A 55338-nucleotide genomic window follows, 5' to 3' on the forward strand; every position below is an offset into this window, starting at 1 on the left:
TGCACCGCGATGTCCCAGATCGGCAGGGACGTCAGGCGCTGGAACGCGTCCGGCTCGAGCGTCGGCCAGACCATGACCGCCGGCTTATAGGGATTATGCGTCTCGAGCAGCATGCGGCAGAACAAGCGGAGGTGCTCGGCCGAGCCGATGCGGACCGGCCCCGCTTCGGGCGCTGCCCAATGGCGCATCACATGGTCGGCGGTAGCAATGGCGGCGGCGTCGGTCATCCAGGTTCCCTGCGGCAATCCAAATCCCGCAGAGCTATGGGCGCTAAGTGCTTGAGGAAAAGCCGTTGCGACCCCGTGCCACAGCAGCGCCGGATGGGTACTGAGGGAGTGCGGGGCATTCGCCGAGGGCCTCATCGGCGCCGCGCTCGACGCAATACCTTCGGAATCCCGTAAGTAATCGGGAACCGCTTAATCGCTGGCCGATGCAGTTTTCCGGCGGGACAATCGCCCGTTGGCCCGTGGCGGTAATCGGGCCTGACATTCCCGTCGCAGCGAGAGCGCATTGGGGGGAAACTCATGGCACGAGATCAATCCCTTTCCCGCCGCTTCGTCCTTCTGTCCGGCGGCGCAGCGCTCGCCGGGGCCGCACTTCCGACCGGCGCCGCCGCGGCCCTGGGGCCTGAGATAAACAAGCTGCCGGCACCGAACTATGCCGTCCACGACTATCCTGGGAACCCCTACCTGCGGCCGCAGGGCGGGCCGCTCGCGAGCCCATGGCCGGCGCCCAGGACCGTGAAGAGCGGCCCCGCGCTCGCCACGCGCCGCATGCGGAGGACGGCGTCGACCCCGCGGCCCCTCGCGGTCCCGCTGGCCCCGACGACGGCAGACTGGATGCCCTCGACGCTCGTGCTCTACGACACGACGGGCCAATCGGGCTGGCTCGGCGAGCTCTACGCCATCATGGCCGTCAACCTGGCGAGCCATTTCGGTAACTGGACCGCCATGCCGGTCGTCCAGTACGAATCTGGCGAGCTCAGCCAGTATTCCTGCGTGATCTATATCGGCTCGACCTATGGCGAACCGATCCCGACCGCGTTCCTCGACGACGTGCTGGCGGGGACCCAATCGGTCATCTGGGTCTATGACAACATCTGGCAATTGACCGCGCGCGCCGCGAACTTTACCGCGCTCTATGGCTGGAACTGGTCGCAGCTCGATTTCTCGACGGTCGCAGAGGTCGACTACAAGGGTCAGAAGCTGAAGCGCTATTCCGCGAACGGCGCCGGCATCATGAACTACGCCGTGGTCGGCTCGAACGTGAGCGTGCTCGCGACCTGCGTCCGCTCCGACGGCACGACGTTCCCCTGGGCCTTGCGCTCGGGCAACCTCACATATACCGGCGACAACCCGCTCGTCTATATCTCGGAGGGTGACCGCTACCTGGCGTTCTGCGACCTGCTGTTCGACGCGCTCGCCCCCACCACGCCGACCCAGCATCGGGCCCTCGTCCGGCTCGAGGACATCGACCCGACCTATGACCCCACGCAATTACGCGCAGTCGCGGATTATCTCGCGAGCCAAGGCGTGCCGTTCGGCTTCCAGATCATCCCGCGCTACCTGGATCCGAATGGCGTCTACAGCAACGGTGTGCCGCAGAACATCCCGCTCAGCAGCAAGCCGGCGATGGTCAGGGCGATCCGGTACATGCAGGACGCCGGCGGGGTCATGATCAATCATGGCTGGACCCACCAATATTCCAATGTCCCGAACCCCATCAACGCCGTGACGGGTCGAGATTGCGAATTCTTCCGCGTGACGCTGAATGCCGATTCCACGCCCAACTACCAGGGGCCGTTGCCGCCGGATTCGGACACCTGGGCGGCCGGCCGCTTCCTCTCAGCTCAAGCGGATCTCCAGGACGCGGGGCTCGACCTGCCGCCGCTCGTGACATTCCCCGACTATGCCGCCTCGGCGACCGATTACGCAGTGGCGGCGGAGATCTTCAACGCGCGTGCCGAACGGTCGCTCTATTTCAGCGGGCTGCTGACGGACGGCGGGCCGATCGACTATACAAGGTTCGTCGGCCAGTATTTCCCCTATGTCGTCTACGATGTCTACGGCGGCACGACCCTGCCCGACAATCTGGGCGGCATCGCGCCCCAGGGGTTCGACGTCTCGCCGGCGCGCCTGCCGGCGGACATCCTGGCGGATGCGCAGCGTAATCTGGTCGTGCGCGACGGGTTCGCGAGCTTCTTCATTCACACCGACAACCTCAGCTACCTCCAGGCCGTCGTCACCGGGGTGCAGGGCCTGGGGTACACCTTTGTCGCGCCCGACAGCCTGTAAAGGGTCGCAAGCCCTGTTGCCAGCTCGGGCTTCGGCTTAGTTCAGCCGCCCGAACCGGTCCGTCCGGCAGGCCGAGAGATCGATGTCGACCGGGCGCTCCAGTGCGAGATCGCGCGCGATCCGGCCGGTGATCGCGGCGAGCGTCAGGCCGATGTGCTGGTGGCCGAAGGCGAAGATCGCGTTGCGGGCGCGCGGGCTGGCCCCCAGCATCGGCAGATAGTCGGGCAGGGTCGGCCGGTCGCCGGTCCAGCGGCTCACCTCAGTGAGGTCCTGCCGGCCGAAGAGTGTGCGCATGTGACGCAGCAGCGCCTCGGCGCGGCGCCAGTCCGGCGCCTCGCCGGCACCGAGCTCGACCGTGCCGGCGAGGCGCAGGCCCATGGCCATGGGCACCGCGATGAAGCCGCGTTCGGCGAAGGTCGTCGGCAGCTCGAGCGGCGGGCCGTTCTCGAGCATGACGTGATAGCCGCGCTCGCCGCTGATCGGCGTGCGTGCGCCCAGCTGTTCGGCAAGGGTGCGCGACGCGATGCCGGTCGCGAGCACGACCGCGTCGACCGGCGTGTTGCGCTGGTCGGTGTGGATGCCGATGACGCGGCCGTCGCTGAGGTTGAAACCCGTCACCCGCTCGCGCCGGATCGTGCCGCCCTCGGCGATGAAGCGCTCGGCCAGGCGGTTCACGACGCCGTACGGATCGACCGTGTGGGCGGCATCGGGATAGAACCGGCCGCCCGCTGCCGGCCGGGTGAGGCCCGGGACCAGTGCGTTGATCCGCTCGGCCGACAGCAGCTCGACCCTGACGCCGTTGTCGCGCAGGATCCGGGCATCGTCGGCGCTGGCGGTGAACGCCTCGGGTTGTTCGTAGGCGACGAGCGCGCCGGCGGTATGAAACAGATCGCCCAGCCCGGAAAGCCGGATCTCCTCGTCCCAGGCGGTGCGGGCGCGGCCGAGGAGGGCGGCCAGCGCCTGCGTGCCGAGCCGCTCCTGGCCCGGCAGCGAGGCCCTGGCCGCGCGCCAGAGCCAGGGCCAGACGCGCGGCACGCCCGCGAACTTGAGACAGAGTGGCGCCAGCGGATCCGCCAGCATGCGCGGCACGCTCGCCAGGATATCGAGCCGGGTCAGCGGCCGGACATGATCGATCGCGATGTTGCCGGCATTGCCGAACGAGCAGACGGAGCCCGGCTCCGCCGGGTCATAGACGGTGACGGCGGCGCCCGCGCGCTGGAGCGCACGGGCGGTGCTCATGCCGATAATGCCGGCGCCGGCGATCGCGATCTGTGGGGGCATGGCGCGCAACTCAGGCGAGCTGGAAGCCGCCGGCAAGCGGATCGCGGCTGTCGACGAAGATCGTATTGAGCCCGTGCTGCCGCGCCCAGCCGGCGATGCTGGGCACGATCGCATCCGTCGTGCCGATCCGGTCGGCGGCCTCGACCCGGCCTTCGAACAGCGTGCCGATGATGCTCTCGTGGATGAAGTCCTGGCCGACCGCGAGACGGCCGCGTGCCACCAACTGCGCCATGCGGGCTGAAGTGCCGGTGCCGCACGGCGAGCGGTCGATCGCCTTGTCGCCATAGAACACCGCATTGCGGGCATGGGCGCGGGCGTTCTGCGGCTTGTCGGTCCATTGTACGTGGCCGACGCCGCGGATCGTCGGGTCGAGTGGATGGACCGCGTCGAACGCCCGGTTGACCGCGGCGCGCACGCGCGGGCTCAGGCTCACGATCTTGCCTGCGCCGAGCGCATCGATGCCGGCGTAATTCTTCTGCGGCTCGACGATCGCATAGAAATTGCCGCCATAGGCGATGTCGACCACGAGCTCGCCCAGCCCCTCGACCTCGATCTTGAGGTCGGCGGCGGCGAGGAACGACGGCACGTTGCGGATGCGCACGCTGTCGATATGGGCGCCGTCGCGCACATAGGTCGCGGTCACGGGACCGGCGGGCGCGTCGAGCCGGAGCGTGCCTTCGACGGCCGGCGTCACGAGGCCGTTCTCGAGCGCCATGGTGACCGTGCCGATCGTGCCGTGGCCGCACATGGGCAGGCAGCCCGAGACCTCGATGAACAGGATCGCGATGTCGCAATCCGCCCGCGTCGGCGGATAGAGGATCGAGCCGGACATGACGTCATGGCCGCGCGGCTCGAACATCAGCGCGCGCCGGACCCAGTCGAAGCGGGCCAGGAAATCCTGGCGCCGCTCGCTCATGGTCGCCCCCTTGAGCAGGGGGCCGCCGCCCGTGACCAGGCGGACCGGGTTGCCGCAGGTGTGGCCGTCGATGCACGAGAATGTGTGCCGGCCTTCCGGCACGCCGCCGAAGGTCGGCATCAGGCGATCTCCGCGATCCGGGCCCTCGTTTCGAGCGCCGTCTTCATCAGGCCCTCGACCAAGGCGCGCTCGGCACCTTCCAGCATCAGGCGCGGCGGGCGGGTCCGCTCGGAGCCGCGGCCCATGATCTGCTCGCACAGCTTGATGCATTGCACGAGGTCGGCGCGGGCATCCAGGTGCAGGAGCGGCATCAGCCAGCGATAGAGCGGCATCGCCTGCTGGGCACGGCCCTCGCGCACCATGGTGAAGAGCCGGTGGCACTCGACCGGGAAGACGTTGGACAGACCCGAGATCCAGCCGACGGCGCCCAAGGTGCCGGTCTCGAGGATCACGTCGTCCAAGCCGCAGAACAGCTGGAACCGGTCGCCGATCAGGTTCTGCAGATCGACGAAGCGGCGCGTGTCGCCCGAGGATTCCTTGATCGCGACGATCGTGTCGACGTCGGTCAGCTGCTGGACCATTGCCGGCGTCACGTCGTTCCGATAGGCCGGCGGGTTGTTGTAGATCATGATCGGCAGGTCGGAGACGGCGGCGACGCTCTTGAAGAAGGCGACGATCTCGCGCGGGCTCGCCGAATAGACCATCGGCGGCATCAGCATGAGCCCATCCGCGCCGAGCTTCTCGACGTCGCGGGCATAGGTCTCGGCTGCCTTCGTCGAATTCTCCGCGACGCCGGTGATGACCGGCACCTTGCCGGCCGCCGCCTCCTTGATGGCCGCCACGACCTCGCGCTTCTCGCCGGCGGTCAGTGCCGAGTTCTCGCCGACCGAGCCGCAGGCGATGAGCCCGTCGATGCCGTCCGCGACAAGAGCGCGCACGACCTTCTGGGTCGCCGCGAAATCGATGCTGTCATCGGCATGGAACTGGGTCGTGACCGCCGGGAAAACGCCCGTCCAAGTGACCTGCTTCGCCATGATCTCTGGTCCTGGTGTTGGATTGGATAAAGGCGTATCGCATATTTTATCCAATCTTACAATCCGTCGATCGACCTGTTATGGTGCCATCGTCGATCGGCGGAACGGCCGGCATAACGAACGTGGGCGCAACGAACGAGGGGAGCGGTGTGGCTGTAACGGCGACGGTTTCACGGGCGCAGGTGTCCCGGGCGCGCGGCGGGACGCTGAAGCGGCAGACGGTGACGGAGGCCGCGGCCGAGGCGATCCGCGAGCGCATCCTCGCCGGCGACTATGCCGAGGGCGAGAGCCTGCGCCAGGACGCGCTCGCGGCCGAACTGGGCGTCAGCCGCATCCCGATCCGCGAGGCGTTCCGGCAGCTCGAGGCCGAGGGGCTGGTGACGCTGCACGCTCATCGCGGCGCCGTGGTCTCGGCCCTGTCCTTGGACGAGATCGCCGAGCTGTTCGACCTTCGGGCGCTTCTGGAGCCCGACCTCTTGGCGCGCGCGATCCCGAACATGACGGAGGGCGACCTCGCCGCGGCGGAACGGATCCTGCAGAGCTACGAGAATGCGCTCAACGACGCCGACGTCCATGCCTGGGGCGAGATGAATTCCGAATTCCATCTGACGCTCTATCGGCCGGCCGGCCGCAGCCGCTCGCTGGGCATGGTCCAGAGTTTGCTTGGCAATACCGATCGCTACACGCGGCTGCAGCTGGTGCTGACCAGCGGCGTCGAGCGCGCCCGGGCCGAACATGCCCAATTGTTGAAACTCTGCCGGCAGCGCAATGCTCAGGAAGCGGGCGATCTAGTGCGCCGGCATGTGCACAGCGCCGGCGAGGATCTGCTGGCGTTCCTGCGGCAGCATCGTCCTGGCTAGCGAGGACATACGGCCGAATTCACGAAGACGAACTCACGAAGACAGGCGAGGGAGCTCGGGAAGTATGAGTGGCATTCTGTTCACCGGCGGCCGGTTTCTCGATGTGCGCGCAGGCGTGGTGAAGGACGGCATCGACCTGCTGGTCGAGGGCGACCGGATCAAGGAAGTGAGCGACACGCCGATCAAGGCCGCGACGGCCCGGCGGGTCGATCTCGGCGGCAAGGTGCTGATGCCGGGCCTGATCGACGCCCATATCCATATCTTCCTGTCGGAAGTGAACATCCAGCACCTGGCGGGCGTGCCGCTGACGCTGCTTGCCGCCAAGGCGGGCGTGATGATGCGCAACATGCTGATGCGCGGCTTCACGACCGTGCGCGACACCGGCGGCGGCGACTGGGGCATGCAGGTTGCCTCCGAGACCGGCCTGGTCGAAGGGCCGCGTCTCTTCATCTCGGGCCAGGCGATCAGCCAGACCGGTGGTCACGGCGATTTCCGGAACCGGACCCAGACCGAGATCGAATGCGGCTGCTGCTCGGGCCTGACATACACGACGCGCATCGTGGACGGCGTGCCGGAGATGATCCGTGCCGTGCGCGACGAGCTGAGAAAAGGTGCTAACCAGATCAAGATCATGGTCTCGGGCGGCGTCGCCTCGCAGTCCGATCCGCTCGACAGCCTGCAGTTCCGCCTGGACGAGATCGCGGCCGCGACCGAAGAGGCGCGGAATTGGGGCTCCTATGTCTGCGCCCATGCCTATTCGGCCGAGGCGGTGAAGCGCGCCGTCGGCCAGGGCGTGCGCTCGATCGAGCACGGCAACCTGATCGACCAGGAAGCCGTCGACCTGATGAAGGAAAAAGGCGCCTTCCTGGTGCCGACGCTCGTCGCCTATGACGCGATGCGCCGGCGCGGCCGGGACTTCGGCTTGACCGAATACAGCCTCGCCAAGAACGAGGTCGTGCTCGAGGCCGGCTTGCGCTCGCTCGACATGTGCCGCAAGACCGGTGTGCCGATCTGCTACGGCAGCGACCTCCTGGGTCAGCTGCAGGACGACCAGTCGCGCGAGTTCCTGATCCGCAGCGAGGTCATGCCGGCCACCGAGGTCATCCAGTCGGCGACGGTCGTCAATGCCCGCCTGCTGCAGCGCGAGGGGCAGCTGGGCGAGCTCGTGCCCGGCGCCTATGCCGACCTGCTCGTGGTCGATGGCGACCCGACCCGGGACCTCAGCCTGTTCCAGGACCAGGGTGCCCATATCCCGGCCATCATGAAGGCCGGCCGTTTCTACAAGAACGCGCTCGGCGCCTGAGGATCGCCGGATGGTCCCGGGCAAGCGCTTGGGCGAACGGCTCGGACGGCTGGCCTATGGTGCCGCCGTCTGGGGCGGGTTCGGCTTCCTCATCGTGCCGATCCTGCTTGTGCTGTGGCTCAGCTTCTTCTCGAACGAGATCCTGACGCTGCCGCCGGATGGCTATTCGCTGCGCTGGTACACAGGCCTGCTGGGCAAGCAGGATTTCGTCGACGGCTTCCTCCTCAGCCTGGAGGTGGCGCTGCTCGCGACCGCGGCCGGGCTCGCCGTCAGCCTGCCGGCGAGCCTCGTACTCGTGCGGGCGCGTTTCGCCGGACGCGAGGTGCTGCTCAACTTCCTGATGGCGCCGCTCATCGTGCCGGCGATCGTCATCGGTGCGGCGCTCTACATCTTCTTCATTCAGATCGAGATCGTGACGGACATCCCGCTCGCGGGCTCGCTGCCGGGCCTGGTCGGCGCGCATGTCCTCCTGACCATCCCCTGGTGCATCCGGCTCCTGACCGCGAACCTGGTCGGCCTCGATCCGGCGATCGAGGAGGCTGCCGCGAGCCTGGGCGCGCACGGCTGGACCGTCATCCGGAAGGTGACCCTGCCGCTCGTCTGGCCGGGTCTTGTCGCAGCGGCGCTCTTCGCGTTCGTCGTCAGCTTCGGCAACCTCGAAATCTCGCTGTTCCTGGTGGCGCCCGGCGAGACGACCCTGCCGATCGCGATCCTGCAGTATCTTGAATGGAAGCTCGACCCGACGATCGCCGCCGTCTCCACCCTGCAGGTCCTGCTGATCGGGGCGGGGCTGGTGGCGACCGATCGGATGGTCGGCCTGGCAAGGGTGGTCTAGAGAAATGCCCGCACTGATTCTCGATCGTCTGACCAAGCTCTACGGCACCCACGCCGCGGTGGAATCGCTCTCGCTCACGGTCGATGACGGCGAGTTCCTGGTGCTGCTGGGGCCGTCCGGCTGCGGCAAGACCACGACGCTCCGCATGATTGCGGGCTTCGTCGAAGCGAGCGACGGCCGCGTCTCGCTTGGCGGCCGAGACATCACCCAGGAACCGCCGCATCGGCGCAACATCGGCGTCGTGTTCCAGAACTACGCGCTGTTCCCGCATCTCTCGGTGTTCGAGAACGTCGCCTTCGGGCTTCGGCGGCGCAAGCGCCCGGAAGCGGAGATCAAGGAGCGCGTGACGCGCGCTCTGGGCCTGGTTCGGCTCGAGAGCTTCGCCGAGCGGATGCCGAAGCAGATGTCGGGCGGCCAGCAGCAGCGCGTCGCGATCGCCCGCGCGCTGGTGATCGAGCCGGACATCCTTTTGCTGGACGAGCCGCTCTCGGCCCTCGACGCCAAGCTCAGGCACGAGGTGCGCCAGGAGCTGAAGGCGCTGCAGCGGCTGCTCGGCATCGCGACCATCCTCGTCACCCACGACCAGGACGAGGCGATGAGCCTCGGCGACCGGCTCGTGGTGATGAACGCCGGCAAGGTCGAGCAGATCGGCACGCCCCAGGCGCTCTATCGCCGGCCGGCGAGCCGCTTCGTCGCGGGCTTCATCGGCCGCGGCAATTTTCTCGAAGGTTCGGGCCAGGGACGGCAGTTCACGACGAACAACGGCTGGACGCTCGAGGCCGAACGCTCGTTCGACGGGGTCCAGACCCTGATGCTGCGGCCGGAGGCGCTCGCCATGGCGGCCGCAGCCGGGCCGGGACGCGTGCCGGCGCGCGTGTCGCTGGTGACCTATCTGGGGCCGATCGCGGAAGTGGCGTTGGACTTGCCGGGCGGCGATCGCCTGCTGGTCGAGCAAGCGAGCGGCGGCTGGCTCGATCGGACGGCGCCGGGCCAGGATGTCTGGGTCGAGATCCCGCCCGACGCGATCATCGGCCTTGATGCCGACGGTCTCGCCAGGGCCTGAGCAAACGAGAAACTAAATAACCGACAAAGAACGCGAAACCTTACGGCTGGGGAGTGCTGATCATGACGGGGAACATTACGCGGCGTCGTTTCGTGCAAGGGCTGGGAGCAGGGGCCGCAGTCGCCGGCCTGGCACCCAGGACCGGGCTGATCGGACAGGCGGAGGCGGCTGGCGGGCAGGTGATCGTCGGCACCTGGGGCGGCGACTACCAGAACCTGATGGATCAATACATCGCCAAGCCGCTCATGGGCCCGACCGGCTACCAGATCGTCTTCGACACAGGCATGGACACGGCGCGCAAGACCAAGCTCCTGGCCGAGAAGCCGTTGCCGCGCGGCTCGATGGACGTGGTGGCGCTGACCCATTCGGGCAGCTACGAGATGTGGAAGAACGGCACGCTCCTGGAGCTCGACACCAAGAAGATCCCGAATGCCGTCCACATCCTGGACAAGCTCAAGACCCCCTATGCGGTGCCGCACATCTATACCGGCCGCGTCATCCTCTATAACCCGAAGTACGTGAAGGAGAAGCCGACCAGCTACAACGACCTGTGGAACCCGGCCTATAACGGCAAGGTCGGCGTCATCGACATCCAATACCAGACGACGATCGAATCGGCCGCCATGATCGCCGGCGGCTCGCTGTCGAACTACGAGCCGGGAAAGGCGAAGCTGCTCGAGCTCAAGAAGCAGGGCGTCAAGATCTACCCGACCAACGAGGCCATGGCGTCGGCGCTCAAGACCGAAGAGGTCTGGATGTGCATCATGTGGAAGGCGCGCGGCGTCATGTGGCAGAACGCCGGCATCCCGATCGAGATGGCCAATCCCAAGGAAGGGATCGTGCTCTATGTCTCGGACCAGGTCGTCGCCAAGAACGCGCGCAACAAGGACGGCGCCTATGCCTGGGTGAACGCGCTGCTCGATCCGTCGGCCCAGGTCCAGTTCGCCCGCGGCATGGGCTACAACCCGACCGTCAGCAATGTCGAGATCCCGGCCGACCTGAAGGCACGCATCGATTTCCCGCCTGACGTCATCTACCTGGCGCAAGACCAGGACTATCTCGCCAAGAACGACGCGGCGCTCAAGGACTGGTGGGACAAGGAATTCAAGGCCTGAGCGGCGCCATGGCGGACGTTGCGGCCCCAGAGCAGCGGGGCTTCTGGCAGCGCGGCTTCGGGCGGCGCAGTTTCTGGCAGCGGACGGGGGCGATGGCCCCCGCGAGCCTGCTCGTGCTCGTCTTCCTGGCCCTGCCGATGCTGTTGATGCTGCGCTTCAGCTTCAACCGCTTCATCCCCGGCCAGTTCATGGTCGAGGCGACGACGCCGGAGAACTACCTGAAGCTCGCGACCGATCCCTATTACCGCCATGTATTGGCCTTGACGCTGACCGTTTCGGTGAGCGTCACGCTGCTGGCGCTCGTCATCGGCTGGCCGGTGGCGCAGTTCCTGGCGCGCACCCAGAGCCGGCACAAGGGGCTCATGCTGCTGGCCGTGGTCCTGCCGCTCTTCGTCGGCAACGCGGTGAGGGCCGCCGGCTGGATGGTCGCGTTCGGCCGGGAGGGGCTGGTCAACGGCTTGCTCCAGGCCCTGGGCCTGATCGACGCGCCGCTCGACATCATGTTCACGCCGACCGCCGTTATTATCGGCATCGTCTCGGTCAACCTCTCCTATGTCGTGCTCACGCTCTCGAGCGTGATCGAGGGGATCGACCGCAGGGCCGAGGAGGCGGCGCTGAGCCTGGGGGCGACGCCGTTCGAGACCTGGCGGCTCGTGACCCTGCCGATGGCGCTGCCCGGGTTACTCGCCGCCGGCGTGCTTTCCTTCATCCTGTCGATGAATGCCTACGCAACGCCGGTCCTGCTCGGTGGCCCGAGCTTCCAGATGATGGCGCCGGTCGTGGCCGACCAGGTGCTGCAGCGCGCGAACTGGCCGTTCGGCGCCAGCCTCGGCTTCGTCCTGATGCTTGTCACCCTGTCGCTGACCGCCAGCATGAACTGGCTCGTCGGGCGGCGATATGGGCGATAGCGTCGAAAAAGGGATTGCTCAGTGCACCGTCAAGCCCGGCCATGACGAATGAAGATGAGCAGTTGGCATGAACTGCGCTGCAGAGGCATGATCGGAAAAAGCAAATAGAAGAACGATTTGTGAAGATGCCCTCTACCATTCTCGAAACCGAACGTCTGATCCTGCGCGAACTTGCCGTCGACGACGCGCCGTTCATTCTGACGCTGCTCAACGACCCGTCCTGGCTGCGCTTCATCGGCGACAAGGGCGTGCGCACGCTCGACGATGCGCGCGCCTATATCGAGCGCGGTCCGAAGGCGATGTATGCGCGGGAGGGTTTCGGCCTGTGGCTGACGGCGCTCAAGGTCGACGACACGCCAATCGGCCTCTGTGGCCTGATCAAGCGCGACACGCTGGAAGACGTCGATATCGGCTTTGCGTACCTGCCTGCCTATGTCGGGCAAGGTCTTGCCTATGAGGCTGCGGCGGCAACGCTCGCTCATGGCCGCGACCGCGTCGGCCTCGATCGCATCGTCGCGATCACCGCGATCGACAATATCCGCTCGATCCGCCTCTTGGAGCGGATCGGCCTTACCTTCGTGCGGCGCATTCCTTTCCCGCCCGACGGCGAGGAAGTGAACCTGTTCGGCGTCGTCTTCCAGCCGGTTCAGCGCAGTGCGTTGTGAATGAGGAAGGCCGCGAAATCGGCCGGCTTCAGCTTGGGGGCGACAAGCTCGGCCGATCCTTCGAGCGCGCGCGTCACGACGATGTGGTTCTCGACCTGGGCGGGCGTCACCTTGAAGATGCCGCGGACGCCCTTGATCTTGGGATAGAGCGCCGGGTCGATCATCTTGACCTTGCCGGCCAGCTTCTCGATCGCCGCCTCGTCGCTCAAGCCATCGGCCGGCGCCTGTTTCACCAGCGTCCAGCCCGGAAAGCCGGCCCAGCCGGCGGCGGCGAGCGCCTTTGGGTCCTCGTCGGTCACGCCGACCTTGTAGACATGCTTTGACAGGCCGACGTCCGAGGCCCAGTCGCTGAGGCTCGCGCTGCGCGCGACATATATCGTTGCCATGGACGCCATTCTCAGCCGGATCGGGCGGGGCGGTCAACCGCCGGCCGTGGTCGAACACCGGCTGTATCTTCGCACAAACCCGCTACACTCGCCCGACGCCTACCCGATTCGGAGAGGACACGATGCTCGAACAGCTCATTCATCCGCTGCAGGTCGAAGAGATGCGCCTGCTGCTGCGGCTGCGCGAGACGCGGCGGCGGCGGCGTCAGACGGAGCCTGGCAACGGCCTGACGCTGGGCGAGCGCGTGTCCGATGCAGTGGCGTCGACGGTCGGGTCCTGGCGCTTCATCATCGTGCAGAGCATCATTCTCGCGATCTGGATGCTGCTGAACGTCACGGCCTATGTCGAGCATTGGGACCCGTACCCGTTCATCCTGCTCAATCTGGTGCTGTCGTTCCAGGCGGCCTACACGGCGCCGGTCATCATGATGAGCCAGAACCGCCAGGCCGAGATCGACCGGCGCTCGGCGCAGCACGACTACGACATCAACATCAAGTCCGAACTGGAGATCGAGCTGCTGCACCAGAAGCTCGACATGCTGCGCGAGAAGGAATTCGCCGACCTGATCACGATCATCCGCGGGCTCGAAGGGCAGCTGGCGCAGACGCAAAAGGCGCTCCTGCTGCTGAGCAACAAATAGATGCCGCGCAAGCGGGCCGCCGAACGAGTGCCTCGCCATTGCGGCTGGGGATCGCAACCTTTCGTTAGCCATGATTCAGCTAGGCTCCGCCGATCATGAGCGATCCGACCCCTCAGGAACGGGCCGACTATCTGGTGCGCCGGCTGGAGCAATTCATCCGCGACGGCCGCACCGTGCGTGGCGTGTCGTTCCGGGACTGGCAGGCGATGGCGCGGGCCGAGTTCGAGAATGCCTTCACCGAGGTCGAGCAGCGCAAGCGCGAGATCCGGCAGGATGTGAAGCTACGCCGGCTGCTGCTGGTTGCGTCATCGACGCTCGTCACCATCGGCTTCTGGGGCGGGGTCATGGCGCTCGATCATGATCGCGGCTGGATCGCGGCCCTGATCATGCTCGCGTCGGGCACGATCCTGCTGGGCGTCGCCAGCGATTTCAGCATTCGCCGGTTGTGGGGCCGCAGGGTCGTCGAGCAGCGTCGCGCGCGCTTCGAGCGGATCGAGAGCTTCGACCGGCAACTCCGCCAGCTTGAGACGGAAATCCACCTGAAGCTGAAGCGGGCCGAAGCCAAGGCCAGGGCAGGTTGAGGGGCGGGCCGAGATGAGCGCCGCGTCTTCGGGCGAACCATCCTTAAGGTTGGCTTCACGGCCGAGGCCTAGCGTGTCGCGGTGAGCATCGATTCGCGACCCGCCGAAGGCACGAGCATGTATCTTTATCGCGATGCGACCGAGTTTGCCGCCGCAGAGCCTCCTGTCGCCGAACCGGGGACGGCGTCGTTGCCGGCCCTGATCCTCAAGGCCTATGAGGACGCGGCGTCCGGCGGCGTCCTGGTGATCGGTACGGACCGCCGCATTCTCTCGCGCAACCGGCGGTTTCTCGACATGTGGCGCCTGCCGGAGGCAAGTGCCGCGGAGGGTGCGTTCTGGGCCCTGCTCTCCGGCATGGGCGGGCTCGTGTCGGATCCTGCCGTCGTGCTCGACCGGCTGCGCGATCCGCGCGCGTTCTGCGACGAGGCGGGCCGTCTCGACGGGCAGGTCTTTCGCCTGATCGACGGGCGCACGCTCGAAATCGCCGGCCGCAGCCTCTGCGGCACGGCGGACGAGGCGATCGGCTGGGTCTGGTATTTTCGTGAGCTCGAGCGCGAGGCCCGGCTTGCCGCAGCCCTGCGCAAGGCGTCGGCATCGGAGCGCAAGGCGATCCGGAACGAGGCGCGGCTGCGTGACGCGATCGAGACGATCCCCGGCGGCTTCGTGCTGTTCGACGCCGAGGAGCGCTTCGTCGTGTGCAACGAGGCCTATCGGGCCATGTGGCCGGGCGCCGCGCATCTGCTTGTCCCCGGCACACCGTTCGTCGAGATCCTGCACGGCCTCTGGGACGCCGGCTTCCGGGGCGGCCCCTCGAACCGGGAAGACTGGATCGCCGATCGGCTGGAGCGTTTCCGCAATCCGGGCGGCGCCTACGAGCAACGGCGGAGCAACGGCGGCTGGTTGCTGGTCGACGAGCGGATCACGGCCGAAGGCGGCGTCGCCGGCATCCGCGTCGACATCACCGATCTCAAGCGCCGCGAAGCGCAACTACAGGCGCTCAACGATGCGCTCGCCCAGCGCGAGGCGCAGCTGCGCCATCTCTGCGGCAACATCCCCGGCATCGTGCTGCAGATGCGTGTTCAGGTCGACGGCAGCGTCGCCGTGCCGTTCATCAGCGACCATGTGGAAGACCTCTGCGGCCTGTCGCCCGCGGCGGTCATGGCCGACCCCATGCGGCTGTTCCGCGCCATTCACCGCGAGGATCGCCAGGCGCTGACCGCGGCGTCCCGAACAGCGTCACGGGAGGCGGCACCCTGGCGCAGCTCGTTCCGGGTGGTGCACGCCGAAAGCGGCGCCGTCACCTGGCTGCGGGGCGGCTTCGTGCCGACGCCCTCGCCGGACGGCTCCATCCTCTGGGACGGCGTCATGGTCGACGTCACGCTCCTGAAGGCGCACGAGGAGGAACTGTCCCGCGCGATCGACCGGGCGGAGCTGGCGAACCGCGCGAAGACAGAGTTCCTGGCCAACATGAGCCACGAGCTCAGGACGCCCTTGAACGCCATCATCGGCTTTTCGGAGATCATGCTGTCGGAGCTGTTCGGCCCGCTCGGGCAGCAGCGCTACGTCGACTATGCCCGCGACATGCATGCGAGCGGCCAGCATCTGCTTGCCATCATCAACGCGCTGCTTGACGTCGCCAAGATCGAGGCGGGGCAGATGGAGCTCGACGAGCGCGCCATGTCGGTACGGGCGCTGGTCGAGGATTGCCTGCCGTTCGTGCGCGAAAAGGCGACGGAGCGTGGCATCGAGCTCGCCGTCGCGGTGCCGGACGACCTGCCGAGACTGAGCCTCGATCCCGTGCGCATGCGCCAGGTCTTGCTCAACGTGCTCTCGAACGCGGTAAAATTCACCGAGCCCGGCGGCACGATCGCCGTTGCCGCCGACCGGACCGCCGGCGGTGGCTTGGCGCTTCGCGTCGCCGATACGGGGATCGGCATGACGGCCGAGGAGGTCGCGGTAGCGCTCCAGCCGTTCCGCCAGGTCGATCGCGCCTTGTCCCGGCGCTATGAAGGCACAGGACTCGGCCTGCCCCTGGCGCAGCGGCTGGCCGAGCTGCACGGCGGCCGGCTCGAAATCGACAGCGTACCGGGCGAGGGGACCAGGGTCACGATCCTGATCCCGCCGGAACGGGTGCTCGGCTGACGCCTCAGCGGCGCGTCGGCGCCGCCGGGGCCGGCGGCAGATCTTCCTCGAGGATCGTCATGTGCAGCGCCCAGGAGACCTCGCCGTCCTCCTCGTCGCGATGCAGGACGCCGATGAACTCGTCGCCGATGCGCACTTCCACGGGCGCGCCGCGCTTCGCCGGCGGATCGATGCAGATGCGCTTGTTGTCGAAAGTCCGCCGCAGATAGTCCTGCACGCGGGCGATGTCGGTCGGAGTCATGGGCCTTGTCCTTGTATGAAACGGCCGGTCCTATAACATTTGGGGAGTGCCCCTGGCCTCGGCCAATGCCGGGACCCTCGCCCGCGCGGCAGGCACGGCTCGAGAGCCGCAGGGCCCAGGGTCAGTTGCCGGTCACGAGCGCGCGGAAATCGGTCATGAGCGCGTCGAACGAGGGCTCGTGCACATACATCATGTGCCCGGCGTCGTAATAGCGCATGGTGACGCGCGCCGCGTCGATGCCGTTGCCGGCGATTGTGTTCTCGGCGGCGAAGAACGGCGTTGCCAGGTCGTAGAGGCCGTTGGCCATCAACACCCGGACACCGGCATTCTCGCGCTGAATGCGCCCCAGCTCCGGCGCCACGTTGACGTAGCCGGGCCAGCTCGGCTGGTTCTCGTTGCGCGGCCCGTGCCAGTCCCATTTGGTGAGCGCCACCCGGTTGAACACGGCATAGGGCCGGTCCATCTCGACAGCGAGCGTCCGGTCGAGATAGTCGTTGATCGCCGAGACATAGGCGCTGTCGATCGCATAGGCCGACGGATCATTGTCCGGCAGCTCGCCGACCTGGTCGTAGTCGCGCCCCTGATAGCGCGTGTCGAAACGCCCGAGCACGATGCCGCGCTCGCGCAGCAGCTCCTTGCGGAAGCGCGCGGGGTCGATGCGCAGGTTCGAGCGATCGAGCCAGGCCTCGTCGAGGCCCGAATAGCGCGCGAGCTTCTTCAGCACGCGCTTGCGCTTCGCCGGCTCGAGCCGGCTGCCGGCGAGCAGCGCCGGCGCATATTCCTCGATCGCGAAGCGCCGGACCTCGTCGAGCAGCCGGGCGCGCTCCTCAGGTGGCTCAGCGATCAGGCCGTAGTGATGGGCGGTCGCGGCATAGGTCGGCAGGTAGCTGACGTCGGGCAGCGTGTTGCCCTTCTCGAAGCGCGCGGTGTGGAAATCGAGGATGACCGAGATGAGCGCCAAGCCGTTGAAGGCGACGCCGGCGAGCCCGCCCTGCAGCTTGCCGGCGACCGCGACCGCCCGGGTCGTGCCATAGCTCTCGCCCGCGAGATAGCGCGGCGAGGCCCAGCGCTTGTTCTCGGTCAGCCAGCGCTTGATGAAATCGGCGATGATGCCGGCATCCGCATCGAGGCCCCAGGCCTCCTCGGGCTTGACCTCGCCGAGCGGCCGGCTGAAGCCGGTGCCGACCGGGTCGATGAACACGAGGTCGGTCTCGTCGAGCGGGCAATGCGGGTTGTCGACGATCTCGTAGGGCCCGACTCCGGCGCCGGTGCCGTCGCCCGGCACGACGATCCGGCGGGGACCGAAGGCACCCATATGCAGCCAGAGCGAGGCCGAGCCGGGCCCGCCGTTGAACAGGAACGTGACCGGGCGCTTGGCCGGATCAACCATGCCGTCCCGCACATAGGCGAAGGTGAAAAGGCTCGCGCGCGGCTTGCCGTCGCCGTCGACAAGATGCGTCTCGCCGGCTGTCACCGTGTACCCGAGCTTCGTGCCGCGGAACGTGCCCTCATGCATGGTCACGAACCGCCTGGGCGCCGGCGGGGGCTCCTTGTCCTGCTTCGTGCCGTCCTTTCCGTCGCCAGCGGTCTTCTTGTCCGTGCCCACTCGGTCGGTGCCATCGAGTGGAAGCGAATGCGCAAACGAGCGATCGTCGGGAAACGGCATGTGACGGACAGTCCTTCGTCGTCCTGGAGGTGGGAGCCGTGGAGCTTGCTCCCGTCCCACGGGTGGACACAAGCGCCAACCCATCCCGCACCGCAGCGGAGCCTTGCGCCTGTTTCATTTGAGTTGCGGCCGGGAGAATGCGGATACTCGCAGACGCTCAGGCCAGCAATTCCGGGTTTCCTCCATCGCAACGGGACGTTCCATGACCAAACTGTCGCTCGCCAAGGACAAGATCCGCGTTCTGCTGCTCGAAGGCGTCCATGATTCTGCCATCCAGACCCTGGCGGCGAGCGGCTACACCAACGTCAAGCGGTTGCCGAAGGCGCTCGACGAGGCGGATCTGCTCGAGAAGATCAAAGGCGTCCATCTCCTCGGCATCCGGTCGCGGACCCAGATCACCGACCGGGTGCTGGCGGCGGCGGACCGGCTGGTGACGCTCGGCTGTTTCTGCATCGGCACCAACCAGGTCGACCTGCCGGCGGCGCGCCGGCGCGGCATCCCGGTGTTCAACGCGCCGTTCTCCAACACGCGCAGCGTCGCCGAGCTGGTGATGGGCGAGATCGTCATGCTGATGCGCGGCATCCTGCCCAAGAGTGCCGCCGCTCATCGCGGCGAATGGATCAAGTCGGCCGCCAACAGCTGGGAGGTGAGGGGCAAGACGCTCGGCATCGTCGGCTACGGCAACATCGGCGCGCAGCTGGGCATCGTGGCCGAGGCCTTCGGCATGCGGGTCGTTTACTACGACCACACCGACAAGCTGCCGCTCGGCAATGCCAGGCCGGTGCCCAGCCTCGCGGCGCTGCTCGGCGAGGCCGAGGTGGTCTCGCTTCACGTGCCGGAGACGGCCGAGACGGCCGGGATGATCGGCGCCGCCGAGATCCAGGCGATGCGCAAGGGCTCGTTTCTGATCAATGCCTCGCGCGGCACGGTTGTCGATTTGGCGGCTGCGGCCAAGGCGCTCAAGAGCGGGCATCTCCTGGGCGGCGCCTTCGACGTGTTCCCGGTCGAGCCCGCCGGCGCCGACGAGGAGTTCGCCTCGCCGCTCCGCGGCCTACCGAACGTGATCCTGACCCCGCACATCGGCGGCAGCACCGCCGAGGCGCAGGAGCGGATCGGCGTCGAGGTCGCCCGCAAGCTCGCCGACTACAGCGACGTCGGCTCGAGCCTGGGCGCTGTCAACTTTCCTCAGACGCAGCTGCCTGTGCGTCCGGCCGGCACGCGCTTCCTGCACATCCACCAGAACGTGCCGGGCTTGCTTGCCCAGCTGGTCGAGGTCTTCTCGCAGAGGGGCGCCAACATCACCGGGCAGTACCTGCAGACGCAGGGCGAGATCGGCTACTCGGTGGTTGACGCGGAAGGCGATCTCGACACCGGCGAAATCCTGGAGGCGCTGCGCGCCATTCCCGGCACGATCCGCGCCCGGTTCCTGTTCGAACGGCACTGAAGCCGGTCGAGACGACGGCGCGGCCCCGGATGAGGCCGCGCCGCTTTCTCGCTACCCGCGCCGTCGATTGCGGAACGCTTCGAACGCGTCCTCGCGGTCGCCCAAACCCTTGGCGACCATCGCGCGCATGAGGTTGTCGCCGAGCCGGGCGGCGCCCACGAGCACGTCCGCCGCGACCCCCATCGTCTGGGCCAAGAGACCCGCGCGGACCGCGGGCTCGGCTGAATCGAACACGGCACGGCATTTCACGATCGACAGGCCCTCGACCAGGTCCTGCTCGCCCGCCTCGACCAGAATGTTCCGCGCCGCCTCGTAGGCGACGAAATCGAGCATGCCGGGCTCGAGCCGCTCGACCTTGAGCAGCACCTGCTCGGCCGCGGCTCGGTCGAGCCGCGGCGCGCGCGTGTAGGCCGGCGCCTGCTTCAGGCGCGGATAGAGGTCGAGGCGCTTGGCGTCGGCGCGTTTCGCCCATTCCGCCTCGGTCATGAGGCGCGCTTCCGGGAACTCCGTCTCGGCACCGCTTGGCGACGAGCAATAGACGATGCCGTCCTCGACCTCGTCGACGAAATAGCGCCGGCCGTCGCTCGTGTAGGCGGTGGCGCCGATGCGGAACTTCGAAGCCATGGGCGGGACCCTTTCGGAACTAGGCGGGCGGCGTCTGGGCGGCCCGCCACCATCGCCGTCGATCCTTCGGGTGTTTTTGTTACGGCAGCAAGAGGAACTATCGGACAGAATCATGACGAATGACCGTGCCGGGGTGATGAGAACGCTAAGTGTTAACGCTATGTTGATCCCTTCTACGTTGAATGATCTCATGATCGCTCGCCCCATCCTCCACGGCTGCCTGCTGTCGATGCTCGCCTTCCCGGCGATGGCGGCGGTGCCTGGGGAGTTGGATACCACATCGGCTGACTCCGACCGGTCCTGCCGGCCGTTCGACGCGGGCAAGCTGCTGGCGACTGGCGGCGGGCTCCCGACTTGGTCGGCCGTTCGTCCGACCGTGCCGTGAGGAAACTCGGGTTGTCCCGGTTAGGCCTCTCGCGATCGATCCGGAGCAAGATGCTTCTGGCCTTCCTCGGCCTGAGCACCATCACTGGCGGGCTCGGCATCTGGGGCGCGAGCGAGATCCGCCGGGTCGGGGTGCTCGGCATCGAGACCTATGACCGGCCGCTGATGGCGATCAGCTACGCGCGCGCGGCGAACACGACCTTCGAGCAGCTGAACAATCCGGCGCTTGCCGGCAAGATCACCACGGCTGACACCGATGGCCCGGGAAAGAGCTTCTTCGACGACCTGGATGCAGCCGAGACGCGCGCCTCGTCGCCCGACGCCGTGGCGGAGGTCCGCCACGTGCGGGTCCTGGCGAAGGCCTGGCTCGCGCTCAAGAAGGAAGCGAACCCCGACGCCGACGCGCTGCTGCGGCAATCCAACGAGCTCAGGGCCGCCTTCGACACGCTGATCGAGCAGATGGCCGCCGATGGTCTCGCCAATCGCCAGACGACAAGCGCCGTCGCCGGGCTCGCGCACCAGATGAGCCTCATGCTGACGGCGCTCGCCGTCGCCATCTCCCTGCTGCTCGCCGTCCTGTTGTCGCGCCGCATCGTGCGGCCGCTGTCCTCGGCGGCTGCCGTGGCCGACCGCATCGCCGGCGGCGACTTCGACGCGCGCATTCCCGAAGGCGGCAACGACGAGGCGGGTGCGCTTCTGGGCTCGATGACGGCGATGCAGCAGCGCATCCGCGAGATGGTCGCCAAGGAGAAGTCGCAGCGGCGCTTCGCCGAGGGGCGCCTGGTCGAGGCGCTCGAATCTTCGACCGAAGCGATGATGCTGCTGAACCGGCACGGCGTCATCCTGGTGTGCAACAGCCGGGTCGAGGAGCTGCTGGGCCACGCGGGTTCCGGGGTGAAGGACGGCGACATTTTTCTCGAGGCGGTCGTCGGGGGTGACCGGGACCGGGCGGCCGTGCTCTGCACGCCGGGCGAGCAGCGCCTCGCCGATGGGCGCTGGCTCAAGATCAGCCGTGAGGAGACGGTTGACGGCAATGCCTTCCTGATCTGGAGCGATATCACCCAGCAGAAGGAGAACGAGCGAAAACTCGAGACGGCGGCCTACGAGGATCCGCTGACCGAGGTCAACAACCGCATCTTCTTCCTGCAGCGGCTCGACGCCCTGCCGTCCGACGCGCTGCGCGCGGTCGTCGTGGTGAACGTCGACCGCTTCCGCCGTTTCAACAATGCCTACGGCACGCGGATCGCCGACCGGATCCTGATCGAGATCGCGCGGTTCCTGAAGGGCCTGATCGGGCCGGACGAGATCTGCGCGCGTATCGGTGCCGACGAGTTCGCCCTGCTGCTGGATGCGGCCGACCCGGCGCGCGTCAGGCGGGCAATCGACACGCTCGCCGCTGCCTTCCCGATGGCGCTTGCGATCGACGAACGGGCGATCCCGGTCCACGCCAGCGTCGGTTTCGCGCTGAGCGGGCCCGAGGCGGGCACGCCGCAGGAGCTGCTGGCGTCGGCGCGTGCCGCGCACGAGCAGGCGAAGCGCGCCGGTGGCGGCCGGATCAAATTCTTCGATGCGGCGCTGCGCGAGGAGAGCCGGAGCCGGCTGCGCATCGAGACCGATCTGCCCGACGCGATCCGCAACCGCGACATTCTGCTCAATTATCAGCCGCTCATCGACCTCAATACGGGACGGCTCAGCGGCTTCGAGGCGCTGGCGCGCTGGATGCATCCCGAGCTGGGCCAGATCCCACCGGGCCGGTTCATCCCGATCGCGGAGGAGACGCGGGCCATCCTCGATCTTGGAAAATACGTGCTCGACGCCGCCGCCGCCCAGGCGAAGTGCTGGGTCGACCGGGTGCCGCGAACCGATCGCTTCACCGTCGCCGTCAACATGTCGCCGCGGCAGATCGCTGATCCGAACAACGCCCAGGAGATCCTTGAATTTCTTGATCGGGATCCGGATGCGGCGCGGCTGCTCAAGATCGAGGTGACCGAGGGTGTGCTGCTCGACGACCCAGTCGGCATGGTCAAGCTGCTCAAGGACTTTAAGAACCGCGGGGTCGAGCTGTCGCTCGACGATTTCGGCACGGGCTTTTCGTCGCTGAGCTATCTCCACCGTTTCCCGTTCGACGTGCTGAAGATCGACCGCTCCTTCGTGATCGAGATCGTCGACAACCCCGACGCGCTGCGCCTGGTGCAGACGATCATCGAGCTCGGGCAGGACCTGGGCCTCGAACTGGTGGCGGAAGGCGTCGAGACGGCGGAACAGGCGAAGATCCTGCGCGCGCTCGGCTGCGACATCGGCCAAGGCTATTATTTCTCCCGCCCGATCGATCTCGAGACCGCCACCCTGCTGCTCGACGAAGGACGTGACTGGACGCTTTACGACCAGGACCAACGACGCTTCGCCGCGTCATAATCCTCCAGCATTCCGCTGCGGATGCGCTAGCATTGCATACCCGTAGTATGGAGGAACAACATGGACCGGTTCGAACAGCTGGCAATCCCGACGGGCGACGGCGATGCCGTGCATATGCGGCTGTTCCGGCCATCGGGCGCTGCCAAAGGCGCTCCTCGGGCGGGCGTGCTGATCGTGCCGGCCATGGGCGTTACCCAGACCTTCTACGCCGCCTTCGCCGAATGGCTGGCGGGGCAGGGGTTCCTCGTCGCCACTTTCGACTATCGCGGCGTTGGGCTCTCGCGCCGGGGTGGGTTGCGCCGGCTCGACGTCGATATCCTCGACTGGGCCCGGCTCGACTGCGACGCCGTGACGACTGCGCTCGCCGAGCGGCTCGGCGCGGCACCGCTTTATTGGATCGGCCATAGTCTCGGCGGCCAGATCCTGCCGTTCGTGCCCGGTCATGAGCGCATCGCCAAGATGGTGACGATCGCGAGCGGCAGCGGCTATTGGCGCGAGAACGCCCTGCCGCTCCGGCGGTTCGCATGGTGGCTCTGGTACGTCGTGGCACCGGTTGCGACGGCGCTCTGCGGCTATTTCCCGGGACGGCGCCTGCGCAAGGTCGGCGATCTGCCGGCCGGCGTCATGTGGCAGTGGCGTCGCTGGTGCCTCGATCCCGACTATGCCGCCGGGGCCGAGGGACCGGGCGCGCGGCGCGCCTATGCGGCGCTGGCGCTGCCGATCGTCTCGCTGTCCTTTTCCGACGACGAGTTCATGTCGGCGCGCAATACCGAGGCGCTCCACGCCTGCTATGCCGGTGCGGCGCGCCGGATGAAGCGCCTCAGCCCGGCGGAGGTCGGCATGAAGCGGATCGGCCATTTCGGTTTCTTCCGCCGCGACTGCCAGGACCCGCTATGGCGTGACCACCTGCTGCCCGAACTTGCCTGACAATCAAGCTTGCCGGACAATCAGTCGATGAGGCTCAGGCCTTCGCGCCGCAGCCGGTCGGCGGCGTCGGGGCTGCTCGCGAGTTCGGTCATGCGGACCGCCCAGTAAAGCTCGAGCATCGCCGCTCCGCGATCGAGGAGCGTGCCGGTGCGGCCACCGACTTTGTCGAACAGGGCCTCGATCCGGCGCCGCACGTCGGCGACGAGCTTGCCGAGCGTGCCGTCGACCAGGCGGTCGAGCCCGACCCGGCCGGCGAAGGTCTGGCATTTCCGGAGTGCCAGGATGCTGTTCTCGCAGTCGACGAGTGCCGCGACCGGCGCCTCGGCGCCGAGCGCGACCGCAGTCCGCAATTGTGCCGCCGCATCATCGACCAGACGCGCCACGGCCGCCTCTGCGGTCTTGCGAGCCTCATGGAGATGCCGGCGCGTGTCCGGGTCGTTCCTCAGCACCCGCTCGGCTGCATCCAGCCCGTGGATCAAGGCGCGCGCGTGATCGGCCATGCCGACCAGGTCTTCGCGGCGAACCGTTTCAAGCTGCCGGGCGCGATCGCTCACCTCGCCCACGACGAGGGGCGCCAGGCGATCGAACACCCGGGACCGGTCGGCCGCCGCGAGCCCGAGCGTCAGGCCCATGAAGCTGTGCAAGAATTCCATGGGCCGGGCCATCCGCACCATGACCGTGAGCACCAGGGCGTAGACCTTGTCCGGATCGGTGCCGGCGCTTTCTGTGACGATCCGCCGGACCAGCCCCATCTGCGCGTCGCTGAGCGAAGGGATGGGCCGGGCCGGCAGCGCCGCCCTCAAGGTCTCGACAGCCTCGGCGACCCGGCACAGGGTCTGGATCAGCTTCAGCTCCTCGATAAACCCGGCTTCGGACCCGAGCGCGCGCATCACGGCTACGGGCTCGGCGGCAAGGGCGGCGAGCGCGTCTGCCGCCCACGGCCAGAGCCGCCGGGCGATGGCCATCTGGCCGACCTCGTCGCCGATCTTGGTTCGGCGGAGCGCGGCCTCCAGCCGCTTGCGCGGTTCGACGTCGCCCGCCTCGAGCAGGTAGCGCCACAGCGTTGCCGGGAGGCGCCGAGGCAGCAGGCCGGAGCCGGGCGAGACGGCGCCGTCGGTCATCAGGTCTTCGAGCGGCCGGTAGAACAGGCGCTGCAGGTTGGGCTTGCGCTGTGGCCGTACCTTCACCAGACGCGGCCGGACGTGATCCAGCACCTGCTGAACGCCCGGCACGTGGCGGATCTCTTCGAGCAGCGTGGCGGCCGCGCCGAATTTCTCCTCCGAGATCCGCTCGAGCGGCTGCTTCAGGCCATCGACGATCGGGAGCGCGTCGCTGGGTGCCTGCTCCGTCGCGCGGTCGGTCATGCCTCGGCTCCAGCCCCCTTGCAGGCACGCCGGCGCCAGGCGAGGAGGCCGGCAAGACCGAGCAGCCCCATGCCGAAGACGGCGAGCGAGCGGGGCTCCGGCAAGGTGGTAGCCGCCTGCTGCGTGATGATCTGGCTGAAGTTGAAGCTGGCGAGGACGTCGCCGGTCACGACCCCGCCCGTAGAATGGAGCGTGCCGAGACTGAGGCCGGTGACGGTCAGGGATTCAGTGCCGAGCGAGAAGGTGAGGGGTGCCGCGGTGCCAACGACCAGGGAATCCGTGGTCTTGTTGCTGGACCAGGACCACGGCAGGAGGATGCCCTCGGTCTGCCCGCCGACCGTGAGGTTGAAGCCGGTGGTGAAGCCCGACGGCGTCTGCGCACAGGTAACGCAGTGCGGGCCCACGGTGAAGGTGTAGGTGCCAAGTTCGACTGAGTCGAGATGGGGCGTCGCGTTCGGGTTGACCTTGCCCGAGGTACCGGCGATGACAAACGAATCATAGATCGAACTGTATTCGGCGCCGATGCCGCTGATCGCGAAGCTGCTTGTCGAATAATCGATGTTGCCGGCCCGAGCGGTATTTGTGAAAGCGACAAACACTCCCGCCAGGGCGAGCAGTCGAACAATTTTCATGGCGCACTATCCTCGGGCCAGAAACAAGATTGAATATGAGATAAATCGCCACCAATGAAGCATCGGTTAAATAAGATGCGGACGCGTCGTCGACCGCCGAATATTGGCGGGAAGATGAGAGTATACTTTCAAATTTATTTAAAATGGACCGCGACGCGGGGCGGTGCGCCTCAGGCGATACGCCGGCGCCGCCAGTTGGCCGGGCTCATCCGTACGATGGATGAAAATGCACGGGTGAAATGGCTCTGGTCCGAGAAGCCGCAGGCGAGCGCGATGTCGGACAGCGGCGCGTTGGTCTCGATCATCCGGACCTTCGCATTCTCGATGCGCCGTCGCATGAGCCACTGGTACGGCGTCACGCCGCAAGTCTGCTTGAAGGCACGGGCGAAATGGCTGCGCGACAGGTCGCACTCTGCGGCGAGGTCGGCGATGGACACGCTGCCGTCGAGACGCGCTTCGATGAACTCCTTGACCCGGCGCTCTTGCCAGGAGGCGAGTCCGCCGCGGACCACGGCCGGGCTCTGGCGCATGCCGCCGTAGGTATGGGCGATGTGCGCCTGCAGCGCCAGCATGACATGGTCAATGAAGAAGGTCTCGACGGTCCCGGGCTGCATCAACGCCGGTTCGAGCAGCCGCGCCAGGTCGACCAGGATCGGGTCGCGCGCGCCGCGCGGCCAGGTGAGCGTCTCGATGCGCCGCGCACCGTTCTCCGCCGACATCTGGTCGAGTGCGTCGCGTGGGACATAGATCTGCAGGCAATCGAACGAGCAACTGATATGAGCACTGGGCCGGCTCTCGAGATCGACGATGCTGACAGAGCCCTGCCGGTAGCCGTCGCTATGGACGAGGCGCCTGCCCAGCCAGAGCCGGTGGACGAGCAGATCCTGCAGGGCGAAGCCGATGCTGAACGCCGGCTCGGGCTCGAAACTGCCGGTCGTGAGGTCGATGGGCTCGGCGCATTGCAACCGGGTCACGGCGATGCGGGCGTGGTGCATCCTGGTCGCAACCAGCGTCGGCGTCCGCTTCAGGCCGAACGCATTGCCGAACCGTTCGCCATAGGCACCCTGTTCCGGCAAGGGCCTGATTTCGGTCTGTGATTTCGCCGATACCGCCGCCACTCGTTCCACCGCCCGCGTCCGATGAGACATCGACGCTGACGGTAGCAGACGGGCGTGGCGGAAGTTTTGCGTGTTTCGACGAAAAATTGCGCCGGGTGATCCGGGCTATTGCAGCAGGTTATTGATGAGCACGACCGCATAGATCTTCGCAACGGCGCTGGGAGTGGGAGCCGTCCACCCCATCTGGCCGATATTTTCCCGCCATCCCCGCGCAGGCGGGGGGATGGCGGTGGAAGATCGGGTATTGGCTCGCGTGTCCCTTGCCCAAGCAGAACCGGCATCAAGCCGAGCCCGCTAGCAGCTTTCCGCTCGCGCCGCTTTCCCTAAACTATTGCGGGCCGAAGATCGTGTTGATGATCGAGCCGGTCACCTCCGGCACCTGCTGCTCGAGCGCAATGCGCAGGTGCAGTTCCATGCGTTCGCGCAGGTCCGCATCACCGATCAGGTCGACGATCCCACCGATGGCGATCGTCAGGCCGGCGATCATGGCGCTCTGCCGGTCGACCAGGTTGGCGAGTTCGGTCAGCGCCTGCTGCTGGGCTTCCAGCGCTTCCGCCATCGACGTGTCGTAATAATGGTTACGCTGCGCCATTCTTTGTCGCGCTCGCTCATCGTTGGATGGTTCGGCGTTCTTCGAGCCGTTGATGTTATTTTTGTTGTGTAGCACGGCCCATATCGCCGATGCCATCCGTCATTCGGACCAGACGCGGTCGAACCGGTCTTATTTAAATAAAATCAAAATAAATGGCGACAAGCTCAAAAAAATCGATGACGCAACTGCGAAATGGCCTCGGAGACCCGGCACGACGGATCGCTAAGGAGCGATCGTGCCGGATGCCCGAGGCGGAAGGTGCGCACCGCTCATAAAGCCCCCAGGTGTGGCGGCCGATTGGTGCTGGTGAAGACGCCGCTCTGCAATGTCGCCTGCCGCCGCCCGGCGGGGCGGGCGAGGGGAGGACGCTTGGGCGACCCGTCACAGGGCGATGCCGTCTCCGTTCCGTTGACGGCCATCCGCAGCCGCTCCCGGGCGCGTGCCAGGTGACAGCGCACGGCGGCGACCGAGATGCCCAGGCTTTCGGCGACCGCCTGATAGGACTTGCCCTCGACGCCGACGAGCAGGATCGTCTCGCGCTGGTGCTGGCTGAGACGCGCGAGCGCCGACTGCACGTCACGAACTATAAGCCGCGTCTCGCTCTTGTCCGGCGTCTGCACGGGGCCGCTCCGTTCCATTTCCGCGACCGCGTCGGCTTCGCGACGGCCGCGGCTCCAGTTTGCCCGGAACTGGTTGCGCATCACGGTGAAGGCCCAGGCCTGGAAGTTCGAGCCGGGCTGCCAGGCATGGGCGTTCGCCAGCATGCGGACGATGGTCTGCTGGACCAGGTCCTCGGCATCCTCCGCCTTGCGATGCCAGCGCCGCGCGACCCTCTCGAGGAACGGCATTTCGTCGACGATGAGGGTCGAGAGCAGCGATCGTACCGGATCCGCGGACATTTCCTCGCCGGAGTCCCCAGAGGCACTATTCAAAAAGACGCTATCCAAGTCCGCTTGCTCTACGGCGGCGGTAGACTGGCCCACGCCGCTGGCCACCTCGAATTGGACTTGCATGAAGCCCTCCAGGCGTCCTTCCCCGTCGCGCGGGGTGTCGCGGACGCTCAGCAGTTGGTTGTTTGGCCGTTGAGTAGCCGCAAGTAAGATCGCAGAAAAGTCATGAACAGAAAACTAAAATTTGTCACAAATGGTTACACTGTCAGAAAATCTTACACTATCGCCAGTATGCAAACAAAGTAGTGCCAATTCAGGATCGCGCCGACTGTATATCGATCGCATCTATGCGTGTAATCGGACTACAAGCGTATGTTGGCGGTGACGAATTCTGGGTGTATTCAGCGCAATTGCCGGTTGGGTAAAATTTCCCTGAGATTATCCTAAAATTTTAGGATTGATCCTGGTGTGGGTCGGCAGGTGCCAGCCCGCCTCGTCAAACCGCATTCAAGCCTGCAGGCCCGTTCGGTGAGGCGAGCCCTGGAAGAATAATCCTTCCGGAAACCTTGGGGTTTGGCCCCGTCTGCCACGAGGCAGCCTTTGATTTGGAGAAATAGGATGCTGAAGCTTGTGACTCGCCTCATGAAGGATGATGCCGGTGCGACGGCTCTCGAGTATGGCCTCATCGCCGGCCTGATTTCCCTCGCGGTCGTGACGGGCGCCACGGCGGCCGGCACTGCCGTCAACACCATCTTCACGGCCATCGGCACGAGGCTCGCCACTGCGGCGACGGCGGTTTCTGCCTAACTGGCCGATCACGAAAGACGAAGTGGTGAGGCGGATAAGACGCCGAAGCGCTTCGTCTTTCGTTCCCGAAGAAGAACCCACAACCGATGAGGCAGAACATGTCGACCATCGTGTTTTTTTTCCGGGACGATTCCGGTGCGACAGCTTTGGAGTATGGCCTCATTGCCGGCCTTATCTCCCTCGCCATCGTAACGGGCGCCACGGCGGCCGGGACAGCCGTGAACAACATCTTCACAGCCGTCGGCACGGCACTCGCCAACGCAGCGGCGGGGATCGCGGCCTGATGAACGTCGGCTGGAGGCATGTTCATCGAGATATCGTCTTCAGCCGACCGTTTATTATTCGTTTTTAAATAAAAAGATCGAATTCAATAGATAATTATTTTGTCTATTTGTCTCGCAACTGTCTGGTTTGGCAGGAGAAGCACATGAAAGCGCGAGGTCTGGCCCTGCTTGGGGTCTCCGCCCTTCTGGGATTTGTCGCGATCGCATGGGTGCAGAAGCCCCCGGCGCCGAGCGGCATGGTGAAGATCGTCGTTGCGAAGACGGCGCTGAATTTCGGCGACCGCCTTACGCCCGAAAAGCTGCAGCTCATCGAGTATCCGCCGGCGGCGGTGCCGCCGGGCGCGTTCAACGATATCGAGCAACTCGCCGGTCCCGCCGAGGACCGCGTCGTGCTGCGGACGATCGATCCGGAGGAGCCGATCCTCGCCAGCAAGGTCTCCGGGACGGGGGGACGAGCCATTCTCTCCACCGTCATCGACAAGGACATGCGGGCGGTCACGATCAGCGTGAACGATGTCAAGGGCGTCGCCGGCTTCGTGCAGCCCGGCGACCGGGTGGACGTGCTGCTTACGCGCAACACGAACAGCAATGCGCCGGAGGACCAGCGGAACGACATCCTGCTGCAGAACGTCAAGGTGTTGGGCGTCGATCAGCAGGCCGACGACAAGAAGGACAAGCCGGTCGTGGCCAAGGCGGTGACGCTCGAAGTGACGCCGGACGACGGCCAGAAGCTGACGCTCGCGGCCTCGATCGGCAACCTCAGCCTGGCGCTGCGCAATTTCGCCAATCCAGACGCGGTCCAGCCGCGCAGCCTGTCGGTCGCCGATCTCGTGCCGAGCAAGCCGAAGAACGATCCGACACCGGTGGTCGTCCGTAAGCCCAGCCCCAAGGTGGAAATCCTGCGCGGGACGGACTCGACGACCTACGACGTGACCAAGGAGGGCTACCAAGGCGTGCGAGGCGTGCAGACCGCAAGCCGGAAGTAGTGGGTTTTGTAAGGCGCTGAACCTTGAGGAAAGGGACATTCATGGTCCGCAAGCTTCTTTTCGCATTGGCTGTCGCCGCTTCCTTGGCGCACCCGATGCCGGGCTTCACGGCGCAGCCGAGTCAGTCGGTCACCGTGACGCCGCAGCCCTCCCTGCAGGCGCCCCAGGCGCTCACCATCGCATTGAACAAGTCGCAGGTGCTGCGCGTCAGCCAGACCGTCGGCCGCATCGCGGTCGGCAACGCGGCGATCGTCGATGCAGTGGCGCTCACCGACCGGTCGTTCTATCTGCTCGGCAAGGCAGTGGGCACGACCAACCTGTCGGTCTATGGGCAGAATTCGCAGCTGCTGGCCGTGCTCGACGTGACCGTCGGCGCCGACGTGGACGGCGTCAAGGCGGCGCTGCATCAGATGATGCCGGACGACCGCATCGAGGTCCGCGCGATCAATGACTCGATCGCGCTGAGCGGCACTGTCGGCAGCCCGGCCAAGGTCACTCAAGCGATGGAAATCGCGCGGAAATTCGTGACTGAGGATGACAAGGACAAGGACAAGAGCAAGGTCCTCAACAACCTGGGCGTCCGTGGCGCGCAACAGGTCATGCTGCAGGTCAAGGTGGCCGAGATGCAGCGGAACGTCTCGAAGGCGTTCAACTTCCATCCGTTCATCTCGGCAGGCAAGCCTGGCGCCGGCAACATCGGGGGCAACGGCTTCAAGCTCGCGCCGCTCGATCCGGTCGACACGAGCAACTTCGCGACCATCGCCGGTTCGGCGGTCGCCGGCAACTTCACGTTCCAGCTGCTGATCGACGCGCTCGAGTCCAAGGGCGCCGTCAAGATCCTGGCCGAGCCGAACCTGGTCGCCATGTCGGGCGATACGGCGAGCTTCCTCGCCGGCGGCGAGTTCCCGGTGCCGGTCGCGCAGAACACGGCCTCGGGCGTGCCGACCGTCACGGTCGAGTTCAAGCCCTTCGGCATCAGCCTCGCCTTCACGCCGACGGTGATCGACGATCTGATCAACCTCGTCGTGGCGCCCGAAGTGTCGCAGATCGACAAGACGAACTCGGTAACCTTCACCGGCTTCACCATCCCGGGCATCGCCACCCGCCGGGCCCGGACGACGGTCGAACTGCGCGACGGGCAGAGCTTCGCGATCGCCGGCCTGATCTCGAGCGACTTCGACGACACGGTCCGCGGCATTCCGGGGATCATGGACGTGCCGGTGCTGGGCGCGCTGTTCCGCTCGCCGTCCTATCAGAACAACGAGACCGAGCTCGTGATCATCATCACGCCCCACCTCGTGCAGCCGGCGCCCGCGGGTACGCTCAAGGCACCGACCGACAGCTTCGTGCCGCCGTCCGACGCGCAGATCTTCCTGTTGGGCAACACCGAGAACCCGGACTCCGGTCTGCCGCCGAGCAATGGCGGGCTTACCGGGCGCTACGGCCACATCATCCGCTAACGCTGGGAGTGTTCCGATGAAACGCCTGATCCTCCTCGTCGGCCTCGCCCTCAGCGGCTGCGCCGATCCGCATGAGCCGCTGTCGCGGGACTTTGGCAACGCCGTGAACAGCAACATCGCGGCCCAGGTGATCAATCCGACGCCGCAATGGAGCGGCGACCCCAGCACCAACGGGCAGCGCGTGGACAACGCGGTCAACCGCTACCTGAACAACAAAGTCTACCGGCCGCTGCTGCCGCTCGAGGGCGGGAAGGTCTACGACCACACGTCCGAACAGTCGCAGCAGCAGTAACGGCGGTCCCGAAACAGAGCCTCCATTTCGGAATCTCTACCATGCGACGCTTCTTTGCTTGCTCCTCCGGCGGCGTGGCGGTTTCAACAGCATTCCTGCTGACCATGCTGATCGGGCTCACCGGGCTCGCCGCCGAGGCAAGCCTCTGGTTCCAGACGAAGCGCTCGATGCAGGGTGCCGCCGATGCCGCTGCGGTGAGCGCCGCGCGGGCACTCACCGCCGGCACCGGCTCCTGCGTCAGCGGTTCCGCCTGCAGCTGGACGCCGGGCCTCAACGGCCTGTCGGTGGCGGCCGAGGATGGCTGGAAGAACAGCGGCACGAACGGCGTTCAGGTGACGGTTGTCTCGCCGCCGACGAAAAGCGGTTCCCCGTTCTACGGCAACGCGAACGCCGTCGAGGTGTGGATCACCCAGACGCAGACGATCATGCTCGGCTCGGCTCTGAACGTGTCCGCGCCGAAGATCGGCGCCTATGCCATCGCCGTGAGCACGACGACGCAGACGGAGGGCGCCGACTGCGTCCTGGCGCTTGCGAACGATCCCGCCGCTGTGACGGTCACCGGCGTTGGCGACCTCAGCGCCAATTGCGGCATCGCGATCGACGGCGGCAAGGATCAGAACGTCAGCGGCACGCCGCAGGGCGGCATCTCGTTCAACGGCTCGAAGGCGAAGGTCAACATCACCAACCTGGTGGTGGCCTCGATCAGCACCAACTGCCCCAGCGCCTCCCATTGCTTCCTCTATAATTCGTCGAGTGTCCTGCCCGCGTCGTCGGTCATCACGAGCACCGCAACGGTCGATCCCTACGCATCGATGGTGTTCCCGACGCCGCCGCTGGGCGTGCAATCTGCCACCGTCAGTGCCCAAGGCAGCGGCTACACCAATGGCACGCGGACCTTCACCGTGACTGGCGGGACCGGGACGGCCGCCAAGATCACCGCAACCGTCTCGGGCGGCAAGGTCACGGCCATCACCGGCATCAGCGATCCCGGCGCCTACACGGCGATGCCGACGAGCCCCGCAACGGCGACACCGGACACGGGCGGCGGGTCGGGCGCGAAGTTCACGCTGACCGAGGGCTGCTTCACTTGGGCTGGCACCGCGATCCCCGGCCGGAAATATTGCTCGATCAACCTCAATGGTTCCGGCACGACCAATTTCCCGGCGGGCAGCTATTACATCGCCGGCGGCGACGGCGGCTGCCAGGGCTTCTGCGTCTCGAGTGCCCAGGCCACCGTTACGTCCGATAACGCCGGCGTGACGTTCTACCTGACCCACGGCGAGGGCTCGGGTACCTACGGCACAAGCTCCTATGCGACGATCGGTGTCACCAGCGGCACCATCACGCTCTGCGCGCCCGGCACGTCCTGCGGCACCGGCTGCAGCGGCACGTGCGTGCTGTTCTTCCAGGACCGGGCAGCACCGGCATCCACGTCGAACGGAGCGCCGTCGAGCACGAACAATACCTTTGCCGGCAACGGCCAGCGGACGTTCTCCGGGCTGATCTATATGCCGGAGCAGACCATCACCATGCAGGGGACCTCCGGGATCAGCGGCTGCACGGGGCTCGTGGCGAAATATGTCTCCGTCGGCGGCACGCCGAGCTTCACGAACGGCTGCCTGCCGGGCAACGGGATCGGCGGCGGGACGATCACCACCACGTCCCTATCGGAATAGGAGGCGTCAAGATGAGCCTTCGACATCTGCTGCATCGGGACGAGGGGGCGGTTGCCGTTGAACTGGCGCTGATATCGCCGTTCCTGCTGCTGCTGCTCTTCGCCATCTACGACTTCGGCACGTTGTTCGTGAACGACATGGAAGTCATACACGCGACACAGGCCGCAGCGACCTATGCACGCAAGGCCTACATCGTCAACGGCTCGGTCACGCTCAGCAACATCCAGTCGGCCGCCACGACGTCGACGCCGCTTACGGTGACGATCAGCGCAGACCCGCACCGTTCGGCCCTGGTCTGGTGCGGCGCCCCGGCGTCGGACGGCAATTCCGTTCTGACGGATAGCGGGAAAAGCCCGCCCTGTCCGAGCGGCGACCTTACGTTTTTGAGCATCGTCGGCACGGCGCCCAGCCAGAGCACGCTCGGTTCCTGGAGCGGTTTTCCGTCGACGCTCGCGTGGAAGATCCTGATCCCCGCTCAGTGAGAGGCGACCCATGCGACTTGCCCGCGACGAAAGGGGAGCAGCGGCCATCGAGGCGGCCCTGGTCCTGCCGTTCTACCTGGCCTTCATCTTCGCCACGATCGAACTCGGCAACGTCATTTGGAACTATACAAGTATCCAGTACGTCGCCGACGAGGTTTCACGCTGCAACATGGTCAGCAACTGCAATATTTCGACCGCAGCCTATAACGGTGCCGCCAATATTTGGGCCTCGTCCTCGGCCGCGTCGAGTGAAATTACGGTCGGCACCTGCAGTTTCCCGGGCAGCATCTCGGGCACGAAAGTCACGATCGTCCACCCGATCACATCGCTGACCGGTTATTTCCCGAAGGTGATGCCATCGCCGTTCAGCCAGATCGCGGTGCAGTCCTGCTACCCGAATCCGAACTGACGGATATGCGTGCTTAGTTTTTGGTCGACAAGCGAATTTTGGAGAGAACGATGCTTGCTTCACTCTTGGGCCGGAAAGCCAACGCCGCCATCGCCGCCGACATGCAGGCGGGCACGCCGCAAATCTGCATCGCCGCGTCGCAGCCATCGTTCGTAGACCTCAAGGTGCGGCTGCATCAGCAGCTGATCGACATCCTGGATCTGCCGGTCGTCGAGCGGACGCCGCGCGAGCAGCTGGAGCAGGAGGTCGGCGGCATCATCCGCGAGATGCTGAAGCGCGAAGCCGGGTTCCAGTTCTCCGAGCAGGATCGCCGGCAGCTGATCGCCGACGTGCTCGACGAGCTCCTGGGCTTCGGCGCGCTCGAGCCGCTGCTCAAGGACCCGACGGTGAACGACATCATCGTCAACACCTACGGCCAGGTGTGTGTCGAGCGGTGCGGCAAGATCGAGGTCACGACCGTCCATTTCAAGGACGACGCCCATCTGCTGCGCATCATCAACAAGATGGTCGCCGAGGTCGGCCGCCGCATCGACGAGAGCCAGCCGATCGTCGACGCCCGGCTCAAGGACGGCTCGCGCATCAATGCGGTGATCTCGCCCGTTGCGGTCGACGGGCCGCTGCTCTCGATCCGCAAGTTCGCCAAGGAGCCGTTCGACCTGGCCCGCCTCATCGCGACCGGCTCGATCACGCCCGAGGTCAGCAGCGTCCTCGACGCCATGGTGCGCGGCAAGCTCAACATCCTGATCTCGGGCGGCACCGGCTCGGGCAAGACGACGCTGCTCAACGCCATGTCGGGCTGCATTCACCACAGCGAGGCGATCGTCACGATCGAAGACGCCGCCGAACTGCAGCTGCAGCAGCCGATGGTGCGGCGCATGGAAACCCGGCCGCCGAATGTCGAGGGGCGGGGCGAAATCACCCAGCGCGATCTCGTCAAGGCAGCGCTCCGCATGCGCCCGGACCGCATCATCCTGGGCGAGGTACGCGCCGGCGAGGCGTTCGACATGCTGCAGGCGATGAACACGGGCCATGAAGGCTCGATGAGCACCATTCACGCCAACTCGCCGCGCGATGCCTTGAGCCGGCTCGAGCAGATGATCGGCATGGCCGGCTTCGACATGGCGCCCCGCACCGTCCGGCAGCAGATCGCCTCGGCCATCCACATCGTGCTGCAGCTGACGCGCGGCTCCGACGGCCGGCGGCGGGTCATCTCGGTCCAGGAAGTGACCGGCATGGAAGGCGAGGTGATTTCGATGAACGAAATCTTCCGGTTCCGCCGGACCTCGACCGACGCCGACGGCAACATCCACGGCTTCTTCGAATCGACGGGCATTCGCCCGAAATTCGCCGAAGAGCTCGACAGCCTCAACGTCTCGATCCCGACCGATCTCTTCGCGCCGCATCGGCGGCTCGAATAGGAGGGCCGCCCATGAGCTCGCTCATCCTCTATGTCGTCCTGGTCGGCGCCATCTTCGCCCTGATCCAGGGCTGGTTCGTGTTTACCGAGGACATGCGCGAAGAGGCGAAGGTTGCGGCGAACCAGCTGCGGCTGAGGCGCCCAACGCTCGCCGACGGCGTCTCGCCCTGGCTGCGTGAAATCCTGCTGACGGCACCGATCCGCGGCTTCGACAACCTGGTGCAGACCTGCGGCCTGACAGTACGCACGGAGCGGGTTCTGCTCACCATGACGCTGCTCACAGTCCTGGTGGTCGTCGTGGCGGATCTGCTGACCTTCAATCCGCTCGCCAGCGTCAGCGCCGGGGCGGGCCTCGGCATCCTGCTGCCGCTGTTCCTGCTCACCCGGCTCCGGGCGCGCCGGATGAAGAAGCTGACGCGGCAGCTGCCCGAGACGCTCGATACGATGGTGCGCTCGCTCAGGGCCGGCCATCCGATCCCGCCGTCGATCGCCATGATCGCCCGGGAAATGCCGGCGCCGATCGGCGGCGAGTTCAAGCGGGTTTACGACGCCATGTCGTATGGCCTCGACCTGCGCGACGCGCTCACCAAGATGACGGAGCGCCTGCACACGGTCGAGGAGCTGAAATACATCGTCTCGGCGATCCGGATTCAGTCCCAGACTGGCGGCAATCTCGCCGAAATCCTGGCGTCCTTGGCGACGCTCATGCGGGACCAGCAAAAACTCAAGATGAAGGTGAAGGCGATTTCCGCCGAAGGCCGGATGTCCGGCAATATCCTTGCGGCCCTACCGGTCGGCGTCGTGTTCCTTCTGAATATTATGAATCCTGAATACTACAGAGGGATTATGGACGACCCGATTCCGGCCTGCATCTTGGGGTTTGCCGTATTTTTGGTGGTCGTCGGCTACGTGATGATCCGGCGGGTCGTCAATATTCGGGTGTGAGGGCGCCATGTTCAACCTGTCGTACATTCTGATGTTCCCGGCAGCTGCGGCGTTTGTCTTCGGCATCGCCACACTGTTCGAGAAAAGGCCGGTCGTGGCGACGATTCGCCTCGGCAAGCCGTCCAGCGGTCTTCTGGCCTATTTCGGACGCCGCTTTCAGGCGAGCGAAAAGGAGCGGCTGACCAACCGCGTGTGGCTGCTTCAGGCTGGATTTGAGGGGCCGGAGACGGTGCAGGATTACACGACGATCCGGATGCTGCTGATGGTGGCGCTGCCGCTCGTCACTTCGGCGGTCCTGCCGTTCGTCAAGCCCGACATCACGCTCAGCAACACGGTCATGTTTGCGTTGTTCGCCGCCGCTCTCGGGCTCATTGCCCCGCTGATGTACGTCAGCAGCCGGCGGGCCCGCAATCAGCAGGCGGTGCGCGAAGGCCTGCCGGATGCGCTCGATCTGCTGCTCGTCTGCGCCGAGGCCGGCCTCGGCCTCGACACCGCCATCCTCAAGGTCGGCGAGGAGCTGGCCACGATGCACCCGGTCATCTCGAAATATCTCTTGCACATCAGCAGCGAGCTGCGTGCCGGACGCCCCCGGGCCGAAGCCTTCCGCAGCTTCGGCGACCGCACCGGCATCCAGGAGACGACGTCCATGGTCAACCTGCTGGTGCAGTCCGATCAGCTCGGCACCAGCATGGCGGCGACGCTCCGGGCCTTCGCCGACGACATGCGGGCGCACCGGCTGCTCAGGGCGGAGGAGCTCGGCCAGAAGGTTGCCGTCAAGCTCACCATCATCCTGGCCACCTGCCTGCTGCCGGCGCTGATGATCGCGATCCTGACGCCGGTCGGAAACAAGATTCTGCACACCTCCTTCAAGGCGCTCCTGCAATGAGATACGCCCCGCTCGCCACGACCCTGCTCGTTGCCGCGTGCGGCGGCACGATGATGCCCGAAGTGCGCCCGCTGCCGATGCCGGCATCCACCGAGCTCACGCCCTTCGCCGAGGCCTACCAGGCTGGCAAGGACCACCTGAGGGCGGATCGCGCCGGCCTCGCCATCGTGATGTTCGAGAAGGCGCTCGCCATCGACCCGACGTCGGTCGCCGCACTCAACGCAATCGGTGCCGCCTATGACGAGCTGCATCGGCCGGATGTCGCGAAGACCTATTACACGAAGGCGCTGGCCCTCGAGCCGAACGGCGCCGACACGCTCAACAACATGGCGATTTCGGCGGCGCTGGCGGGCGACGCCGCCGCGTCGCGCGAGCTGCTCGCCCAGGCGGCATCGATCGATCCGGCCAATCCGACTATCCGCGGCAACATCCAGGTCGCCGACAGCAAGCCACCGGAAGCACCTGAGCCGCCGGTCGACGAGGATGCCAATCGGCCGCGGCTCGACCGCACGGGACTGCAGGAACTGACACTGCGCCTCCCGGCCGGCGCGTTTGCGCCGAGGGATGGCGGCGTGCCGATGGAAATCGGCTACGCGAATCGCGATCCGCTGGCACCGATAGATACGATGTCCATTACGGCCGCGGCGCTCACCGATCGGCACCCTGTCACGATCGAACGCTTCGCCGCCGACGACAAGCGGCTCGCCCCGTCCGCCAATGGCACGCCGACCCTTGCCGCCGTTCAGCTCGCGGCCCTGCGCGGTGGGCAGATCAGTCTCGCGGGCCTGGTGCCGTACGACCCGACGCCGCGCACGCCCGTCATGAGCGAGGCGCTGGCGCCGCCCCAAGGCGCCCGAGCGGAGAACGGGCACGCGCGGGTCATCGCCGCGGCCGTCACGCTACCGGCCCCGGCAACGGTGCCGAGCCCGGTCGATGCCGCTCGCCCGACCGCCGATGTCGCAAAACCGGCGCCCTTGGCGACGCCGGCGCCGGCGCATTGCGCGCTAGAGGTTTCGAACGGCGCCGGCCGGGACGGGATGGCGCGGCGCGTGCGGGACTTCCTGACTGCGCACGAGATCGCCGCCGGCCGGCTGACCAACGCCACGAGCTTCGATCACGCCGAGACGACGCTGTTCCATCGTCCCGACGCTGAGGCGACGGCACGCCAGTTGGCCGGGCTCCTGCCGAATGCTGTCGTGCTTCGCGCCGACCCGGACTTGGGCTGCGCCGTCCGGCTCGAACTTGGCCGCGATCTGCTGCCGTTCGACGGCCAGCTCTCGAAGCCGAATCATGACGCCCAGTAACGCGCCCCACAGTAACGCAACCCAAAGTAACACACCCCGAGGCCGGGCATGGCCTGAACGACTAACCTCAAGAGGCTCAAGCATGTTTCTGCGCCAGCTCGGAGCGGCTACGCTGCTCCTCCTCGTCGCCGCCTGCGGCACCATGCCCGGTGGCGACGGCGTCGCCCGCGGGCCTGTGACCTCGGCCCCGCCCGTGGCCTCGATCCCCTCGCTTCTCGCCGCCGCCGATGCGGCGCGGCAGGACGGGCGCTTCGAGGAGGCGATGCCGATCTATCAGCAGATCCTGCTCTCCGACCCGAAGTCCTTGGCGGCCAAATATGGCATGGCCGAGTGCCTGCTGGGCTCGGACAAGGCCGGTGACGCCCGGGCCATTTACGAGGAACTGGCCCAGAATGCCGAGTTCCACGCCCGCGCCCTGCAGGGCGAAGGCCTGGTCGGTCTGACGCTCAGCCAGCGGGAGCAAGCGGCCAAGGCGCTCCGCGCCGCGACCGAAGCCGATCCGTCACTGTGGCGGAGCTGGAACGGTCTGGGCCTGCTCGCCGACTTGAAGCGCCAGCCGCAGGAAGCGCAGGAAGCCTATTCTCACGCACTCGCCGCCAATCCGGACTCCGCGGTCCTGCACAACAATCTCGGCTATTCGCGGCTGCTTGCCGGCAAGCCCGACGAGGCGATGGTCGAGCTGCGCAAGGCCTATGGCATCGATCCGGACAGCGAAACCATCCAGAACAACGTCCGCCTGGTCCTCGCCGCCAAGGGCAACTACGCGGCCGCGGTCAAGGACGTGCCGCGCCACGAGCTGCCGGCGGTGCTGAACAATGTCGGCTATGTCGCCATGCAGCGCGGTGATCTCTCCGCGGCGGAGACCTATCTCGCCCGCGCCATGGAGGACAGCCCGAACTACAACACCATCGCCTCCCAGAACATCGAGCAGCTGAAGGCAAAGAAGGGCGAGGGGCAGTGACCATGGTTGCGGTGCTGCTCATCGCGATCATCGCGGCCCTGCTGCTGATCGCAAGCTGGACGGACCTCACGACCTACCGCATCCCGAACAGGATCCCGCTCGCCATCTTCCTGCTGTTTCCCGTGTTCGCGCTGGCGAGCGGCCTCTCCCTTTCGGACGTCCTGTGGCACGGCGCGGCCTTCGGCATCACCTTTGCGGCCGGCTTCGTCCTGTTCGCCTTCAACAAGGTCGGTGGCGGCGACGTGAAGCTGTTTGCCGCGACGGCTCTCTGGGCCGGCTGGGGCACGCCGCTCATCGAGCTCACGACGATGACGGCGATCCTGGGTGGCCTGCTGTCGCTCGCCATCCTGCTCTGCCGCTGGACGCCGATCGGTGTTGCGGTCGGCGGCCTGTTTCAGGCTTGCGGCGTGAAGCTCGCCCTGTTCGATCCGACCCAGCAGATGGCGCCCTATGCCCTCGCCATCACCGGCGCGTTCTTCACCCTGCTGTTCATGCCGTTCTAACGGAGGCGTCCCATGTCTGATCGGCTGGTTCGAGGGGTGGTCGCTGCCTGGTTCCTGCTGCTTGCGACCGTCGTGGCATTGGGCATCGGAAGCGCGCTTACTGGCGACCGACCGATGACCGAGCTCGACTATGCGAGGATCGCCTCGAAGGTCGCGGTCATCTCCTTCCTTGCGATGATGGGCTATCTGACGATCGTGCGCGCGAGCCCGCTTGCCCAGGCGAAAGGCTGGCAGCCACGGATCTCCGCGTTCGTCGGCACCAACCTCATCTTCATCGGGATGCTGTTCCTGTCGCCCCGGACCGATCTCGGCATCGGGGCGCATATCGCGTCAACCTGCTTGATCCTGACCGGCAACGCGCTCTGCGTCTATGTCCTGTCCCATCTCGGCCGCTCGTTCAGCATCATGGCCGAGGCGAGGAAGCTGATCTCGAACGGCCCCTACCGGGTCGTCCGGCACCCGCTCTATTTCGCGGAGCAGGTCGCGATCATCGGCGTCTTCATTCAATACGCCTCGGTCATGGCGGCCGTTCTGATCGCCATACATTTCTCCTTTCAGTTGAGGCGGATGTTCAACGAGGAGCGGCTGCTGCGCGCGACCTTCCCGGAATATGCCGCGTACATGTCGCACACGGCCCGGCTGATCCCAGCGATCTGGTGAACCATCATGACGTTCGACATGGAAACGATCCGGATCGCCGTCGCAACCATCAGCCTGGCTCTGGCGCTCGTGCTGATCGCTCGCCGGCTGGAGAAGAGCTTTCCGATCGAGCCCAACCAGCCGCGAGCGGAGGTCTGGCTCGACTATAAGCTCGTCGCCGCCAGCGTGCTCATTCCCTATGTGCTGTCCTCGGCGACCGCGTTCTCGTCGAGCGCGATCCTCTCGGCCGCGGGCGGCGGGTTCTTCCACCTGCGCGCCGACGGTTGGTGGCTGGCACCTTCGCTCGTCGTCTACATCCTGGCGGCCGACCTCTACCGCTACTGGATGCACCGTCTCTCCCATATGATTCCCGCGCTGTGGCAGATCCATTCCTTTCACCACAGCGCCGAGGCGGTGACCTTCGTGACCGGTGCCCGCCATCATTGGCTGGATCGCGTCCTCAACGACGCGTTCTTTCCGTTCTTCCCGATTGTCTTTCAGACGCCGCCCGAGATCGTACTCATCGGCAATTTCATCTACTTCCTGCCGGACGGCTGCGCCCATCTCAACGTGAAGTTTTCTTTGGGACGCTTTGTCATGTGGATCAACAGCCCGCAATACCACCGGATCCACCATTCGACGCAGCCCGAGCATTTCAACAAGAACTTCGCGCCGCTGCTGCCGCTGTGGGACATCGTGTTCGGCACCGCGTGGCGGCCGGCAAAGGACGAGTTCCCGTCGACGGGTCTCGCCGGCGGCGAGAAGCCCAGAACGGTGTGGGAAGGCGTCGTCTGGCCGTTCCGCATCCTGTTTCGATCGAAGACATCCGAGCGCCAAAGCGCTTTTCGTTCGGTGGATTGGGCCACCTCGAACGCGCTCGTTTGCGTCACCGCGCGGGATGGTGCCGCGGCGGGTGCCGACGCCGGCGAACCATCCGCCAGACGCGGCAACGGCCCCTGAGCGGAGCGCGAGCATGAGCGCGCTGCTGGAAGCTCTGCCAGGTCTCGCCATGATTGGCCTGATGTGCGTCGTCGCGGTGGCGATCGAATGCGGCGGCAATGTCGACCGGCAACGCCACTGCCGGGCTGCCGCGTTCAACCTGGCCTATTACTTCACGACGACCGCGGCGCTGGCGCCGGTGATGAGCATCGCGGCTTCCGGCGTCGCCGTGTCGCTGAATTCGATCGGCGGCGGCCTCGTCGCACTGCCGGCCGGCGGATGGTGGTTTCCGGCCAACGTGCTGGCCATCCTGCTCGTCACCGACTTCCTCGAATATTCCTACCACTATGCCCAGCACAAGGTGCCGCTGCTCTGGCGGATGCATTCGCTCCATCACAGCGAAGAGCAGATCAATGCCACGACGACGACGCGGCAATTCTGGTTCGATCAGATCATACGCGCGATGGTCATTCTGCCGATCGTCGGCCTGGCTATCCGGACCGACGCATCGGTCGTCGTCGTGGCGCGGATGCTCGTCGTCGCCAACGGTATTCATGTCCACATGAGCCTGCAGCGGGGGTGGGGGCGCCTGTGGTGGCTCCTCAACTCGCCCCAATATCACCGCTGCCATCATTCGTTCCTGCCGCAGCACATCGACCGGAACCTGGCCCCGATGTTCCCGATCTGGGATATTCTGTTCGGCACCGCCTATCGGGCGGCGGCGGACGAATATCCGCCGACCGGCTTGCAGCCGAGCGTCCGCCCGTCGCTGCTGGGCGCCGTGCTCTGGCCGCTGCGCGCCGGCGCAAGCGGGCGGTGATCGAAGCAACTCAAAGCGGGTAGGGCGCCTCACGCACCGGAACGACCGTTCTCGCGTGCGGCCAGCCGTTGCGGCCGCGCGCCCGATGCATCGATCGCGCCGAAATTCTTCCGCCCGTTCGCCAGGCGGATCGTGAAGCAGGAGCCGCGGTGCAGCTCGGAGCGCACGGAAACGGTGCAGCCCAGGATCTGCGACGTCCGCCGAACGATGCTGAGTCCCAACCCGACGCCGCCGCCGGCGCCCGGCTCGAGCTGCCGATAGTCGTCGAAGATCCTCGGGATGGAGCACGCGGCGATGCCGCAGCCGGTGTCGTAGACCTGGAGATCCGCGCCGTTGTGCCGTCGGCGGACGCCGACCAGCACGCCGCCGCTGTTCGTGTATTTGATCGCGTTGCCGATCAGGTTCCTGAGGATCGTGGCCAGCATCGCGGGATCCGTCTCGACGAAGACCGACGAGGCGACGCAGCGAAGGCGGAGTTGCTTGCCGGTCGCGAGCGGTTCCAGCTGGTCGCAGATCTCGGCGATCAGCGAGCCGAGTGCCACCATCTGGCGGTCCGGCACGATCGTGCCGGAGGTGAGGCGGGCGGCTTCGCTGAATTGCGAGAACGCGCGATCGAGAAACGTCACGGCGGCTTGCGCGCGTCGCCCGTTCTTGGCGCCGGCCTCGCCGGCCTGCCGTTCCAGCTGCTCGACCGCCATGGCGATGACCTGCAGCGGCTGGCGCAGGTCGTGCCCCGCCGTCGCGAGAAAGCTTGCCTTCGCCTGCTCAGCACGGTCGAGCTGCTCCTTGGCCTCGACGATCGCGCGCCGGGCCTCTTCGAGTTCCGTCGAATGGAGGTCGGCAATCTCGCGGAGCTGCTGGATTTCCGCGGTCGCGCGGCGGCGGCGCGCCAACTCGCGCCGGATGATCGCGAAGGCCGACGCGGCAGACGCGATGCCCAGCACGACGGCGATCAGCGCGCAACCGATGGCACCGCTCTCCGACAGTTCCGCCTGCCGCTGATCGTCGGCGAGGCGCTGATTTTCGAGCGCAAGCAACTCGTCCGATTGCTGTCGCACGATATCGATCGGGGCGTGGCCGCTGCTGTCGCGGAGCAGGGCCAGTGCGGCGGTCGGGTCGACCGTGCGGGCGAGCCGCGTCGCGCCGGCCAACGCGTCGAGCTCACCGCGCGTTGCCTGGACGAGCAAAGTCGCGCGCCCGCGCAGGTCCCCGGCAACCATCCCGTCCAGCCGGCCGGCATCATCGCGCACCTGTGCGGCGACATCCGGCCGGAAATTCTGCAGATCCCCGGTCAGAAGGAATTCCCGCTCGGCCGTTTCCAGGTCGGTCGTGTTCGACTGGATGCGATGCAGCGCCGCGATCGCTTGTTCGGCGCGCCCGGCGGCCTGGCTCGCGCGCAAACCGTCGTGGGAATAGCGCGCGCCGAGGGCGCAGGTGGCGATCAGCGTCAGCAGCACGGCGCCATCCGCGTAGTCCCTCGCGCGGAAACTCCGCGGCAAGGGGCTTCGCAGCCTATGCAGTAAATCGGCTGGCTTCATTTCGTTGGCAGCCCACGTAACAGGCGATGGTGTCGAAAATTTTCAATAAATACGCGGCTTAATTATATAGTCTAAAAGCTATTTTTGCGCGATCAAGAATATGCAGTCGCCACGAAATTTTTTTCTCGAATATTTTGAGACGATCCTGGAAGTCCAGGACAGATTGTGGCGTGAGCCACAATAAGTAGTTTAGTTGAGAAAAACGCAGCCAGAATCCATTGCTGGTTGATCAAGGGAATACGTAGGTATGCGCGCAAATTGGATAAAAATTTAAGCAAATCAATGATGTCATCGGCGTTCGCGACCAAGACTTTGCTGCGAACTTAGGAAATGCAACTGCGCGATGAAGTCCCATAAAAGCCCCTAGGCAGGGGTGCAAAAACGCCTCATTTCCCTGGCCCGGCACGACGGGTGCCGCGCAGGGGGAGATAGAATAGTGCGTAAGTTATTCTTGGCGGCGGCCGCAGCGGTCTCTTTTCCATGGAGTATCTGCAGCGCCCAAGCGGCGGAAACGGGGCTCTATGCCGGGCCGGGCTGCTACGGCCTGACCCATCTCTCCAGATTTGACGCCTGGCTTGGCGAACCGGTCCATCATGTGACGGAGAATCTAGACCAGAGCAGCTGGTCCAACCTCGTCAGCGATGCCGAATGGTCGATCGGCTGCTATGCCAAAGTGCGCAGCACGACGAGCTTCACCTTCTCGATCCCAATGCTGACGGAGGACGGCGCCTCGACCTTGGCGAAGGGGGCGGCAGGGGAGTACGACCAGTATTTCACCCAGATCGCCAAGATTCTGGTAGCCCACGATCTTTCGACCTCGATCATCCGCATCGGCTGGGAATTCAACGGCAATTGGCAGCCCTGGTCGTCCCATAAGGACAACGTGCATTTCATGAGCTACTACCGGCGGATCGTGTCGCTGATGCGCGCCGTCCCTGGTGCCCGCTTCCAGTTCGAATGGTGCCCGAACGTCGGCACGGGCTCGCTCGCCCCGGACCAGAGCTATCCGGGCGACGACTTCGTCGACATTGTCGGCATGGACGTCTACGACGGCCACTATTCGGCGATCGATGCGGCGGCCGACAGCCGCTGGAACTACTTCGTCACGCGCGATTATGGCCTGCAATGGCAGGTCGATTTCGCGAACGCCCACGGCAAGCGGTTCTCGCTGCCGGAATGGGCCTGCTGCGGCGCCAGCACCGGCGACGATCCCTACTTCATCAACCAGATGGCCCGGTGGCTCCGCAACAACGGCTATCTCTACGCCGACTATTGGGACAGCAACACGGTCTACCGGGGCGAACTCTCGAACGGCCAATATCCTATGGCGGCCGCGGCCTATCTCGCCGACTTCGGCGCCCGGTAGAGATAAGCCTTTGTCGTCGCCCGCCCGGAAACCGGATGGGCGACGTACTGCTCCCTTTAGCGCGTGCGGTCGCTCTCGCTCGGCGGCGACCGCACGATGGCATCCTCCGGGCCGAGCACGCGCCCGTCTTGCGCGCGAAGCTCCAGCCGTCGCACCGGCAGGCCCGCTTTCTTGTCCACGAGCAGCACATGCGCCTCCTCGGGCTCGAAGAAGAAATCTTCGCCCCATTGCCGGAGTGCGACCAGCAGCGGGAACAGTCCGCGCCCCTTCGCGGTCAGCACATATTCCTGATAGGGACTGCCGTCGGAAGCGGGGACCATGTCCATGATGCCGTGCGCCACGAGATTGCGCAGGCGGGCCGCGAGAATGTTCTTCGCCAGCCCCAGGCTCTTCTGAAACTCCCCGAACCGGCTGAGACCGTCGAACGCATCGCGGACGATGAGCAGGGTCCACCAGTCGCCGATCGCGTCCAGCGGCCGTGCGACGCCGCAGAGCGAATCCTTGTGGCTTATTCTCTTGGCCATCGCGCTCGGCCTTCCTGTCCTCGTCCTGGGGCGCTGATCTCTGACTCTCGATATAATGGTTGCAATCTGAAACCTCAAGCGATACAGCAGATGTGGTTTTAAATTAAAACCTCGTCACCGGAACCTTCGTGCAGATCAACCCGTCGAGGCCTTCCATGATCCGATCCGACGCCACGTTTGCGGGCACCTTTGCCTTTGCGCCGCATTTTACCGACGCCCCCGGTTTCAGGATGCACTATGCCGACGAAGGGCCACGCGGCGGCGAGGTCGTGCTGTGCCTGCACGGCGAGCCGACCTGGGGCTATCTGTTTCGGCACCTGATCCCGGCCTTGCGCGAAACGCACCGAGTGGTCGTGCCGGATCACATGGGCTTCGGCAAAAGCGCCGCACCGCCGGACCGCAGCTATTGGCTGCAGGATCACATCGACAACCTGGAGCGGTTCGTTCTGGCGCTCGATCTTCGCGACATTTCCCTCGTCATGCATGATTTCGGCGGTCCCGTCGGCATGGGGTTCGCGGCCCGGCATCCGGACCGCATCCGCCGCGTGATCTCGACCAACGGGCCGACGCCGTTCGGGCAAGCGGATCTGCTCGATCGCTTGATGGCGAATGCCCGCGTCTCGCCGTGGTTTCAATGGATCGCCGAGGCGACGGAGGACGGCAGCCTCGAACCGGTGCTGGGGCACCTGGGCTTCAACATCCTGAGCACGTTGAAGCTCAACGGCTTCGAGAACAACGCGCTCATCACCGAGACATGGCTCGACGCTTATGGCACACCTTTCCGGCGCCCGGCCGACTGCCTGGGGGCGATCGGCTGGGCCAAGGGCTTTGCGGCCGGAGCGCATCGGTTCGAGACGCCGGGTCCTGCGGCCGACCGCGCGATCCGCAGCAAGCCCGCCCTGGCCATCTGGGGGGAGGCGGACCGCACGCTCCAGGCGGAGCACTTCCTGCCGCTCTTCAGCGCGCTTTTCCCGACCGCGCCCGTCAAACGTCTCCCGGGCGTCGGGCATTACTGCCTCGAGGATGCGCCGGAGACAGTTGCAACTTTGGTTTCGGAATTCATCCGGCAGACCTGAGGCAGCAGTCGCCCCGTGCCGGGTTCATGGCGTCAAATGCAGTTGCATCTTAAAACTCATTGAGGATGATTCCATGCAGTTTGAGGGCGAGGCCGTCGCAGGCGGCACTGCACCAGCACGCGCTGACGCTGAGCGGCGTCAGACAGTGGTGGGAGAGGCCGGGGTGGGGGAGGCCAGGGTGGAGGAGGCCAGGGCAGTCCCGCTGTCTCGCGGAACGGCGCTGCTGTTCGCCGTCGCCTGCGGCCTTGCCGTCGCCAATGTCTATTATGCCCAACCGCTGCTCGACACCATCGCGGTTGAATTCGGCATCAGCCGCGCAACGGTCGGCCTCGTCATCACCGTCACGCAAGTGGGGTATGGGTTGGGGCTGCTCCTGCTGGTTCCGCTCGGCGATCTCCTGAACCGGCGACGTCTGATCGTCGGCCTGTCGCTTTTCTCCGTCCTGGCGCTTCTCACGGTCGCCTTGGCGCCGACCGGTACGGTCCTGCTTGCCGGAATGGGCGCCGTCGGTCTGCTGGCCGTCGTCACCCAGATCCTCGTGGCCTATGCGGCGGCGCTGGCACACCCCTGCGAACGCGGCAGCGTGGTCGGTACCGTGACCAGCGGCATCATCATCGGCATTCTGCTCGCCCGCACCATCTCCGGCACCTTGTCGGACCTGTTCGGCTGGCGCTCGGTCTATCTGGCCTCTGCCGGCGCGACGCTCGTCGTCGCAGTCGTGCTGACCAAGGTGCTGCCGCGACGGGAAGCGCGCCGGCCATCCATGCCCTATGCGCGGCTTATCGGATCAGTGTTCACGCTGCTGGTCGAAGAGCCGGTGCTGCGCACCCGCGCCATCCTAGCGCTGTTGATCTTCAGCGCCATCACGGTTCTGTGGACCCCCATGGTGCTGCCGCTGAGCGCGCCGCCTTTCTCGCTCTCCCACACCGAGGTCGGCCTGTTCGGCCTCGCGGGCGCCATGGGCGCCGCCGGTGCGGCCAGTGCCGGCCGGCTCGCCGATCGCGGGCAGGCACAGCGGGCGACAGGTGTCGCGCTCGCGATCATGCTTGCCTCCTGGCTGCCGATCGCGCTGCTGGGCCGTTCGCTGTGGGGCCATTCGCTGTGGGGCCTGATCATCGGTGTCGTAACGATCGATTTCGGGCTGCAGTCAACGCATGTCGCAAACCAAAGCCTGATCTATCGCGTGCGGCCCGAGGCCCGCAGCCGGCTCACGGCCGGCTACATGATCTTCTACTCCATTGGCTGCGCCACGGGGTCGATCGGGTCGACCCTCGTCTATGCGCACGGCGGCTGGACCGGCGTGTGCGCGCTGGGGGCGGCGATCAGCGCCGTCGCCGTCGTTTTCTGGGCGCTCACCCGCCGTCCGACGCCGAGCCCGGCGGCCTGAGGTTCTTCTGGCTGAAGTGTCGAGGGGTTTTACAGTCGTCGCCGGGCGCCCGTCACCGATCTGCAACCTTGTCGCGCCAAATCAAGCAGATACGCTTGTTGGCACAGCAAGTGCTTACAGATCGAAGTGTGGGGGATATCACCGAGCTCAGTCCTGCGCAGCACCCCGATGACGGGCGCAGGCACTCTCGAAACTCGGTGGGTCGGACAGGAGCACTTTTAATGAAGCGCACATTTGCAGGCGCCGCCTTTTGTGCGGCGATGATCGGCTTGACGGTCACCGGCCAGGCCAAGGCAGACGCGATCGGCTTTGCATCGCTCGACTTCAGCGCAGCGTTCTTCAGCGCGCCCGGATCGTCGACGCCGGCCGACCTCTCGCACGTCACCTTCAACAGCGTGTCGGATGTGCTGACCAATGCGGCCAGCCTCGACGCATCGAGCGGCTCCGACAGCGCGAACCGCACCGGCCTTGGGCAAAACAGCGTCGATCCTGCCCTGGTCTCTTACGGCAGCTATAGCGGCGGCCAGAACAATTTCGGCTTTACGGCGGCCAACACCACCTTCTCGCGCTCGGACAGCCTGCTGACCGGCAATCTCCGCGACGGCAACATCAACGCGAACGTGGTCGCCGAGACCCAGGTGCAGAACGGCCATGCCGGCACGGCGAACACGTCCAGCACCAGCGCCAGCAACGACAATTTCACGGCGAACTCCAATCTCACGCTGGTGCTCAACGTCGCGGGCACGGTCGCGACCTACACGAAGCTCTACAATGCGACCGGCACAAGCCAGTCGGCCCATGCCTCGACCCAGTTCGAAGTGAAACTCGTGGATACGTCGAGCAGCACGACAGTCCTGGACTTCGCGCCGACCGCGCTCAATACCAGCCTCACCGCCTCGGCGACGCCTGAGCAGAGCGGTTCGAGCACGCCGACCGCATTCGCGCTCACCTCCAGCGTCTTCACGCTGATCGCGCACGACCATTACACGCTGACGATCAGCCAGACGGTCTCGTCGGATGCGACCGCCCCCGCCACCGCGAACAACCCCACCGCGGGCGATCCCACCACGACCGTCCCCGAACCCGGGACGATCGCGCTCCTGGGCGCCGGGCTCGCCTGCCTGGGCTTCCTGAGCTTCCGCCGCCGGCAGACCGAGGGCGCCGGCGCCTGAGGCGCCGGTCGGCATCAAGGCAGCGGGTGGCTGCTGGGGCGAGCGATGCGCCCCAGCAGCCCTGCTCGACTCGTCCTAGTGCTCGATCCAGCTTTGCCGCCCGGTGTCACGCCGCGCTTGTCAATTGGCCAGGCAACATTTCTTTGCCTTCTTGCCGCTTCCACAGGGACACGGATCGTTGCGTCCGACATGGCGCCAGGGATTTCTCATCGGCGTGCTCGGCTGCCGCAACCCGTCTGCCCAGAGCGGCTCTAGCGGCTGCTCTTCGATGGGGCTTTCCGCGCGGCGGGTCCAGTCCAGGCTTTCGATAACGTCGTCGATATAGCCGAGATTGGCCAGCTTGAATCTGCCGATATCGCCGGGCGCCCGCTCGGCATCGGCGAGATCTTTCTCGAAATCGCTGCGATCGAGGATTCCTTCGGGAACGCGGCCGTCTTGCCAGGCGCGCCGGACAAGCGGCGCCAGATTGCGCAGGCCGAGTAGGGCGATTGCTTCAAGCCAACCGACCCATGCGAGATCGCCGTCGGCAGCCCGCCGGCCTTCATAAAACTGCTCGAGAAAGCGTTCCATCCGAACGGGTTCGAAACGGCCGTCCCAAGCCAGAAAGGTCGCAGCGCCAAAGAGTGCTTCGCGGACGAACTCGTCGATCGAGCGATCGACGATCCCGTCGAACAGCGCGTCAGCATCGCCGTCGAACACACCCGCGACGATTTTCGGCATCGTTTCCGTGATGGCGTCGCCGAGCAGGTCCTCCACCTCATCGTGCGGCCGGCGCAACAGGCGCAACAAAGGCCGGCAGGCCTGGCTGTCGCGAGCCCCACCCAGGATATGCAGGCCTCGAAAGACCAGCAGCTTCTCATCCTCCGACAGGGTCTCGCCCTCGGCTGCCCTGACGAGGATGGCACGCAGCGCCGGAGCGCTCTCTTCGATTCTGACGGTGCAGAACGCAATGGCGGCATCCGGCAGTGCCCGCTCGGTCGCCATGGCATGGATGTAATGCTCGATCGGCGCCAAATCGGGGCGGTTCCATCGAGACTAAGGAGCGCCTCGAGTTCCTCCTTCTTCATGCTGCTCTCCTTCGCTCACGCCGCGTAACGGCACTGTATACGGTAACGGAGCCGCGAAGGCAGGGATGTGAGAAGGGACGTGATGGGTGTTGCACGCTGCTGCCGCGCAGCTTGTCGTACCACAGAATTGGCAGAATGGCGGATGGGGTGGGATTCGAACCCACGGTAGGCTTGCGCCTACGCCAGTTTTCAAGACTGGAGCCTTAAACCGCTCGGCCACCCATCCTCGTGCTCAGGAGAGCGGATAGCGGAGGATGGGGCAGGGGGTCAATGGCCCTGCAGCGCAACCCCGGCCATTCCGCGTCCGGCTACTCCGCGTCGGGCGGCAGGCGATATTCGATGTCGAGCACTTCTAGCCGCTCCGAACCGGCCGGCGTCCTGACTTCGACCAGGTCGCCGACCTTGGCCTTCATGAGCGCGCGGGCGACGGGTGAGATCCAGCTGATCTGCCCCCGTTCCATATCCGCCTCGTCGATGCCGACGAGCGTCACGGTCAGCTCCTCGTCGCGCGCGTTGGCATAGGTCACGGTCGCGCCGAAGAATACTTGCCTCAGGCCCTGCTGGCGCCGGGGGTCGACCACCTCGGCCACCTCGAGTCGCTTGGTGAGGAAGCGGAGCCGCCGGTCGATCTCGCGGAGCCGCTTCTTGCCGTAGAGATAGTCGCCATTCTCCGATCGGTCGCCGTTGCCGGCGGCCCAGGACACGACCTCGACGATCTTCGGGCGCTCGACCCGGGCCAAGTGCTCGCGCTCGTCGCGCAACCGCTTGAAGCCCACGGGTGTCATGTAGTTCTTGGTGCCCGGCGGCAAGGGGGCCGGTTCGTCCGGCAGTTCCTCGTCGTCGATCTCGGTTTCTTTGGTGAAGGCCTTGCTCATGGCGATTCCGGTGGAGTCATCCGGCCATGATAGCGCCGGCCGCCCAAGGCCCGCCATAATTCTGCAGCACAAGGACGACATGCGTGCCCGCCCGGGCGTCCATTGGCGGCGTTCATCGGCGGCGTCCATAGCCCGGCCAATGGTTGCCAGAGGGGTGGTTGCCAGAGGCCGGCCGGCTGTGGCACGACAAGCCGTCACCTTCGATCCAGGACCCGCTCTTGCCCGTCTCGCGCCGTCAGCTTCTCGTCCATCTCGCCGCCGCCGCGGCAACGCCGCTCCTGATCGATGGGATACGGCCGGCCTCGGCGGCGGACCAGGACTTTCCGACCTGGCTCGCGGCGTTCCGGCAGGAGGCGCTCGGCACCGGCATCCGCGCCGGCACGTTCGACGCCGCCTTCGCCGGTGTGGCACCGCTGCCCCACGTGCTGGAGCTGGATCAACGCCAGCCCGAAACCACGATCACGTTCGATACCTATATCTCGCGCGTCGTCTCGGATGCGCGTGTGCAGGCCGGCCGCCAGCATCTGGCCGACGACGGGCAGCTCCTGGACGAGATCGGTGCCCGGTACGGCGTGCAGCCGCGCTTCATCGTGGCGCTCTGGGCGATCGAGACGGATTTCGGCAAGGTCCAGGGCGACTACCCGATCGTGGCGGCGCTGGCGACGCTCGCCTATGACGGCCGGCGCGGCGCCTTCTTCCGCAAGGAACTGATCGCGGCGCTCAAGATCCTCGACCAGGGCCATATCCGGCCCGACGAGCTGCGCGGCTCCTGGGCCGGCGCCATGGGCCAGACCCAGTTCATGCCGTCGACGTTCCTGGCCTATGCCGTCGACTATGCCGGCACCGGCAAGCAGGACATCTGGCACGACAAGCGCGACGCGCTTGCCTCCATCGCCAATTATCTCTCGAGCCTCGGCTGGCAGTCCGACTATACCTGGGGCCGGCCGGTCCTGCTGCCGGGCGGGTTCGATTCGGCGCTCCTCGGCGGCCAGGTGCTGAAGCCGGTCGACCAGTGGCGGGCACTCGGCGTCAGGCGGACGGACGGCGGGCCGCTGCCGCAGGCGGCGATCGACGCCGGTCTGGTCCAGCCGGGCGGCCCGACCGGCCCGACCCTGATGGTCTATGGGAACTACCGGGCGATCATGAAATGGAACCGGTCGCTCTACTTCGCGACGGCCGTCTCTTACCTTGCCGACCGGATCGAGAATTGATAGGCTCGACCCACTAGATTTTCGCACCGAACTGCCCTGGGACCACTAGATGATGAGTCGGCGTCGGCCGTATTCCGTGGCCGCCTGTCTGGCGCTGAGCCTCATGCTGGCCGCCTGCGCGTCGCGGCCGTCCGGGGGCTCGTCCGCCGGCAGCACGGAGCGCAGCCAGGGCACCTTCAAGATCGGGCAGCCTTACCAAGTGAACGGCGTCTGGTATTACCCAAGCCAGGATCTCAATTACGACGAGACCGGCATCGCCTCCTGGTACGGGCCGGATTTCCACGAAAAATCGACGGCGAACGGCGAGCAGTTCGACCAGAACGCGCTCTCGGCGGCGCACAAGACGCTGCCGCTGCCGTCGATCGTCCAGGTCACCAATCTCGAGAACGGCCGCTCGATCGAGGTGCGGGTCAATGATCGCGGACCGTTCGTCGGCAACCGCATCATCGACATGTCGCGCCGGTCGGCCCAGCTCCTGGGCTTCGAAGGGCAGGGCACGGCCAAGGTCCGCGTCAAGGTGCTGGCGACCGAATCGATCCAGGCCCAGTCGATCGCGCGGATCAACGGTTCGGACCAGGCCCCGGTCGAAACGCCGCGCGCGGCGCCGAAGGAGACGGTCGTGGCCGAGGCGCTGCCGCCGGCCCCCGGCGTGCCTGTCGCCCCGGCGCCTCCGCCGCAGCAGCCGGTGGCCCCCCTGCCGGCTCCACCGCCCGCGACGCCTCAGCCGGCGGCGCTGCAGGAGCCGGAGCTGCCCAACCAGGTGCTGGTCTATCCGGTGAAGCCGACGCACATCTACGTCCAGGCCGGCGCTTACTCGCAGGGCGACAATGCGTCACGTATGAAGGCGAAGCTCGCCGGCCTCGGCCCGGTTTCGGTGACCGGCGCCAGGGTCAACGGCGTCGACGTCTATCGGGTCAGGCTCGGGCCGATCGGGTCCGTCGACGAGGCGGATCAGATGCTGGCGCGCGCCGTCAACGCAGGTGCGACGGAGGCGAAGATCGTCGTCGACTGATCGCGACGAATTCGTCGTCGACGGAACGGCTGCCAGCGCCTAGACATGCAGCGTCCAAACCTCACGTAGCCAGGCCTTCCGGCCCCAAGCATCTTGGTCCCCTTACTTCATCGAATCGGTTCCGACACCATGGCCGCTCTCTCGTTCCGCCGCTTCGGCCTTCTCGCTCTCGCCGCCATCCCGTTTGCGCTGGCGCATCCCGCGCTCGCCGCGTTCGAGACGAGCGCCAGCCACGTCTACATCACCGATTTCGACACGGGCGCCGTGCTCTACGACAAGGCCGGCGAGGATCGCATTCCGACGGCCTCGCTCAGCAAGATGATGACGGCCTATGTCGTGTTCGACCAGCTGAAGCAGGGCAAGCTCAAGCTCGACGACGAGTTGCCGGTCAGCGAGAACGCCTGGCGCACCGGCGGCTCCAAGATGTTCGTGCCGCTCAATGGCAAGGTGAAGGTCGAGGACCTGATCCGCGGCATGGTGATCCAGTCCGGCAACGACGCCTGCGTCGTGCTGGCCGAGGGCATCGCCGGCTCGACCGACAATTTCGTCGGCATGATGAACGAGATCGGCAAGAAGATCGGCTTGAAGGACAGCCACTTCGCCAGCGTCGACGGCCTGCCGGATCCGGACCATTACATGACGGCGCGCGACCTCGACACGCTCGGCACGCACCTCATCAAGGATTTCCCCGAGTACTATCACTATTTCTCGGAAATCGACTTCACCTACAACGGCATCAAGCAGGGCAACCGCAACCCGCTGCTCTACAAGAACAGCGGCGCCGACGGCATCAAGACCGGCCATACCGAGGAGGCGGGCTTCGGCCTTACCGCATCGGTCAAGCGCAACGGCCGGCACATCATCATGGTCGCGACCGGCCTGCAGAGCATGAAGGGCCGCTCGCAGGAAGGCGAGGCGATCGTCGACTTCGCGTTCCGCGAGTTCCAGAACTACCAGATCGTCAAGAAGGGCGACGAGG

General features: G+C 66.0%; 56 protein-coding genes and 1 tRNA gene (2 of these 57 only partly in view). 39 read left to right on the forward strand and 18 right to left on the reverse strand.

Annotation, left to right across the window (positions count from 1 at the left end; all coding sequences use genetic code 11):
* Positions 1-227 carry the beginning of a ferritin-like domain-containing protein gene (locus IEY58_RS09835; RefSeq protein ID WP_189045075.1) on the reverse strand. It extends 688 nt beyond the left edge of the window, so 227 of the gene's 915 nt are visible here — the first part of the coding sequence; its start codon is at positions 225-227; its stop codon lies off the left edge, out of view.
* A gap of 297 nt (positions 228-524) precedes the next feature.
* On the opposite strand from IEY58_RS09835, the gene IEY58_RS09840 reads away from it, so the two are divergent.
* Complete coding sequence (locus tag IEY58_RS09840; RefSeq protein ID WP_229743619.1) at positions 525-2294, forward strand: DUF2334 domain-containing protein; 1770 nt, start codon at positions 525-527, stop codon at positions 2292-2294.
* Positions 2295-2330: 36 nt separating this feature from the next.
* Here IEY58_RS09840 and IEY58_RS09845 read toward each other — a convergent pair whose 3' ends face one another.
* The 3 genes from IEY58_RS09845 to IEY58_RS09855 are packed head-to-tail and all read right to left on the reverse strand — an operon-like array spanning position 2331 to position 5525.
* The gene (locus IEY58_RS09845; protein WP_189045077.1) at positions 2331-3575 is read right to left on the reverse strand and encodes an NAD(P)/FAD-dependent oxidoreductase; all 1245 of its coding nucleotides are present in this window, start codon (positions 3573-3575) and stop codon (positions 2331-2333) included.
* A 10-nt stretch (positions 3576-3585) separates the two neighbouring features.
* Positions 3586-4611, reverse strand: coding sequence for a 4-hydroxyproline epimerase (locus IEY58_RS09850; RefSeq protein ID WP_189045079.1), 1026 nt, complete (start codon positions 4609-4611; stop codon positions 3586-3588).
* Positions 4611-5525 carry a dihydrodipicolinate synthase family protein gene (locus IEY58_RS09855; RefSeq protein WP_189045081.1) on the reverse strand — a complete coding sequence of 305 codons (915 nt, stop codon included), beginning with the start codon at positions 5523-5525 and terminating at the stop codon, positions 4611-4613. The genes IEY58_RS09850 and IEY58_RS09855 overlap by 1 nt, the downstream gene beginning before the upstream one ends.
* Before the next feature lie 149 nt (positions 5526-5674).
* Between IEY58_RS09855 and IEY58_RS09860 the strand changes: the two genes are divergently transcribed.
* The 7 genes from IEY58_RS09860 (at position 5675) to IEY58_RS09890 (ending at position 12274) form a co-directional block, all read left to right on the forward strand.
* Positions 5675-6385: a GntR family transcriptional regulator gene (locus tag IEY58_RS09860; RefSeq protein WP_229743620.1), complete on the forward strand. Its 711-nt coding sequence runs from the start codon at positions 5675-5677 to the stop codon at positions 6383-6385.
* 64 nt (positions 6386-6449) lie between these two features.
* Positions 6450-7688: a metal-dependent hydrolase family protein gene (locus IEY58_RS09865; RefSeq protein ID WP_189045085.1), complete on the forward strand. Its 1239-nt coding sequence runs from the start codon at positions 6450-6452 to the stop codon at positions 7686-7688.
* A 10-nt stretch (positions 7689-7698) separates the two neighbouring features.
* Positions 7699-8523, forward strand: coding sequence for an ABC transporter permease (locus IEY58_RS09870; protein WP_189045087.1), 825 nt, complete (start codon positions 7699-7701; stop codon positions 8521-8523).
* Between the two features lie 4 nt (positions 8524-8527).
* Positions 8528-9586 (forward strand): ABC transporter ATP-binding protein, encoded by a 1059-nt coding sequence (locus tag IEY58_RS09875; protein ID WP_189045089.1) that lies wholly within the window; start codon positions 8528-8530, stop codon positions 9584-9586.
* Positions 9587-9648: 62 nt separating this feature from the next.
* Positions 9649-10701, forward strand: coding sequence for an extracellular solute-binding protein (locus IEY58_RS09880; RefSeq protein ID WP_189045091.1), 1053 nt, complete (start codon positions 9649-9651; stop codon positions 10699-10701).
* Between the two features lie 8 nt (positions 10702-10709).
* Positions 10710-11609 carry an ABC transporter permease gene (locus IEY58_RS09885; RefSeq protein ID WP_229743621.1) on the forward strand — a complete coding sequence of 300 codons (900 nt, stop codon included), beginning with the start codon at positions 10710-10712 and terminating at the stop codon, positions 11607-11609.
* A gap of 125 nt (positions 11610-11734) precedes the next feature.
* Entirely contained in the window at positions 11735-12274 is a 540-nt protein-coding gene (locus IEY58_RS09890; RefSeq protein WP_189045093.1) for a GNAT family N-acetyltransferase, read from the forward strand.
* Here IEY58_RS09890 and IEY58_RS09895 read toward each other — a convergent pair.
* Positions 12256-12660, reverse strand: coding sequence for a hypothetical protein (locus tag IEY58_RS09895; protein ID WP_189045095.1), 405 nt, complete (start codon positions 12658-12660; stop codon positions 12256-12258). The two genes, IEY58_RS09890 and IEY58_RS09895, sit on opposite strands and share 19 nt — an antisense overlap.
* 122 nt (positions 12661-12782) lie before the next feature.
* Between IEY58_RS09895 and IEY58_RS09900 the strand changes: the two genes are divergently transcribed.
* The 3 genes from IEY58_RS09900 (at position 12783) to IEY58_RS09910 (ending at position 16024) form a co-directional block, all read left to right on the forward strand.
* Positions 12783-13301 carry a DUF1003 domain-containing protein gene (locus tag IEY58_RS09900; RefSeq protein ID WP_189045097.1) on the forward strand — a complete coding sequence of 173 codons (519 nt, stop codon included), beginning with the start codon at positions 12783-12785 and terminating at the stop codon, positions 13299-13301.
* A gap of 95 nt (positions 13302-13396) precedes the next feature.
* The gene (locus IEY58_RS09905; RefSeq protein ID WP_189045099.1) at positions 13397-13882 is read left to right on the forward strand and encodes a hypothetical protein; all 486 of its coding nucleotides are present in this window, start codon (positions 13397-13399) and stop codon (positions 13880-13882) included.
* A 189-nt stretch (positions 13883-14071) separates the two neighbouring features.
* Entirely contained in the window at positions 14072-16024 is a 1953-nt protein-coding gene (locus tag IEY58_RS09910; RefSeq protein WP_189045101.1) for a PAS domain-containing sensor histidine kinase, read from the forward strand.
* Between the two features lie 4 nt (positions 16025-16028).
* Here IEY58_RS09910 and IEY58_RS09915 read toward each other — a convergent pair whose 3' ends face one another.
* Entirely contained in the window at positions 16029-16265 is a 237-nt protein-coding gene (locus IEY58_RS09915) for a DUF3126 family protein (protein ID WP_189045103.1), read from the reverse strand.
* Positions 16266-16386: 121 nt separating this feature from the next.
* On the reverse strand, positions 16387-17871 hold the full coding sequence (locus IEY58_RS09920) for a S10 family peptidase (RefSeq protein WP_229743622.1): 1485 nt from the start codon (positions 17869-17871) through the stop codon (positions 16387-16389).
* Positions 17872-18133: 262 nt separating this feature from the next.
* On the opposite strand from IEY58_RS09920, the gene serA reads away from it, so the two are divergent.
* Complete coding sequence (gene serA, locus IEY58_RS09925) at positions 18134-19375, forward strand: phosphoglycerate dehydrogenase (protein ID WP_189045107.1); 1242 nt, start codon at positions 18134-18136, stop codon at positions 19373-19375.
* 51 nt (positions 19376-19426) lie between these two features.
* Here the strand turns inward: serA and IEY58_RS09930 are convergent, their stop codons facing one another.
* Positions 19427-19999 (reverse strand): hypothetical protein, encoded by a 573-nt coding sequence (locus IEY58_RS09930; RefSeq protein ID WP_189045109.1) that lies wholly within the window; start codon positions 19997-19999, stop codon positions 19427-19429.
* Between the two features lie 190 nt (positions 20000-20189).
* Between IEY58_RS09930 and IEY58_RS09935 the strand changes: the two genes are divergently transcribed.
* The 3 genes from IEY58_RS09935 to IEY58_RS09945 are packed head-to-tail and all read left to right on the forward strand — an operon-like array spanning position 20190 to position 23725.
* Positions 20190-20384, forward strand: a complete 195-nt coding sequence (locus tag IEY58_RS09935) for a hypothetical protein (protein WP_189045111.1) — start codon at positions 20190-20192, stop codon at positions 20382-20384.
* Positions 20385-20434: 50 nt separating this feature from the next.
* On the forward strand, positions 20435-22798 hold the full coding sequence (locus IEY58_RS09940) for a putative bifunctional diguanylate cyclase/phosphodiesterase (RefSeq protein WP_189045113.1): 2364 nt from the start codon (positions 20435-20437) through the stop codon (positions 22796-22798).
* Positions 22799-22858: 60 nt separating this feature from the next.
* Entirely contained in the window at positions 22859-23725 is an 867-nt protein-coding gene (locus IEY58_RS09945) for an alpha/beta hydrolase family protein (RefSeq protein ID WP_189045115.1), read from the forward strand.
* Between the two features lie 20 nt (positions 23726-23745).
* Here the strand turns inward: IEY58_RS09945 and IEY58_RS09950 are convergent, their stop codons facing one another.
* The 5 genes from IEY58_RS09950 to IEY58_RS09970 form a co-directional block, all read right to left on the reverse strand.
* The gene (locus tag IEY58_RS09950; protein WP_189045117.1) at positions 23746-25089 is read right to left on the reverse strand and encodes a hypothetical protein; all 1344 of its coding nucleotides are present in this window, start codon (positions 25087-25089) and stop codon (positions 23746-23748) included.
* Positions 25086-25721, reverse strand: coding sequence for a hypothetical protein (locus IEY58_RS09955; RefSeq protein ID WP_189045119.1), 636 nt, complete (start codon positions 25719-25721; stop codon positions 25086-25088). Before IEY58_RS09955 ends, IEY58_RS09950 begins: the two co-directional genes overlap by 4 nt.
* A 170-nt stretch (positions 25722-25891) precedes the next feature.
* Positions 25892-26797 (reverse strand): helix-turn-helix transcriptional regulator, encoded by a 906-nt coding sequence (locus IEY58_RS09960; RefSeq protein ID WP_229743623.1) that lies wholly within the window; start codon positions 26795-26797, stop codon positions 25892-25894.
* A gap of 370 nt (positions 26798-27167) precedes the next feature.
* Complete coding sequence (locus IEY58_RS09965) at positions 27168-27431, reverse strand: hypothetical protein (RefSeq protein ID WP_189045120.1); 264 nt, start codon at positions 27429-27431, stop codon at positions 27168-27170.
* 269 nt (positions 27432-27700) lie between these two features.
* On the reverse strand, positions 27701-28330 hold the full coding sequence (locus tag IEY58_RS09970) for an RNA polymerase sigma factor (RefSeq protein WP_189045122.1): 630 nt from the start codon (positions 28328-28330) through the stop codon (positions 27701-27703).
* A 609-nt stretch (positions 28331-28939) separates the two neighbouring features.
* On the opposite strand from IEY58_RS09970, the gene IEY58_RS09975 reads away from it, so the two are divergent.
* The 17 genes from IEY58_RS09975 (at position 28940) to IEY58_RS10055 (ending at position 43131) form a co-directional block, all read left to right on the forward strand.
* Positions 28940-29128: a Flp family type IVb pilin gene (locus IEY58_RS09975; RefSeq protein WP_189045124.1), complete on the forward strand. Its 189-nt coding sequence runs from the start codon at positions 28940-28942 to the stop codon at positions 29126-29128.
* A 98-nt stretch (positions 29129-29226) separates the two neighbouring features.
* The gene (locus IEY58_RS09980) at positions 29227-29412 is read left to right on the forward strand and encodes a Flp family type IVb pilin (protein WP_189045126.1); all 186 of its coding nucleotides are present in this window, start codon (positions 29227-29229) and stop codon (positions 29410-29412) included.
* Positions 29413-29555: 143 nt separating this feature from the next.
* Positions 29556-30398 carry a Flp pilus assembly protein CpaB gene (gene cpaB, locus IEY58_RS09985; protein ID WP_189045128.1) on the forward strand — a complete coding sequence of 281 codons (843 nt, stop codon included), beginning with the start codon at positions 29556-29558 and terminating at the stop codon, positions 30396-30398.
* A 41-nt stretch (positions 30399-30439) separates the two neighbouring features.
* On the forward strand, positions 30440-31858 hold the full coding sequence (locus tag IEY58_RS09990) for a type II and III secretion system protein family protein (RefSeq protein ID WP_189045129.1): 1419 nt from the start codon (positions 30440-30442) through the stop codon (positions 31856-31858).
* Between the two features lie 16 nt (positions 31859-31874).
* Positions 31875-32150 carry a hypothetical protein gene (locus IEY58_RS09995; RefSeq protein WP_189045131.1) on the forward strand — a complete coding sequence of 92 codons (276 nt, stop codon included), beginning with the start codon at positions 31875-31877 and terminating at the stop codon, positions 32148-32150.
* 41 nt (positions 32151-32191) lie between these two features.
* Positions 32192-33826 carry a pilus assembly protein TadG-related protein gene (locus IEY58_RS10000; protein WP_189045133.1) on the forward strand — a complete coding sequence of 545 codons (1635 nt, stop codon included), beginning with the start codon at positions 32192-32194 and terminating at the stop codon, positions 33824-33826.
* Between the two features lie 11 nt (positions 33827-33837).
* On the forward strand, positions 33838-34308 hold the full coding sequence (locus tag IEY58_RS10005; RefSeq protein WP_189045135.1) for a TadE/TadG family type IV pilus assembly protein: 471 nt from the start codon (positions 33838-33840) through the stop codon (positions 34306-34308).
* Between the two features lie 10 nt (positions 34309-34318).
* A complete protein-coding gene (locus IEY58_RS10010; protein WP_189045137.1) occupies positions 34319-34717 on the forward strand; it encodes a TadE/TadG family type IV pilus assembly protein in 399 nt (132 codons plus the stop codon).
* 50 nt (positions 34718-34767) lie between these two features.
* Positions 34768-36135: a CpaF family protein gene (locus IEY58_RS10015; protein WP_229743624.1), complete on the forward strand. Its 1368-nt coding sequence runs from the start codon at positions 34768-34770 to the stop codon at positions 36133-36135.
* Between the two features lie 11 nt (positions 36136-36146).
* Positions 36147-37079 (forward strand): type II secretion system F family protein, encoded by a 933-nt coding sequence (locus tag IEY58_RS10020; protein ID WP_189045139.1) that lies wholly within the window; start codon positions 36147-36149, stop codon positions 37077-37079.
* A 7-nt stretch (positions 37080-37086) separates the two neighbouring features.
* Positions 37087-37965 (forward strand): type II secretion system F family protein, encoded by an 879-nt coding sequence (locus IEY58_RS10025; RefSeq protein WP_189045140.1) that lies wholly within the window; start codon positions 37087-37089, stop codon positions 37963-37965.
* Positions 37962-39269 carry a LytR C-terminal domain-containing protein gene (locus tag IEY58_RS10030; protein ID WP_189045142.1) on the forward strand — a complete coding sequence of 436 codons (1308 nt, stop codon included), beginning with the start codon at positions 37962-37964 and terminating at the stop codon, positions 39267-39269. Before IEY58_RS10025 ends, IEY58_RS10030 begins: the two co-directional genes overlap by 4 nt.
* 82 nt (positions 39270-39351) lie before the next feature.
* The gene (locus IEY58_RS10035; RefSeq protein ID WP_189045144.1) at positions 39352-40230 is read left to right on the forward strand and encodes a tetratricopeptide repeat protein; all 879 of its coding nucleotides are present in this window, start codon (positions 39352-39354) and stop codon (positions 40228-40230) included.
* Positions 40231-40232: 2 nt separating this feature from the next.
* On the forward strand, positions 40233-40733 hold the full coding sequence (locus IEY58_RS10040) for an A24 family peptidase (RefSeq protein WP_229743638.1): 501 nt from the start codon (positions 40233-40235) through the stop codon (positions 40731-40733).
* A gap of 12 nt (positions 40734-40745) precedes the next feature.
* The gene (locus tag IEY58_RS10045) at positions 40746-41393 is read left to right on the forward strand and encodes a methyltransferase family protein (protein WP_189045148.1); all 648 of its coding nucleotides are present in this window, start codon (positions 40746-40748) and stop codon (positions 41391-41393) included.
* A gap of 69 nt (positions 41394-41462) precedes the next feature.
* Positions 41463-42332: a sterol desaturase family protein gene (locus IEY58_RS10050; protein WP_189045150.1), complete on the forward strand. Its 870-nt coding sequence runs from the start codon at positions 41463-41465 to the stop codon at positions 42330-42332.
* Positions 42333-42345: 13 nt separating this feature from the next.
* The gene (locus IEY58_RS10055; protein WP_189045152.1) at positions 42346-43131 is read left to right on the forward strand and encodes a sterol desaturase family protein; all 786 of its coding nucleotides are present in this window, start codon (positions 42346-42348) and stop codon (positions 43129-43131) included.
* A gap of 29 nt (positions 43132-43160) precedes the next feature.
* Here IEY58_RS10055 and IEY58_RS10060 read toward each other — a convergent pair whose 3' ends face one another.
* The gene (locus IEY58_RS10060) at positions 43161-44630 is read right to left on the reverse strand and encodes a sensor histidine kinase (protein ID WP_189045154.1); all 1470 of its coding nucleotides are present in this window, start codon (positions 44628-44630) and stop codon (positions 43161-43163) included.
* A gap of 475 nt (positions 44631-45105) precedes the next feature.
* On the opposite strand from IEY58_RS10060, the gene IEY58_RS10065 reads away from it, so the two are divergent.
* Complete coding sequence (locus IEY58_RS10065; RefSeq protein WP_189045156.1) at positions 45106-46035, forward strand: glycoside hydrolase family 26 protein; 930 nt, start codon at positions 45106-45108, stop codon at positions 46033-46035.
* 56 nt (positions 46036-46091) lie between these two features.
* Here the strand turns inward: IEY58_RS10065 and IEY58_RS10070 are convergent, their stop codons facing one another.
* On the reverse strand, positions 46092-46559 hold the full coding sequence (locus IEY58_RS10070) for a winged helix-turn-helix transcriptional regulator (RefSeq protein ID WP_189045158.1): 468 nt from the start codon (positions 46557-46559) through the stop codon (positions 46092-46094).
* A gap of 155 nt (positions 46560-46714) precedes the next feature.
* Here IEY58_RS10070 and IEY58_RS10075 point away from each other — a divergent pair, with 155 nt between their 5' ends.
* From IEY58_RS10075 to IEY58_RS10085, 3 genes are all read left to right on the forward strand, one after another.
* Positions 46715-47635: an alpha/beta fold hydrolase gene (locus IEY58_RS10075; RefSeq protein WP_189045160.1), complete on the forward strand. Its 921-nt coding sequence runs from the start codon at positions 46715-46717 to the stop codon at positions 47633-47635.
* A gap of 73 nt (positions 47636-47708) precedes the next feature.
* The gene (locus tag IEY58_RS10080; RefSeq protein WP_189045162.1) at positions 47709-49022 is read left to right on the forward strand and encodes an MFS transporter; all 1314 of its coding nucleotides are present in this window, start codon (positions 47709-47711) and stop codon (positions 49020-49022) included.
* 221 nt (positions 49023-49243) lie between these two features.
* Complete coding sequence (locus tag IEY58_RS10085; RefSeq protein WP_189045164.1) at positions 49244-50194, forward strand: EDSAP-1 family PEP-CTERM protein; 951 nt, start codon at positions 49244-49246, stop codon at positions 50192-50194.
* Between the two features lie 120 nt (positions 50195-50314).
* Here IEY58_RS10085 and IEY58_RS10090 read toward each other — a convergent pair whose 3' ends face one another.
* The 3 genes from IEY58_RS10090 to greB all read right to left on the reverse strand — a co-directional run bounded on the left by IEY58_RS10090 (position 50315) and on the right by greB (position 52136).
* On the reverse strand, positions 50315-51208 hold the full coding sequence (locus tag IEY58_RS10090) for a DUF1186 domain-containing protein (RefSeq protein WP_189045166.1): 894 nt from the start codon (positions 51206-51208) through the stop codon (positions 50315-50317).
* A gap of 189 nt (positions 51209-51397) precedes the next feature.
* A tRNA-Ser gene (locus tag IEY58_RS10095) sits at positions 51398-51487 on the reverse strand.
* An 82-nt stretch (positions 51488-51569) separates the two neighbouring features.
* Positions 51570-52136 (reverse strand): transcription elongation factor GreB, encoded by a 567-nt coding sequence (gene greB / locus IEY58_RS10100; protein ID WP_189045168.1) that lies wholly within the window; start codon positions 52134-52136, stop codon positions 51570-51572.
* A gap of 158 nt (positions 52137-52294) precedes the next feature.
* Here greB and IEY58_RS10105 point away from each other — a divergent pair, with 158 nt between their 5' ends.
* From IEY58_RS10105 to IEY58_RS10115, 3 genes are all read left to right on the forward strand, one after another.
* The gene (locus IEY58_RS10105) at positions 52295-53347 is read left to right on the forward strand and encodes a lytic murein transglycosylase (protein ID WP_189045170.1); all 1053 of its coding nucleotides are present in this window, start codon (positions 52295-52297) and stop codon (positions 53345-53347) included.
* Between the two features lie 49 nt (positions 53348-53396).
* Positions 53397-54359 (forward strand): septal ring lytic transglycosylase RlpA family protein, encoded by a 963-nt coding sequence (locus IEY58_RS10110; RefSeq protein ID WP_229743625.1) that lies wholly within the window; start codon positions 53397-53399, stop codon positions 54357-54359.
* Between the two features lie 129 nt (positions 54360-54488).
* Positions 54489-55338: the 5' portion of a D-alanyl-D-alanine carboxypeptidase family protein gene (locus IEY58_RS10115; RefSeq protein ID WP_189045172.1), read on the forward strand. The gene runs 299 nt beyond the window's last position; the window shows 850 of its 1149 coding nt (coding positions 1-850); it begins with the start codon at positions 54489-54491; its stop codon lies beyond the right edge, outside the window.

Source organism: Aliidongia dinghuensis, from assembly GCF_014643535.1.
GTDB classification, from domain to species: Bacteria; Pseudomonadota; Alphaproteobacteria; order ATCC43930; family CGMCC-115725; genus Aliidongia; species Aliidongia dinghuensis.

Bases quoted from the DNA above. Each gene is read 5' to 3' on its own strand.
- IEY58_RS09855 (WP_189045081.1), bottom strand. From the start codon at position 5,525: ATGGCGAAGCAGGTCACTTGGACGGGCGTTTTCCCGGCGGTCACGACC.
- IEY58_RS09850 (WP_189045079.1), bottom strand. From the start codon at position 4,611: ATGCCGACCTTCGGCGGCGTGCCGGAAGGCCGGCACACATTCTCGTGC.
- IEY58_RS09930 (WP_189045109.1), bottom strand. From the start codon at position 19,999: ATGGCTTCGAAGTTCCGCATCGGCGCCACCGCCTACACGAGCGACGGC.
- IEY58_RS09880 (WP_189045091.1), top strand. From the start codon at position 9,649: ATGACGGGGAACATTACGCGGCGTCGTTTCGTGCAAGGGCTGGGAGCA.
- IEY58_RS10075 (WP_189045160.1), top strand. From the start codon at position 46,715: ATGATCCGATCCGACGCCACGTTTGCGGGCACCTTTGCCTTTGCGCCG.
- IEY58_RS10070 (WP_189045158.1), bottom strand. From the start codon at position 46,559: ATGGCCAAGAGAATAAGCCACAAGGATTCGCTCTGCGGCGTCGCACGG.
- IEY58_RS09865 (WP_189045085.1), top strand. From the start codon at position 6,450: ATGAGTGGCATTCTGTTCACCGGCGGCCGGTTTCTCGATGTGCGCGCA.
- IEY58_RS09895 (WP_189045095.1), bottom strand. From the start codon at position 12,660: ATGGCAACGATATATGTCGCGCGCAGCGCGAGCCTCAGCGACTGGGCC.
- greB (WP_189045168.1), bottom strand. From the start codon at position 52,136: ATGAGCAAGGCCTTCACCAAAGAAACCGAGATCGACGACGAGGAACTG.
- IEY58_RS09980 (WP_189045126.1), top strand. From the start codon at position 29,227: ATGTCGACCATCGTGTTTTTTTTCCGGGACGATTCCGGTGCGACAGCT.
- IEY58_RS10080 (WP_189045162.1), top strand. From the start codon at position 47,709: ATGCAGTTTGAGGGCGAGGCCGTCGCAGGCGGCACTGCACCAGCACGC.
- IEY58_RS10045 (WP_189045148.1), top strand. From the start codon at position 40,746: ATGTCTGATCGGCTGGTTCGAGGGGTGGTCGCTGCCTGGTTCCTGCTG.
- IEY58_RS09995 (WP_189045131.1), top strand. From the start codon at position 31,875: ATGAAACGCCTGATCCTCCTCGTCGGCCTCGCCCTCAGCGGCTGCGCC.
- serA (WP_189045107.1), top strand. From the start codon at position 18,134: ATGACCAAACTGTCGCTCGCCAAGGACAAGATCCGCGTTCTGCTGCTC.
- IEY58_RS09965 (WP_189045120.1), bottom strand. From the start codon at position 27,431: ATGGCGCAGCGTAACCATTATTACGACACGTCGATGGCGGAAGCGCTG.
- IEY58_RS09940 (WP_189045113.1), top strand. From the start codon at position 20,435: ATGCTTCTGGCCTTCCTCGGCCTGAGCACCATCACTGGCGGGCTCGGC.
- IEY58_RS10020 (WP_189045139.1), top strand. From the start codon at position 36,147: ATGAGCTCGCTCATCCTCTATGTCGTCCTGGTCGGCGCCATCTTCGCC.
- IEY58_RS10010 (WP_189045137.1), top strand. From the start codon at position 34,319: ATGCGACTTGCCCGCGACGAAAGGGGAGCAGCGGCCATCGAGGCGGCC.
- IEY58_RS09845 (WP_189045077.1), bottom strand. From the start codon at position 3,575: ATGCCCCCACAGATCGCGATCGCCGGCGCCGGCATTATCGGCATGAGC.
- IEY58_RS09935 (WP_189045111.1), top strand. From the start codon at position 20,190: ATGATCGCTCGCCCCATCCTCCACGGCTGCCTGCTGTCGATGCTCGCC.
- IEY58_RS09900 (WP_189045097.1), top strand. From the start codon at position 12,783: ATGCTCGAACAGCTCATTCATCCGCTGCAGGTCGAAGAGATGCGCCTG.
- IEY58_RS10055 (WP_189045152.1), top strand. From the start codon at position 42,346: ATGAGCGCGCTGCTGGAAGCTCTGCCAGGTCTCGCCATGATTGGCCTG.
- IEY58_RS10000 (WP_189045133.1), top strand. From the start codon at position 32,192: ATGCGACGCTTCTTTGCTTGCTCCTCCGGCGGCGTGGCGGTTTCAACA.
- IEY58_RS10005 (WP_189045135.1), top strand. From the start codon at position 33,838: ATGAGCCTTCGACATCTGCTGCATCGGGACGAGGGGGCGGTTGCCGTT.
- IEY58_RS10030 (WP_189045142.1), top strand. From the start codon at position 37,962: ATGAGATACGCCCCGCTCGCCACGACCCTGCTCGTTGCCGCGTGCGGC.
- IEY58_RS09875 (WP_189045089.1), top strand. From the start codon at position 8,528: ATGCCCGCACTGATTCTCGATCGTCTGACCAAGCTCTACGGCACCCAC.
- IEY58_RS09905 (WP_189045099.1), top strand. From the start codon at position 13,397: ATGAGCGATCCGACCCCTCAGGAACGGGCCGACTATCTGGTGCGCCGG.
- IEY58_RS09915 (WP_189045103.1), bottom strand. From the start codon at position 16,265: ATGACTCCGACCGACATCGCCCGCGTGCAGGACTATCTGCGGCGGACT.
- cpaB (WP_189045128.1), top strand. From the start codon at position 29,556: ATGAAAGCGCGAGGTCTGGCCCTGCTTGGGGTCTCCGCCCTTCTGGGA.
- IEY58_RS10015 (WP_229743624.1), top strand. From the start codon at position 34,768: ATGCTTGCTTCACTCTTGGGCCGGAAAGCCAACGCCGCCATCGCCGCC.
- IEY58_RS09945 (WP_189045115.1), top strand. From the start codon at position 22,859: ATGGACCGGTTCGAACAGCTGGCAATCCCGACGGGCGACGGCGATGCC.
- IEY58_RS09955 (WP_189045119.1), bottom strand. From the start codon at position 25,721: ATGAAAATTGTTCGACTGCTCGCCCTGGCGGGAGTGTTTGTCGCTTTC.
- IEY58_RS09950 (WP_189045117.1), bottom strand. From the start codon at position 25,089: ATGACCGACCGCGCGACGGAGCAGGCACCCAGCGACGCGCTCCCGATC.
- IEY58_RS09890 (WP_189045093.1), top strand. From the start codon at position 11,735: ATGCCCTCTACCATTCTCGAAACCGAACGTCTGATCCTGCGCGAACTT.
- IEY58_RS09990 (WP_189045129.1), top strand. From the start codon at position 30,440: ATGGTCCGCAAGCTTCTTTTCGCATTGGCTGTCGCCGCTTCCTTGGCG.
- IEY58_RS10040 (WP_229743638.1), top strand. From the start codon at position 40,233: ATGGTTGCGGTGCTGCTCATCGCGATCATCGCGGCCCTGCTGCTGATC.
- IEY58_RS10110 (WP_229743625.1), top strand. From the start codon at position 53,397: ATGATGAGTCGGCGTCGGCCGTATTCCGTGGCCGCCTGTCTGGCGCTG.
- IEY58_RS09840 (WP_229743619.1), top strand. From the start codon at position 525: ATGGCACGAGATCAATCCCTTTCCCGCCGCTTCGTCCTTCTGTCCGGC.
- IEY58_RS10025 (WP_189045140.1), top strand. From the start codon at position 37,087: ATGTTCAACCTGTCGTACATTCTGATGTTCCCGGCAGCTGCGGCGTTT.
- IEY58_RS10085 (WP_189045164.1), top strand. From the start codon at position 49,244: ATGAAGCGCACATTTGCAGGCGCCGCCTTTTGTGCGGCGATGATCGGC.
- IEY58_RS09885 (WP_229743621.1), top strand. From the start codon at position 10,710: ATGGCGGACGTTGCGGCCCCAGAGCAGCGGGGCTTCTGGCAGCGCGGC.
- IEY58_RS09870 (WP_189045087.1), top strand. From the start codon at position 7,699: ATGGTCCCGGGCAAGCGCTTGGGCGAACGGCTCGGACGGCTGGCCTAT.
- IEY58_RS10035 (WP_189045144.1), top strand. From the start codon at position 39,352: ATGTTTCTGCGCCAGCTCGGAGCGGCTACGCTGCTCCTCCTCGTCGCC.
- IEY58_RS09970 (WP_189045122.1), bottom strand. From the start codon at position 28,330: ATGTCCGCGGATCCGGTACGATCGCTGCTCTCGACCCTCATCGTCGAC.
- IEY58_RS09975 (WP_189045124.1), top strand. From the start codon at position 28,940: ATGCTGAAGCTTGTGACTCGCCTCATGAAGGATGATGCCGGTGCGACG.